General features: G+C 46.4%; 60 protein-coding genes (2 of these 60 only partly in view). 23 read left to right on the top strand and 37 right to left on the bottom strand.

The genetic code is table 11. The features are described from left to right. From LSG34_RS01320 to LSG34_RS01310, 3 genes are all read left to right on the top strand, one after another. Positions 1-841 carry the 3' portion of a tetratricopeptide repeat protein gene (locus LSG34_RS01320; protein ID WP_233007024.1) on the top strand. Its footprint begins 281 nt before the window's first position, so the window shows 841 of its 1,122 coding nt (coding positions 282-1,122); its start codon lies beyond the left edge, outside the window; the stop codon is at positions 839-841. A 68-nt stretch (positions 842-909) separates the two neighbouring features. Further along, entirely contained in the window at positions 910-1,320 is a 411-nt protein-coding gene (locus LSG34_RS01315) for a hypothetical protein (protein WP_233007023.1), read from the top strand. Further along, positions 1,320-3,362: a TonB-dependent receptor gene (locus tag LSG34_RS01310; protein ID WP_233007022.1), complete on the top strand. Its 2,043-nt coding sequence runs from the start codon at positions 1,320-1,322 to the stop codon at positions 3,360-3,362. Before LSG34_RS01315 ends, LSG34_RS01310 begins: the two co-directional genes overlap by 1 nt. A 97-nt stretch (positions 3,363-3,459) precedes the next feature. Here the strand turns inward: LSG34_RS01310 and LSG34_RS01305 are convergent, their stop codons facing one another. Both LSG34_RS01305 and LSG34_RS01300 read right to left on the bottom strand, forming a co-directional pair. Beyond that, positions 3,460-3,750: a high-potential iron-sulfur protein gene (locus LSG34_RS01305; protein WP_233007021.1), complete on the bottom strand. Its 291-nt coding sequence runs from the start codon at positions 3,748-3,750 to the stop codon at positions 3,460-3,462. 164 nt (positions 3,751-3,914) lie between these two features. Continuing rightward, entirely contained in the window at positions 3,915-4,679 is a 765-nt protein-coding gene (locus LSG34_RS01300) for a substrate-binding periplasmic protein (protein WP_233007020.1), read from the bottom strand. A 187-nt stretch (positions 4,680-4,866) separates the two neighbouring features. On the opposite strand from LSG34_RS01300, the gene mltA reads away from it, so the two are divergent. Beyond that, a complete protein-coding gene (gene mltA, locus LSG34_RS01295; RefSeq protein ID WP_233007019.1) occupies positions 4,867-5,985 on the top strand; it encodes a murein transglycosylase A in 1,119 nt (372 codons plus the stop codon). 105 nt (positions 5,986-6,090) lie between these two features. Here mltA and LSG34_RS01290 read toward each other — a convergent pair whose 3' ends face one another. From LSG34_RS01290 to LSG34_RS01280, 3 genes are all read right to left on the bottom strand, one after another. Beyond that, positions 6,091-7,104: an alpha/beta hydrolase gene (locus LSG34_RS01290; protein WP_233007018.1), complete on the bottom strand. Its 1,014-nt coding sequence runs from the start codon at positions 7,102-7,104 to the stop codon at positions 6,091-6,093. A 123-nt stretch (positions 7,105-7,227) separates the two neighbouring features. Further along, positions 7,228-7,647 carry an organic hydroperoxide resistance protein gene (locus LSG34_RS01285; RefSeq protein ID WP_233007017.1) on the bottom strand — a complete coding sequence of 140 codons (420 nt, stop codon included), beginning with the start codon at positions 7,645-7,647 and terminating at the stop codon, positions 7,228-7,230. A 395-nt stretch (positions 7,648-8,042) separates the two neighbouring features. After that, complete coding sequence (locus LSG34_RS01280; protein WP_233007016.1) at positions 8,043-8,522, bottom strand: MarR family winged helix-turn-helix transcriptional regulator; 480 nt, start codon at positions 8,520-8,522, stop codon at positions 8,043-8,045. Positions 8,523-8,869: 347 nt separating this feature from the next. Here LSG34_RS01280 and LSG34_RS01275 point away from each other — a divergent pair, with 347 nt between their 5' ends. Then, on the top strand, positions 8,870-9,388 hold the full coding sequence (locus LSG34_RS01275; RefSeq protein WP_233007015.1) for an acyloxyacyl hydrolase: 519 nt from the start codon (positions 8,870-8,872) through the stop codon (positions 9,386-9,388). A gap of 21 nt (positions 9,389-9,409) precedes the next feature. Here the strand turns inward: LSG34_RS01275 and LSG34_RS01270 are convergent, their stop codons facing one another. The 15 genes from LSG34_RS01270 to LSG34_RS01200 all read right to left on the bottom strand — a co-directional run bounded on the left by LSG34_RS01270 (position 9,410) and on the right by LSG34_RS01200 (position 24,732). After that, entirely contained in the window at positions 9,410-10,546 is a 1,137-nt protein-coding gene (locus LSG34_RS01270) for a DUF418 domain-containing protein (RefSeq protein ID WP_233007014.1), read from the bottom strand. 15 nt (positions 10,547-10,561) lie between these two features. Continuing rightward, the gene (locus tag LSG34_RS01265) at positions 10,562-12,187 is read right to left on the bottom strand and encodes a methyl-accepting chemotaxis protein (protein ID WP_233007013.1); all 1,626 of its coding nucleotides are present in this window, start codon (positions 12,185-12,187) and stop codon (positions 10,562-10,564) included. Between the two features lie 109 nt (positions 12,188-12,296). Beyond that, complete coding sequence (locus LSG34_RS01260; RefSeq protein ID WP_233007012.1) at positions 12,297-13,154, bottom strand: aminotransferase class IV; 858 nt, start codon at positions 13,152-13,154, stop codon at positions 12,297-12,299. Next, on the bottom strand, positions 13,151-14,017 hold the full coding sequence (locus LSG34_RS01255; RefSeq protein ID WP_233007011.1) for a glutamate cyclase domain-containing protein: 867 nt from the start codon (positions 14,015-14,017) through the stop codon (positions 13,151-13,153). Before LSG34_RS01255 ends, LSG34_RS01260 begins: the two co-directional genes overlap by 4 nt. After that, the gene (locus LSG34_RS01250; protein WP_233007010.1) at positions 14,017-14,961 is read right to left on the bottom strand and encodes a 5-oxoprolinase subunit C family protein; all 945 of its coding nucleotides are present in this window, start codon (positions 14,959-14,961) and stop codon (positions 14,017-14,019) included. The genes LSG34_RS01255 and LSG34_RS01250 overlap by 1 nt, the downstream gene beginning before the upstream one ends. Beyond that, complete coding sequence (locus LSG34_RS01245) at positions 14,961-15,662, bottom strand: 5-oxoprolinase subunit B family protein (protein ID WP_233007009.1); 702 nt, start codon at positions 15,660-15,662, stop codon at positions 14,961-14,963. The genes LSG34_RS01250 and LSG34_RS01245 overlap by 1 nt, the downstream gene beginning before the upstream one ends. Beyond that, positions 15,659-16,414 carry a 5-oxoprolinase subunit PxpA gene (locus LSG34_RS01240; protein ID WP_233007008.1) on the bottom strand — a complete coding sequence of 252 codons (756 nt, stop codon included), beginning with the start codon at positions 16,412-16,414 and terminating at the stop codon, positions 15,659-15,661. The genes LSG34_RS01245 and LSG34_RS01240 overlap by 4 nt, the downstream gene beginning before the upstream one ends. Continuing rightward, entirely contained in the window at positions 16,414-17,196 is a 783-nt protein-coding gene (locus LSG34_RS01235; RefSeq protein WP_233007007.1) for a putative hydro-lyase, read from the bottom strand. The genes LSG34_RS01240 and LSG34_RS01235 overlap by 1 nt, the downstream gene beginning before the upstream one ends. Positions 17,197-17,363: 167 nt before the next feature. Next, a complete protein-coding gene (locus LSG34_RS01230; protein ID WP_233007006.1) occupies positions 17,364-20,486 on the bottom strand; it encodes an efflux RND transporter permease subunit in 3,123 nt (1,040 codons plus the stop codon). A 3-nt stretch (positions 20,487-20,489) separates the two neighbouring features. Next, positions 20,490-21,632, bottom strand: a complete 1,143-nt coding sequence (locus LSG34_RS01225; RefSeq protein WP_233007005.1) for an efflux RND transporter periplasmic adaptor subunit — start codon at positions 21,630-21,632, stop codon at positions 20,490-20,492. A gap of 200 nt (positions 21,633-21,832) precedes the next feature. Continuing rightward, a complete protein-coding gene (locus tag LSG34_RS01220; RefSeq protein WP_233007004.1) occupies positions 21,833-22,483 on the bottom strand; it encodes a BON domain-containing protein in 651 nt (216 codons plus the stop codon). Between the two features lie 81 nt (positions 22,484-22,564). After that, on the bottom strand, positions 22,565-22,984 hold the full coding sequence (locus LSG34_RS01215; RefSeq protein WP_233007003.1) for a ferritin-like domain-containing protein: 420 nt from the start codon (positions 22,982-22,984) through the stop codon (positions 22,565-22,567). A 147-nt stretch (positions 22,985-23,131) separates the two neighbouring features. Continuing rightward, positions 23,132-23,425 carry a hypothetical protein gene (locus LSG34_RS01210; protein WP_233007002.1) on the bottom strand — a complete coding sequence of 98 codons (294 nt, stop codon included), beginning with the start codon at positions 23,423-23,425 and terminating at the stop codon, positions 23,132-23,134. Between the two features lie 21 nt (positions 23,426-23,446). Next, entirely contained in the window at positions 23,447-24,316 is an 870-nt protein-coding gene (locus LSG34_RS01205; protein ID WP_233007001.1) for an OmpA family protein, read from the bottom strand. Further along, on the bottom strand, positions 24,313-24,732 hold the full coding sequence (locus tag LSG34_RS01200) for a DUF4398 domain-containing protein (RefSeq protein WP_233007000.1): 420 nt from the start codon (positions 24,730-24,732) through the stop codon (positions 24,313-24,315). The genes LSG34_RS01205 and LSG34_RS01200 overlap by 4 nt, the downstream gene beginning before the upstream one ends. Positions 24,733-25,056: 324 nt before the next feature. Between LSG34_RS01200 and LSG34_RS01195 the strand changes: the two genes are divergently transcribed. From LSG34_RS01195 to LSG34_RS01180, 4 genes are all read left to right on the top strand, one after another. Next, a complete protein-coding gene (locus LSG34_RS01195) occupies positions 25,057-25,407 on the top strand; it encodes a DUF883 family protein (RefSeq protein ID WP_233006999.1) in 351 nt (116 codons plus the stop codon). Between the two features lie 49 nt (positions 25,408-25,456). Then, positions 25,457-25,879 (top strand): phage holin family protein, encoded by a 423-nt coding sequence (locus LSG34_RS01190; RefSeq protein ID WP_233006998.1) that lies wholly within the window; start codon positions 25,457-25,459, stop codon positions 25,877-25,879. Continuing rightward, positions 25,876-26,169, top strand: coding sequence for a hypothetical protein (locus LSG34_RS01185; protein WP_233006997.1), 294 nt, complete (start codon positions 25,876-25,878; stop codon positions 26,167-26,169). Before LSG34_RS01190 ends, LSG34_RS01185 begins: the two co-directional genes overlap by 4 nt. Before the next feature lie 144 nt (positions 26,170-26,313). Further along, entirely contained in the window at positions 26,314-27,042 is a 729-nt protein-coding gene (locus tag LSG34_RS01180) for a Crp/Fnr family transcriptional regulator (protein WP_233006996.1), read from the top strand. A 209-nt stretch (positions 27,043-27,251) separates the two neighbouring features. Here LSG34_RS01180 and LSG34_RS01175 read toward each other — a convergent pair whose 3' ends face one another. Continuing rightward, positions 27,252-27,767: a DUF4142 domain-containing protein gene (locus LSG34_RS01175; RefSeq protein WP_233006995.1), complete on the bottom strand. Its 516-nt coding sequence runs from the start codon at positions 27,765-27,767 to the stop codon at positions 27,252-27,254. 559 nt (positions 27,768-28,326) lie between these two features. Between LSG34_RS01175 and LSG34_RS01170 the strand changes: the two genes are divergently transcribed. The 10 genes from LSG34_RS01170 (at position 28,327) to dacB (ending at position 35,667) form a co-directional block, all read left to right on the top strand. After that, on the top strand, positions 28,327-29,058 hold the full coding sequence (locus LSG34_RS01170; protein ID WP_233006994.1) for a Crp/Fnr family transcriptional regulator: 732 nt from the start codon (positions 28,327-28,329) through the stop codon (positions 29,056-29,058). A 93-nt stretch (positions 29,059-29,151) separates the two neighbouring features. After that, positions 29,152-29,568, top strand: coding sequence for a PRC-barrel domain-containing protein (locus LSG34_RS01165; protein WP_233006993.1), 417 nt, complete (start codon positions 29,152-29,154; stop codon positions 29,566-29,568). Positions 29,569-29,706: 138 nt separating this feature from the next. Further along, positions 29,707-29,853 (top strand): lmo0937 family membrane protein, encoded by a 147-nt coding sequence (locus tag LSG34_RS01160; RefSeq protein WP_152342847.1) that lies wholly within the window; start codon positions 29,707-29,709, stop codon positions 29,851-29,853. A gap of 14 nt (positions 29,854-29,867) precedes the next feature. Beyond that, positions 29,868-30,086, top strand: a complete 219-nt coding sequence (locus LSG34_RS01155; RefSeq protein ID WP_233006992.1) for a hypothetical protein — start codon at positions 29,868-29,870, stop codon at positions 30,084-30,086. 51 nt (positions 30,087-30,137) lie between these two features. Beyond that, positions 30,138-30,449, top strand: a complete 312-nt coding sequence (locus LSG34_RS01150; RefSeq protein WP_233006991.1) for a BON domain-containing protein — start codon at positions 30,138-30,140, stop codon at positions 30,447-30,449. A 122-nt stretch (positions 30,450-30,571) separates the two neighbouring features. Continuing rightward, positions 30,572-30,931 carry a hypothetical protein gene (locus LSG34_RS01145; RefSeq protein ID WP_233006990.1) on the top strand — a complete coding sequence of 120 codons (360 nt, stop codon included), beginning with the start codon at positions 30,572-30,574 and terminating at the stop codon, positions 30,929-30,931. Between the two features lie 19 nt (positions 30,932-30,950). After that, complete coding sequence (locus tag LSG34_RS01140; protein ID WP_233006989.1) at positions 30,951-31,763, top strand: BON domain-containing protein; 813 nt, start codon at positions 30,951-30,953, stop codon at positions 31,761-31,763. A gap of 276 nt (positions 31,764-32,039) precedes the next feature. After that, entirely contained in the window at positions 32,040-33,434 is a 1,395-nt protein-coding gene (locus tag LSG34_RS01135; RefSeq protein WP_233006988.1) for a Na+/H+ antiporter NhaC family protein, read from the top strand. Then, on the top strand, positions 33,431-34,189 hold the full coding sequence (locus LSG34_RS01130; RefSeq protein WP_233006987.1) for a M15 family metallopeptidase: 759 nt from the start codon (positions 33,431-33,433) through the stop codon (positions 34,187-34,189). The genes LSG34_RS01135 and LSG34_RS01130 overlap by 4 nt, the downstream gene beginning before the upstream one ends. A gap of 11 nt (positions 34,190-34,200) precedes the next feature. Next, on the top strand, positions 34,201-35,667 hold the full coding sequence (dacB, locus tag LSG34_RS01125; RefSeq protein ID WP_233006986.1) for a D-alanyl-D-alanine carboxypeptidase/D-alanyl-D-alanine endopeptidase: 1,467 nt from the start codon (positions 34,201-34,203) through the stop codon (positions 35,665-35,667). Between the two features lie 65 nt (positions 35,668-35,732). On the opposite strand, the gene LSG34_RS01120 is transcribed toward dacB, so the two are convergent. Beyond that, positions 35,733-37,655 (bottom strand): methyl-accepting chemotaxis protein, encoded by a 1,923-nt coding sequence (locus tag LSG34_RS01120; RefSeq protein ID WP_233006985.1) that lies wholly within the window; start codon positions 37,653-37,655, stop codon positions 35,733-35,735. Positions 37,656-38,225: 570 nt separating this feature from the next. Here LSG34_RS01120 and LSG34_RS01115 point away from each other — a divergent pair. Next, positions 38,226-39,815: a sodium:solute symporter gene (locus LSG34_RS01115; RefSeq protein WP_233006984.1), complete on the top strand. Its 1,590-nt coding sequence runs from the start codon at positions 38,226-38,228 to the stop codon at positions 39,813-39,815. Further along, positions 39,815-41,014: an exo-beta-N-acetylmuramidase NamZ family protein gene (locus tag LSG34_RS01110; RefSeq protein WP_233006983.1), complete on the top strand. Its 1,200-nt coding sequence runs from the start codon at positions 39,815-39,817 to the stop codon at positions 41,012-41,014. Before LSG34_RS01115 ends, LSG34_RS01110 begins: the two co-directional genes overlap by 1 nt. Before the next feature lies 1 nt (position 41,015). Here LSG34_RS01110 and LSG34_RS01105 read toward each other — a convergent pair whose 3' ends face one another. The 5 genes from LSG34_RS01105 to LSG34_RS01085 form a co-directional block, all read right to left on the bottom strand. Further along, the gene (locus tag LSG34_RS01105) at positions 41,016-41,528 is read right to left on the bottom strand and encodes a GNAT family N-acetyltransferase (protein WP_233006982.1); all 513 of its coding nucleotides are present in this window, start codon (positions 41,526-41,528) and stop codon (positions 41,016-41,018) included. A gap of 120 nt (positions 41,529-41,648) precedes the next feature. After that, the gene (gene efp / locus LSG34_RS01100; protein ID WP_008899474.1) at positions 41,649-42,209 is read right to left on the bottom strand and encodes an elongation factor P; all 561 of its coding nucleotides are present in this window, start codon (positions 42,207-42,209) and stop codon (positions 41,649-41,651) included. A gap of 18 nt (positions 42,210-42,227) precedes the next feature. After that, a complete protein-coding gene (earP, locus tag LSG34_RS01095) occupies positions 42,228-43,382 on the bottom strand; it encodes an elongation factor P maturation arginine rhamnosyltransferase EarP (RefSeq protein ID WP_233006981.1) in 1,155 nt (384 codons plus the stop codon). Between the two features lie 16 nt (positions 43,383-43,398). Further along, the gene (locus LSG34_RS01090; protein ID WP_233006980.1) at positions 43,399-43,770 is read right to left on the bottom strand and encodes a hypothetical protein; all 372 of its coding nucleotides are present in this window, start codon (positions 43,768-43,770) and stop codon (positions 43,399-43,401) included. Further along, positions 43,767-44,306, bottom strand: a complete 540-nt coding sequence (locus tag LSG34_RS01085) for a hypothetical protein (protein WP_233006979.1) — start codon at positions 44,304-44,306, stop codon at positions 43,767-43,769. The genes LSG34_RS01090 and LSG34_RS01085 overlap by 4 nt, the downstream gene beginning before the upstream one ends. Before the next feature lie 62 nt (positions 44,307-44,368). Here LSG34_RS01085 and LSG34_RS01080 point away from each other — a divergent pair, with 62 nt between their 5' ends. Next, a complete protein-coding gene (locus LSG34_RS01080) occupies positions 44,369-44,989 on the top strand; it encodes an START domain-containing protein (RefSeq protein WP_233006978.1) in 621 nt (206 codons plus the stop codon). On the opposite strand, the gene LSG34_RS01075 is transcribed toward LSG34_RS01080, so the two are convergent. The 10 genes from LSG34_RS01075 to LSG34_RS01030 all read right to left on the bottom strand — a co-directional run bounded on the left by LSG34_RS01075 (position 44,979) and on the right by LSG34_RS01030 (position 55,369). Then, positions 44,979-45,296 carry a rhodanese-like domain-containing protein gene (locus tag LSG34_RS01075; RefSeq protein ID WP_233006977.1) on the bottom strand — a complete coding sequence of 106 codons (318 nt, stop codon included), beginning with the start codon at positions 45,294-45,296 and terminating at the stop codon, positions 44,979-44,981. The genes LSG34_RS01080 and LSG34_RS01075 overlap by 11 nt on opposite strands. Continuing rightward, on the bottom strand, positions 45,293-46,357 hold the full coding sequence (locus LSG34_RS01070; RefSeq protein ID WP_233006976.1) for a hypothetical protein: 1,065 nt from the start codon (positions 46,355-46,357) through the stop codon (positions 45,293-45,295). Before LSG34_RS01070 ends, LSG34_RS01075 begins: the two co-directional genes overlap by 4 nt. Continuing rightward, positions 46,329-46,961 carry an ABC transporter ATP-binding protein gene (locus LSG34_RS01065; protein WP_233006975.1) on the bottom strand — a complete coding sequence of 211 codons (633 nt, stop codon included), beginning with the start codon at positions 46,959-46,961 and terminating at the stop codon, positions 46,329-46,331. Before LSG34_RS01065 ends, LSG34_RS01070 begins: the two co-directional genes overlap by 29 nt. Next, a complete protein-coding gene (locus LSG34_RS01060; protein WP_233006974.1) occupies positions 46,962-47,576 on the bottom strand; it encodes a LysE family translocator in 615 nt (204 codons plus the stop codon). A 74-nt stretch (positions 47,577-47,650) separates the two neighbouring features. Further along, positions 47,651-48,499, bottom strand: coding sequence for a substrate-binding periplasmic protein (locus LSG34_RS01055; RefSeq protein ID WP_233006973.1), 849 nt, complete (start codon positions 48,497-48,499; stop codon positions 47,651-47,653). Positions 48,500-48,607: 108 nt separating this feature from the next. Beyond that, positions 48,608-50,269, bottom strand: a complete 1,662-nt coding sequence (gene glnS / locus LSG34_RS01050) for a glutamine--tRNA ligase (protein ID WP_233007436.1) — start codon at positions 50,267-50,269, stop codon at positions 48,608-48,610. A gap of 102 nt (positions 50,270-50,371) precedes the next feature. Further along, positions 50,372-50,776: a VOC family protein gene (locus tag LSG34_RS01045; RefSeq protein ID WP_233006972.1), complete on the bottom strand. Its 405-nt coding sequence runs from the start codon at positions 50,774-50,776 to the stop codon at positions 50,372-50,374. A 73-nt stretch (positions 50,777-50,849) separates the two neighbouring features. After that, positions 50,850-52,505: a phosphoethanolamine transferase gene (locus tag LSG34_RS01040; protein ID WP_233006971.1), complete on the bottom strand. Its 1,656-nt coding sequence runs from the start codon at positions 52,503-52,505 to the stop codon at positions 50,850-50,852. Then, entirely contained in the window at positions 52,498-53,160 is a 663-nt protein-coding gene (locus LSG34_RS01035) for a phosphatase PAP2 family protein (protein ID WP_233006970.1), read from the bottom strand. The genes LSG34_RS01040 and LSG34_RS01035 overlap by 8 nt, the downstream gene beginning before the upstream one ends. 205 nt (positions 53,161-53,365) lie before the next feature. Then, positions 53,366-55,369, bottom strand: a complete 2,004-nt coding sequence (locus LSG34_RS01030) for an LTA synthase family protein (RefSeq protein WP_233006969.1) — start codon at positions 55,367-55,369, stop codon at positions 53,366-53,368. A 548-nt stretch (positions 55,370-55,917) separates the two neighbouring features. Here LSG34_RS01030 and LSG34_RS01025 point away from each other — a divergent pair. Next, positions 55,918-56,310: the 5' portion of a Crp/Fnr family transcriptional regulator gene (locus tag LSG34_RS01025; protein ID WP_233006968.1), read on the top strand. The gene runs 390 nt beyond the window's last position; 393 of the gene's 783 nt are visible here — the first part of the coding sequence; its start codon is at positions 55,918-55,920; its stop codon lies beyond the right edge, outside the window.

The raw sequence follows: 56,310 nt of genomic DNA, 5'->3' as shown, positions 1-56,310 counted from the left end.
TCACAATCCCTCCTCTGCCGCCTATTGGCTGGCTTTGGCAGATACTTCACAGCAGCAACATCAGTTTATGGATGCGCTGAATTATCTGGCAAAAGCCCAGCAACTGCAGCCTGACGATATCAATGCTTTGTTAATGAAAAACCGGATTTATCTGGTACAAAATAATACTGCAGCAGCGCTGGCTGAATGCAAAAAGTTGCTGGGGCAACAAGAGCTGTTTTTATTGTCCTTGTGCAGTCTGGAAGTTGCAGGACGTCAAGGCAAAACTCAGGACAGTTACAAGGCTTTGCAACTGTTGGCAAGGCAACAGCAAAGTATCCCACTGGCGCAACAACAGTGGCTGATAGCCGTGCTGGCTGAGCAAGCGGAAGCCTTACACCAACCCAAACAAGCCAGAGCCTGGTTAGAGCAGCTGCTATTCGCAGCACAATCTGAGCTTGCACCTTTGCCACTCTGGGTGAAATGGGCCGATTTGACGCTGAAGCAGGATGCCGCTTTGGTGTATCAGAAATTACAGTATTTGCAGCAACACCAACAGCTCGAAGACGCTCTTCTGCTGCGTCTGGCTTTAGCAGAACAACAACTGGCCGAAGGGCAAGAGTATCAACTCCTGATGCAGCAAAGGGTTTCACTGCGGGAACAGCGTCAGGACACACTGCACAGCGCTGACCTGGCTCATTATTATCTGCGACTCGCCCCTGATCCAAAAAAAGCCTTGTACTACGCCAGACTCAATGTCCAGCAAGCACAAGAGCCGGATGATCAGCTGTTATTCACTCTGGCACTTGCGCAGTCGCAGCAAGACAACGCCCGCTCAGTCCAAACAGGAGAACAACCATGAAATGTTTTGCAGTCATAAGCTTATGTCTAAGTTGCTCTGTCTCAGCACACAGTTTAAGCACCGCCTTTATGCAACTACAAAATACAGAGGCAGGGTTATCCGCCACACTGGAACTGAGTATTGTCGACTTACAACAGGCATTGAACTGGCCTGCGGATCAGGATGTTCGCTGGAGTGATATCCAAAAAAACAAAACACAGATCATCAGCTATTTGCAGCAACACCTGCATGTAAAGAGCAAGCAGAATAACAGCTGTGTGTTGGAAACAGAGGCCAATGCATGGACAGCTGTTGAGAAAAATCAAACCTATTATTTAAGTTTGCCCTTATTCAGCACCTGTGATGCGCAACAAAGTTCGTTACATTATCAGCTGTTTAGCGAGCTGCACGATCATAAACTGCTGGTGAGCTGGCAAGACAAACAATGGGTTGTCTCGCAACGAAGCCCTGCCCTGAATCTGACCCAAATGGCTCCCTGATGAACAGATCTCAACAGATGTTAAGCTGCACCTTAGTGCTTTGTTCAGCTCTGGTCACAGCACAAGAGCAGACCAGTGCAACAGAACCTGAACTGATTTTAGTACGGGGCAATCAACACCAGCATGGATCCACTATCAATGCCTCAGAAGGCCATGTGCATGGCGTGGATATTGAACAACGGGCACTGCTAAGACCTGGTGATATGCTGGAGTTTGTGCCAGGCATGGTTGTGACTCAACACAGCGGCAGTGGTAAAGCCAATCAGTATTTTTTACGGGGTTTTAATCTGGATCACGGCACTGACTTTGCAACTTCAGTCGATGGTATGCCAGTGAATATGAGAAGCCATGGCCATGGTCAGGGCTATTCAGATCTGAATTTTCTGATCCCCGAGTTGGTGGAACATATCCGCTATCGTAAAGGTAACTATCAGGCGCAGGATGGTGATTTTGCCAATGCAGGAGCTGCTGATTTTGAATTAAAAAATCAAAGTCCAGAACAGCTTCAATTAAGCTTGGGTCAACATCAATACCAGAGACTTTTAGTCAGTGGCAGCACAAGTTATGACTCTGCAGACTGGCTGAATGCAGTCGAGCTGCAAGGTTATGCAGGCCCATGGCAAGGTGTCGATGAACAGGTTAAAAAAGTGAATCTGGTCAGTCGTTACAGCACACAACAGCAAGACTCAGCACAACAACTAACTTTTATGCTGTACGACAATAGCTGGAATGCAGCCGATCAAATCCCGCAGCGGGCCATCGATCAGGGACTTATCGACAGGTTGGGAGTGATAGACCCAAGTTCCGGAGGCAATAGTAGCAGGCAGAGCATCTCCGGGAACTGGCAACAGCAGAACTTCAAAGCCAGTGCCTATTGGATCCAGAGTGAATTGCAGCTCTGGTCGAATTTTAGTTACTTTCTCAATGATCCACTCAAAGGTGACCAGTTTGAGCAAAGCGATAAAAGGCAGTTGTTTGGCGGTGAAATCAGCCAAGAGCTACAGCTTAAGCTTGGCTCTTTAGACTGGAGCCATCAATTTGGTTTGCAAAGCCGTTATGACGATATTGATCAGCTTGGTTTGTCGCTGACTGAAAACAGAATACAACATCAGGCGGTGCGAATGGATCAGGTACAACAGCAGTCCTGGTCTGTGTTTCATCAGCAACAACTGCAGTTAACCCCCGACTGGCAAGCTCAGCTTGGACTACGTTATGACTGGATGTCTGCCAAAGTAGAAAGCCTTCTTCGCCAGGAAAACAGTGGACGCGCATCACAAGGCATCAGCTCTGTGAAACTTGGGCTGCGTTACCAGAGCGACGAAGCTCAACACTGGGATTTTTCTGTTGGACAAGGCATGCATTCTAATGATGCAAGAGGCGCAACCATCACCACAGATCCTGTTACCGGAGAATCAGCTAATTCAGTTCCACTTTGGGTTCGCTCTGAAGGTGCAGAACTCGGCTGGCGTTATCTCCAATCGAAGCAATGGCAAATTTCGGTCGCGGTTTGGGCCTTGCAGCTTGATTCCGAGCTGGTTTATATAGGGGATGCCGGAGGCACAGAACCGAACAGAGCATCCCGCAGAACCGGCGCAGAGCTAGCCTGGTACTACTGGATAAGCCCTGCCTGGACTTTAGACCTGGAACTTGCCACCAGTCGCAGCAGGTATAAAAGTAACAGTGCAGATGAAGGCTTGTTTATTGAAGGAGCCCTGCCCGCCGTTGCCAGTATTGCCATCAACTACCATGACGATACAGGACTGCATGCCAATCTACGTTTACGCCATTTTGGCAACAGAACACTCGACAGCTACAACAAGCAGCAAGCGCCAAGTAGTACAGTCCTGAATGCGGACTTATCCTACCAATGGCAACAATGGGAATTTGGTGCTGAACTCTTGAATCTGACCAACAGAAAAGTAGCAGATATGGTGTATTTTTATCCATCCCGCTTGCAAAACGAAGCCACTGCTGTGGAAGACAGGCACTTTCATCCGCTGGAGCCTCGTATGCTGCGTTTGTCCGTTGGTTATCGTTTTTAGACTGAGCAGAAGCTGATACTTCGTCCGGCGTATCAATAAAAGCCAGTGTATTTTCACTGGCTTAGTTAAGGTTTTGCATTGCAATCGCAGGCTAAACTCAGGCTTTTTTCGCCCAGGCTGCACACCAGCCATCGGCACTGACCAGTTTGCCTGGGAAGATATTACAACCCCGTAAGGCGTCGCCGTCTTTGCCTTGCACCTGCATACAATTGGCACAGTTCGCCCCTGCCACAGTGGATTTATCTACATACTTCATCGCCACAGCCATAGGATCATCAGCTTTCACCTGCTCCTGAGCTAAAGCCTGTAAAGCTGTACCACCTAAAGTGATACCAACCAAAGTAGAAGCTGATAGTTTTAAAAAATTACGTCTGTCTAAATTTCCCATCTTGTTACTCCGTTATTGTCGTTGTTGTATCAAGGTGTTCTGCCCCTTGATAAATAACCCTACGGAGTATGGACGAAATAAGACTAATCGTAATTGATCTAAAGCAGCCTTTAGAAAGAATCATCCGGCAAGTTCAGCAGACACTAGTGTAGTAAGTGACAGACTCAGGATTTGGTGACGTAGAACTTCAGCCACTGCGCTATGATTCCTTGCTGACGTTGCTCAGCCAGGTACTGATTAAAAGCAACCAGCTTAGGTTTCCAGCGCGGATGAAAAGCAACAGTAAGACCGACAGGGCTAAAGCCTTTAGCTGAGCGATAAAGTTGCTGATCAGGGAAATGGTGATGCAACAACCAGTTCGCGACATGCTCATTCATAAAAGCAAAATCACAACGACCATTGAGTAACATTTTCAGCTGGGTCATTTCGCTGGAAGAGTCGACTCTTGCAGTTTCGTTGGTCTGAAAAAAAGGAGTTAAGGCCTCGTAGACATAATACTGGCGGGTGCAAATCGCTTTGCCTTTCACCCATTCCGCTAATTGGCCTTGTGCCGCCATCGGCTGGCGGGCAAATAAATAGTCCTGATGCTCAAGTAATGGTTCGGAGAACAGCAGTTGGTCAGGATGTTGTGTCCACTCTTTGGCCAACAGGATAGCGTCAACTTCTCCCTGGTAGAGCCTGTGCTCGGCGCGGGTTCTGTTGTCTGCGACATACTGCACACGAATATTTTGTTGCTGAAAAAAGTCCTGCAATACTTCGGGCACAAGCCCTACTATTTTTTGCGTTTCTTCGTCCTGATACATATAAGGCGGCACTTGCGGGTAATACAGCACAAATTTCAGATCGGCACTTTTAGGCTCTGCTTGTACCGCAGTGGCCCAGCTCAACAAAGCCAGTAGCATCACAAGCTGTACTTTCCATAGTTTCATTGGGTTACCTGCTAAACCAGATCAGAAGCTGTCTGCCTATAAAGCTGATAATACAAGCATTAGCGTTTTTATCAAATAGTTGTTTTTACACCACATCAACCGAAAAATTCCCGGACAGCTGTTGTCAGTCCGACCGCTGTGGCATAGAGTGCCGCCACAGTCTGTTATTTTTGAATCTTATCTGCTTATGAAACAACATCTTTTATGGCTTGGCATTGTCAGCCTGCTTTTATCTGCCTGTAGTCAAACGTCTGGCATTCATCAGTCTAATCAGTTTGAGAACAATGGGCTGGATAAAAAAGCCAAAGCATTCAGTGGTACCTATCAGTTACAACAAGGTGCTGCATTAAAAGCTCAGTGGCTGACGCCGGAGTTGTTAGCCGGTCTTGAAGAACAACTCAAGTACCTGAACAAAAAGTCGGTAGTACAACTGCATAACTTGCCGGGTTTAACCGTCAGTAAAAGCCAGTTACAACAGAGCATTCACGACTTACAGCACTGGGCAGAGCAACCCGCAGCTGAAGGAGGCAAAGCTTTTGCGCTGCACCAGCTCGCAGGCGAAGATGGTAAAGGTAATGTGCAGTTTACCGGCTATTATGTGCCAGTGTTTAAAGTACGGACCACAGCTGATGCAGAGTACAAATACCCTATTTATCGTAAGCCTGCAGGGGTAACAAATTACCCAAGCCGCGAACAAATTGACTTCGAACAGGCACTGGCGGGTCAAGGACTGGAGCTGTTTTACAGCAACAGCCTGGTCGATAATTTTTTTATGCAGGTTCAAGGCTCAGGTGTAGTGGAAGATGAATATGGCCAGCAGCATTTATTAAGTTATGGTGGTGGTAACGGTCATTCGTACCGCAGTTTAGGCAAAGTCTTGATTGAAATGGGCGAATACACAGCCGACACCATTTCCGCCTCAGCCATTAAAGAATGGCTGGCCAAGCATCCGGACAGACAACGTGAACTGATGAGCCGCAACCCCAGTTATACCTTTTTCTCGCCAGGTTTAGATAAACCTGTAGGTGCAGCCAATGTGCCTTTAACTCCGTTGCACTCCATTGCCGTTGACCCGGCTTTTATTCCTTTAGGTTCAGTGTTACTGGCACAAGTGCCGTTATTGGATGATAAAGGTGAATTAACAGGACATGAGTTCAGATTAATGCTGGCTCAGGATAAAGGCGCAGCTATTAAAACTCCTGGCCGGATTGATGTCTATCAAGGCATTGGGGATGAAGCTCAGCAGCGCAGCGATAGTTTGCGTCACTACGGCAAAATCTGGCTGATTTTGCCTAAGAGTCAATAACTCTGATCCAAAGTGCAGACCTTTAAGGCCGCCGATTTGAACACGGTAAAAATAAAGGTCAGAGCCGGGGCTTTGACCTTTTTCGTTATGCTGAACTGACAGTTATTAGTTCAGGTGTTTTTTCAGTGCCTGACCTGCCTGGTCCATAGCGGCTTGTGTACCTGGTACATCAGCCAGTACATTCAGTAAACCGAAGTCGTGGATCATGCCGTTGTAGCGTACTGAAGTGACTGTCACACCAGCAGCATCCAGTTTGTAACCGTAAGCTTCGCCTTCATCACGCAGTACATCTAAGCCCGCAGTCTGAATTAAAGTTGGCGGTAAACCTTTTAACTGCTCTGTGGTTGCACGCAGTGGTGAGGCATAAATCTCGTTACGCTCTGCTGGATTCGTAGTGTAGTTATCCCAGAACCACTGCATCATGTTTTTGGTCAGGAAGTAGCCGTCTGCAAACTGGTTGTACGACGTATTCTCAAAGTTCGCATCAGTCACAGGCCATAACAGCAACTGGAATTTCAGTTTAGGAGTACCAGCTTCTTTGGCTTTTAACGCGACTACTGCCGCCATATTGCCACCGACACTGTTACCGGCAACCGCTAAACGTGAACTGTCGATATTGAGCTCTTTACCATGCTCAGCCACCCATTTGGTTGCAGCATAAGCCTGATTAATAGCTGTTGGGTATTTGGCTTCTGGTGATGGCGTGTAATCGACATACACAGCAGCTGCACCAGAGCGGCTGACTAAATCACGGATTAAACGCTCGTGGGTTGGGAAATCGCCTAATACCCAGCCACCACCGTGGAAGAACATAAAGGCTGGTAACACGCCTTTGCTGCCAGCAGGACGAACCACCACCAGTTTTAATGGTTTGCCATCAATCGTAATGGTTTTTTCACTGACATCAGCAGCGGGTAATTTGGCACCGGCCTGAGCGCCAGTTAAGACAGCGCGTGCATCTTTAGGCGACAGTTGCTCTAAAGGTTTGCCACCGCCCTGAGCCAGAGCATTTAAAAAGCTCTGAGTTTGTTGTTCGACACCAGGACCACCAGCGGCGAATGCACTGTTGATACCTAACGCTATCACTGTTAAACCTACAATTTTACGAAATGTGTTCATCATCATTCTCCACTGGCCTCTTGGCCTTTGTTTAGGGGCGACAGCAGTGTATTTTTTAAACACCACTGTCGCTATTATCTAAAGGTTTAGTCTGGTTATCTGAAGGTATGGCGCCGTATAGCCTTAGTTCAAAACCACTAAACGAACGTCTATATTGCCGCGAGTTGCGTTTGAATAAGGACATACCTGGTGAGCTTTAGTCACTAAGTCCTGTGCTACTTCCAGGCTTACACCTGGCAGGCTGATTTGCAGTTCGATATCCAGACCAAAACCACCTGGGATTTGACCGATACCCACTTCAGCTGTAATTTTTGCATCGTTACCAATCAGCACTTTTTGCTGTGAAGCGACATATTTAATGGCACCTAAGAAACAAGCTGAGTAACCGGCAGCAAATAACTGCTCAGGGTTAGTGGCTGCACCACCAGCGCCACCTAATTCTTTAGGAGTGCTTAATTTCACATCCAATACGCCGTCTGAAGACACTGAACGACCGTCACGACCTGAAGTTGAAGTTGCGACTGCTTTGTAAAGTACTTGCATGATGTATTCCTCTGTTAAGTTTATTTAGCTGCGATATGTATTATCGCGATAACTATATAATTTAAAAAAATGGGTGAACTCACCCGGTTTTACTTCGTTTACTGCCAGTCCTTAGGACCTAATCTGTACTGCTTAAGAACTCTTTACGTCTTGTCTTTCACACGCTTTGCTAGGTTCTGTATCCGGCCGTTTTAGTGCTGTTGAACCAGCTGTTCGACCCGACTTGTGACTATATTATTGCGACAACTATTATTTCGCAAGTTTAATTTCCACTTATTTTGCAGATATTTTTTATGTGATTGTTTTTTAATGATTTAAAGTTAACACTCAATGAAATCAACAGCATTAAAAAAGGGCCGTTAAGGCCCTTTTTTAATGCTGAAGTCTACTATGGTTTAGAGTTTCTTACTTAACTGCGATCGTAACTGCACTAATTCCTGGCGTAATGCATGGATCTCAGGCTCTGCCATGCCACAACTCAAACCTATAGTCTGGTTCACCTGAACCGCTTGCTCACGCATAGCCCACCCTGCTTTGGTTAAACGAATTTCCAGAGTGCGTTCGTTGTGTGGATTGCGGGTTCGGATCAATAACCCCATAGCTTCCATTCGCTTAATCACAGGAGTTAAAGCACCAGAGTCTATTTGCAGCTGCTCGCCCACGTCTTTTAACGCCAGACCATCGTTTTGCCACAAAATCAGCATAATCAGATACTGCGGATAGGTCAGACTCAGCTTATCCAGTAAAGGCTTGTAGACTTTGGTCATCGCCAAAGAGGTGGAGTACAAAGCAAAACACAGCTGCTGGTCCAGATGTAAAGCTTTCAGGCTTTTTGGATCCAAAGTCGTAGTGGTCTGGTCTGAAGAATTCGCCATGTTGAAATTGCCTGCCTTTAAACTAAGAAACCGCAAGGTTAATCAGCATGCAGACAAAGGTCAACTTCTTATCCGCTTTTCCCCCGCAATCGTTGTTTTTCCTTCTTGTTTTTATTTGTCATAAATTTTTTATAGTGCGCTCTTGATATCTGTTTTTTCATCACAACTTATGTACCGACTGTTACATAATGCATATTTATTAACCACTCCAGCGTTCTGATTTTATGCGACCTAAAAAATCAAACTAGTGAGGATCAGGTAATAGCTATGAAGTTTTAGGTATTTATCCACTGTGACGCCAAGAGTAAAACAGGCAAAACATCAGGGTGGAGTAAGGCGGATTATCAATGAAAAAATTTCTACTGGTACTTAGTATTATGCTGCTGAGCCTGCAGGCTCATGCTCAGGTTGTGGCTATGGATTTGGTTAAAGGTGAAGGTGATGTGCTGGGCTTAAGGCTGGGTTACAGGCCAGTGGAGTGGCACTTAGCCGAATTACCGGTTTTAGGGGATGCCCAGCTTTATATGGAAGTCAGCGCAAATCTGTGGCGTTACGGCGAGGATCCTGAATATGAAAGTAACCTCGCTGTCGCTTTATCTCCTGTTTTAATGAAGCAATTCACCACTTTGTACAACAGAGCTTTGTATTGGGAATTTGGTATAGGTTTTAGTTTGTTAAACAAACAACGTTTTGCTGGTAAAGATTTGGGCTCTCATTATCAATTTGAAGACCGCATAGGCTTGATTTGGCAGCTGCACAGCAAAGCTCAGCTGGCTTTACGTTATATGCATTACTCCAATGCAGGTTTGCAAAAACCTAACCCAGGACTGGATTTTATTGCCTTATCCTACGCATATCGGTTCTGAAACCCCATTAGACCTGTAGTTTTACGCCGCTGTATCCTGCGCTCTGCGCTCCAGTTTCAGACTGAGCCAACGATACAGCTGCTCAAACCACCATAACTGGCCGGCCTTGTAAAAATAGTGCACGCACAGTAATTGCAGCGTGATCAAGATGAAAGCAATAGTCGTCAGAGATGGCCGGTCCAACAGACCAAACAACTCCGGATACACCCAGCGAAACAGCAGCACCATGGTCACTGACTGCCAGAGATACAAAGATAAAGAACAACGGCCACAACGCCTGAGCAGTTCCAAAAACGCAGGGAATAAAGGAATAACAAAGATAAATAACCGGATGTAAATCAGGGCAAAACACAGATCGGAGATCATGTGCAGAGGATGCAGCGTCGGATCTGTGGCCGCAAATCCAGTCCAGAGCATAGGCAGTAAACCGCAGCCAAAAGCAATCAGCAGCAAAGTAACAAAATGATTTTTTAATAGCTGTTGCCAGTCCGATTGGATAGCCCAAATCGCAAGTAACATCATGCCGCCAAACCACCAGTAACTGATAAAAAGCAAATCAAGCGCAACTAAACCCACATACTTGAGTTGATGCCATACCTGGTCACTATAAGGGCCCGTATACAAGGCAATTAGCTTTGCAGTATCTGCCGGCTCTTCTGTTTGTCCGGATGGAAGCAGCCATACCAAAGTAGGTAAAACCAAACCTGCCGTCAGATAGTGTTTGGCATATCGCAATTGATGTTCTGGTGTCCAGTGCTGCACTCGTTGCCACAAAAGCCCGGATGCCACTGAGGCATACATCAGCAAAACATCACCAGACCAAACAAAAACACAATGGCAAAACCCGATCAATAACAAAGCTGACATTCTGGCTTTAAGTTTCGTCTCTGCCCCATGGCTTTGCTGCCACAACAGATACAAACTGGCACCAAATAGCAGCGTCAGCAGACTAATCAACTTGCCATGGATCAACAGCTCATACAGCTGATGCTGCAGCTGTGACAACAACGACATAGAGTCTGAGAGTCCGGCTTGCTCAGAGACTTCCAGCGGATAGCCAAAAGCAAAAATATTGACCAATAGAATCATCAGTACAGCCACACCACGCAGCGCATCCATCTGATGCACTCGTGGTGTAGTCTGGGGTAAAGCATCCATGCTCACGACCTGTAGTTATACTTTAAAGCGGGTAACCAGAGCATTTAAATCCACAGCTAAACGGGATAACTCATGAGCCGAAGCGCTGGTCTGATTGGCTCCTGCTGCAGTTTGTGCGGCTAAATCGCTGATATTAACAATATTTCGGTCAATTTCACGTGCCACTTTGGCTTGCTCTTCAGCAGCACTTGCAATCACCAGATTACTGTCGCTGATTTTATTAATACGCTGAGTAATGATGGTTAAGGCTTCTCCAGCGGCCTGAGCCACTGTTAACGCATAACCTGCTTTATCGCTGCTATGTTTCATTGCACTGACCGCATCCCCTGTACCGCTGCGAATTTTGGCAATCATTTCTTCAATTTCACGGGTCGAGGTTTGAGTACGATGTGCTAAAGCCCGGACTTCATCTGCAACCACAGCAAAACCCCGGCCTGCATCCCCTGCCCGCGCTGCTTCAATGGCGGCATTCAGTGCAAGTAAGTTAGTTTGTTCGGCAATAGCACGGATCACATCCAACACCTTGCCTATATCTTGCGATTGCACAGCTAATCCCTGGATAAGCTCTGATGTCACCGCCACATCCTGATTCATATCACGGATCGCTTTTACAGTCTCATCGACCTGTTGTTGGCCCTGAACTGCCATTTTCGCCGATTCAGTTGATTGCTCAGAAGTTTGAACTGCGGTTTGCGCTACTTCATCCACAGCAGAGCTCATTTCAGTAATAGCAGTGGCGGCCTGTTGAATTTCATCATTTTGTTGTTGCAAGCCACGGGATGAGTCTTCAGTAACAGAGTTCAGCTCTTCAGCAGCGGATGCCAGTTGATCCGAGGAATTAGAAATATGGCTCATTGCATCACGCAGGTTTTGCTGCATTTTTTGCAACGCTGCCATCAAACGGCTGGCCTCATCATCACCACTGACAGCGATTTTTTGTGTTAAATCCCCCGCAGCTACAGTTTCGGCGACACTGACTGCGTCAGTCATAGGGACTGTAATACTGCGAGTCATCCACAATGCGATAAAAATACTGACAGCTATGCCTACTACAATAGCAACCACCACCAGAATTTTACTGAGTTCATAATTTTCAGCTGACAGATCCGTCTGTTGTTTGGAGAAGTCGCGGTTAAGCAGAGCCAACTGCACCAGAGCCTTGGTCATTTTATCGGAATGACCTGTTAACTCTTCATTACTGATCCGGGTAGCTTCAGCTTTATTTCCCGCATCCAAAGCTTGTAATAAACGACTTTGACCTGCCAAATAATCCTGCTGAGCAGCAACAAATTGCTGGTAAACAGCCCTCTCTCCATCAATAGAAATCAGTTTTTCATACTTTTGTTGATAGTCGGTGACCTCTGTCCGTACCTTAGCCAACGCGGCCTGATAATCAGTTTTTTGTGTATCGGTTTCGGCCAACATCAGACGAAAGGTAAAGATCCGCACCCTCATCATGTTTAAATTCAATGCCGCGAGGCTGTCCAGCGTAGGAATTGTGTTGTCTTCAATTTCCGCTGATACAGCACGCATTTGCGCCATATTCATCAACGCCATACTGCCTTGCAACACCACCAACAATCCCAATACCGCAAAACCAGCCAATAAGCGGGCCCCAATTTTATAATTCCTTAATAACATAGCTATCCCTTCCCTATTTATGTGATTTTTATAGTTCGCACTTTGTTTCAACCTAAAAGCATAGGCGACAAATTTTAGAAAAACTTAACATTTTACATATAATTAGCTGTTAATAATTGTATTTGTACTGGCCAAATAATTGTTGCGCCTGCAGCCAGACAGTGCCGGGTTTTGCATTGCCAATAGTTTGTCCATCCACTTCAATCACAGCCGCTACTTCTTTACTCGAACTGGTCAGCCAGACTTCATCGGCGGCCAGCACCTCGTTTTTACTGACAGCACGCTCTTCCACTTTCAGCGCACTGTGCTGACGTAAGATGCTGAGCAGCAGTTGGCGGGTAACACCGGGCAGAACTTTATGGCTTAAAGGCGGAGTGACCACCACAGCGCCTTTGACAATAAACACATTAGTCGAGCTGCCCTCGGTTAAAAACTCTTGCTCGTCGAACAAAATACACTCGTTTAAACCCAAAGCTGCAGCTTGCTGGTGATGCATCACATTGCCAAGCAAGGCTGTGGATTTAATATGGCAGCGCTGCCAGCGTAAATCTGTGGCTGTGATCACTTTATAACGAGGCGCAGTGTCCATATTTGCATCAGGTTCTTCTGCAATCTCGAAACAATAGGCAAAAATAGTCGGCGGAATATCTTTTGGATAAGCATGCGCTCTTTTGGTATCAGTGCCACGGCTAACATGCAGATAAATGCCCAGATTACCCGCACCGTTTTGCATCATCAACTGCTGTACCAGTTCCCGCCAATCTGGTTCTGTCAAAGCACAGCGGATGTCCAGCGCAGCTAAACCTTGTTGTAGTCTTTTGATATGAGCCGCAAAACCAACACAACGTCCGCCATAGGATGGGATCACTTCATAAATACCATCGCCAAATAAAAAGCCTCTGTCCATAGGCGAAATTTTAGCCTCTGATGCAGGCATAAATTGTCCGTTTAAATACACCACACTCATGGTTTTTCCTGTAAGTTTTTATTTTTAAAACAAAGTTGCTGTAAATCTCTAATCAACTGCATTGCATGTTCGGGCGGCAAACTGTCTTCTGTGATGCTGGCAAGGCCAGTGACACCATCCACACAACCCCGCTCAACTAAATACTGTAAAAGTTCAGCGGGCTGGCAATCGATCAACCAGCCGCAATTTGTTTCAGCATCTTTTAGCTTGGACACCAAAGCCAGTAAGCCATAGGCAGCCCAGTTTGATACATCAGCCAGCAATAACTCGTCGCAGCATGTCACACTAGGTGTAATAGCCAGCTGTGACACAGCTTCATTGAGATTTCCCATCCCTATTTCATTGCCACCATCACCTATGGCAATGGTAGGGCAAGAAGCTTGCTGGAAAAACACATCAAAATTGGCACAACGCGCTGAAATATCTAAGCCACGCATATTGTAATAGCGACCATCAGCCGCCAAACCTGGTCTTTCTATAGAAATAATTAATTGTGGGCTAAGCTGCTGCAACGAATGACGGGCAAATTCTGCAGCGTCATCCGTGTTAACGGGCAATTGCAGGCAAGCATAATCTTCTTTTAGTACGGAAAATAGCGGTTCGCCACAAGCCAGCATCGCAGTAGCCCCGAGCTTTTCAACAAGTTGATACAGAATAATGGCACCAACAGGGCCATCGGTTTCAAAACTATCACCAACCGGAAAACCTGTGCCTATCAGCACCAGACCTTTAGAGTCTTTGATTAATCTTGCAGCCCGCAAGTAACTGCCCGATTTTAAATGAACTAACAACCTTGCCATGCCACGCAGGTTTTGTCGCACCAGCATCTGTTCTATTGCAATGCTCAGCTTAAGTAAATCCATTAGCACAGACTCCGGAAATCCATCGACAGTTCAGCCCAATAGCGATGTTGTTCTTGTTGATGTGCCTCAAGCTGTTCCAGCTCTATTTTATAAAAACGGATCTGCTGGCCTTGCTGACGCTGAGCTAAAGCTGCTGCATGACGTGCCAGTACTACGCCGGGCTTGGGGTAACCACCTAAAGTTTGCCTGTCGTTCAAAAGCACTATTGGCAGGCCATCAGGTGGCAGTTGCACGGCGCCATAACTGATGCCTTCGGACAATAAAGCCCGGCTTTGGTACAACAACGGCTCCCCCTGCAGGCGATAGCCCATACGGTCATACAAAGCAGATACCTGATAATCAGTGCTGCAAAGCTGTTGCCATTGCGATTCGTCAAACCAATGCTGTTGATAGCCTGGTATTAAACCAAGCTCCAGCGGGTTAGAAAATTCAGGCCAATACTTTTCCGGTAAAGCCCAAAGCAGAGGCCTATAGGTGGAAGCTGCAGGTAAAAACTGGCCTTGTTGTAGCGCAGCCCCAGCAATACCACCGACTTTTTCGCGTAGCACAGTGCTATTGCTACCAAAATCTTTTGCTAGCTTAAAGCCACCAGCTACCGCAAGATAACAACGCAGGCCGGATTTGGCAAAACCTAATTCAATCACATCGTCTTTTTTGATGCGATGACTTTGCCATAAGGTTTTGGGCTGCCCATTGATTGTCAAAGGCATCTGCGTCCCTGTGACACAAAACACAGTGTCCGTTAAGGCCAGCAAGCTCAGCCCCCCCACAGAAACCTCTATCTGGCAGCTGGGGTTTTGGTTTTGCAACAATAAATCGGCGATACGATAGCTGACATAATCAGCGGGCCCACCTTGAGTTAAGCCTAAATGCGCATAACCAACACGGCCCTGATCTTGTAACGTCGACAGCACTCCGGCTTTTAGCACGACAAAAACAGACATCAGCATAGCTCCCGCGGCAACTGACCACCTAAAGCCAAAAACTCCTCCCGGTTTATCGACTGAAAACGCACCCGATCGCCCACAACAAAAGGCATCAGTGTTTCTGCTGTTCCGGTATTTTCTGGTTTAAATAAGGGCGTTGGGCATAAACCCAAAATATTCCAGCCACCGGGCGACTCTGCCGGATACACAGCTGTTTGTCGGTCAGCAATAGCAACAGCACCTTTGGGCACTTTAGCCCTTGGGCTTTTTAAACGTGGTGTGGCAAGGCGTGCGTCCAATTCACTCAAATACGCAAAACCCGGTGCAAAACCTATCGCATAAACCCGGTATTCCATAGCCTGATGCAGTTCAATCACTTCTGCCGTGGTTAAACCTGCCCTTTTAGCTACCAGATCTAAGTCCCAGGCATTGTGGTAGTACACAGGCAATAGCACTAACTGCCCTTGCTGTTCTGACACTGTGGCGCTTAATGTCAGTTGCTGCTCTAACAAAGCCTTAATGGCCAACACACCTTGATGCGCAGGTTTTAATACAATCAGCAAGGACGCATAAGAAGGCAATAATTCCTGCAGCTGCTCACCAAGTAACAGACGGATTTGCTGCTGCAACTGCTGGAGTTGATTGAGGTTCTTACCGGAGATCTCCGCAGGCAGATACAAGATCAGGCCATTTTCACCAGCCAGTTCCAGTTGGATCATGACTGTTCCAGCAACTGACGAATAGACTGCACCAAAGCAACGGCCGCTGGATTATCGCCATGCACACATAAAGTGTCGGCTTGAATAACCACCCTATCGCCTGTATCACTTTGCACAGTGCCGTTTTGCAGCAACTGCTGCACTTGCACTAATGCAGCCTGATGATCCAGCACACTTCCCATCTGGCTACGAGGTGTTAAAGAGCCATCGCTTTTATAGCGCCGGTCGGCAAAAGCTTCAAATAACAACTCCAACTGATACCGCTGCGCCAATACTTTGTGCTGCGCTGCGAAACCAGTAGCCAACAACATCAGCTTTAAAGGCTTATGGTAACTGGCCACTGCCTGCATCACAGTTTCAAGCAAAGCCGGGGTTGCCATCATATCGTTATACAAAGCGCCATGGGGTTTGACGTAACTCAGTTCCAGTCCAAGGCTTTTTGCCACCCCATCCACTGCTGCTATCTGATACCAAAGCAAATGCTTGAGCTCATCTGCAGTCATTTTTACGGAGCGACGGCCAAAACCCTGTTTATCGTCATAACTGGGGTGCGCGCCTATTTCCACCTGATGTTTTTTCGCCAGAGTTAAAGTATTCACCAGCACAGTTGGATCGCCGGCATGAAAACCACAGGCGATATTGGCCTGATCAATCAAAGGCATCACCTCTGCATCCAGCCCCATTTGCCATGCGCCAAAACTTTCGCCTAAGTCGCAATTAAGTTTGATCACGGAATTGATTAAAGGCTTCATTAAAAACTCGCTAAAGAAGAATTCAGCAAATCGGTCACCAGCATATGACCGGGGCTGTGCGTGATACAAAAATCAGGCTTGGCTTGCTTCATCACAGCTTGAGGCGTGACACCACAAGCCCAGAATACTGGTACTTCGCCAGGTTGGATACTCACTGCCTCGCCATAATCCGGTGATCGGATATCAGAAATGCCAATATCTTGCGGGTTACCAAAATGTACAGGCGCACCATGCACTGCAGGAAAACGACTACAAACTTGAATAGCGCGTATCGCATCAACGGGTTTCATTGGTCTCATACTAACCACCATAGAACCAGAAAAACGGCCTGCGCTGACGCATGGCAAATCAGTGTTATACATAGGGACGTTTTTGCCTTCACTGATATGACGAATTTCCAGCCCGGCAGCCACTAAGGCTTCTTCAAAGGAAAAAGAGCAACCAATCAGGAAACTGACCAAATCATCCCGCCATAAAGCGCGGATATCCGGAACTTCATCCACCAACTCACCTTGCTTAAACACACGGTAGGCAGGTAAGTCAGTTCGAAGATCAATATCCTGACCTAGTTCAGGCAGTAAAAACTGTCCGGGTTCAGTCACAGCCACTAAAGGACAAGCTTTGGGGTTGCGCTGACAAAACAGCAAAAATTCGGCCGCCCAACTTTGCGGTAAAATCGCCATATTGCACTGCACATAACCAGGCACCAAACCGCTGGTCTGGTTGTTAAACTGGCCGGCTCTTATCTGCGCCCGTAACTGGTAAGGGGTGAGCTTGTCCATACTGAATACTTAAAAATAGTGGCATAAAGTCATACTAGCGGATTTAACAGTCTTTCCCAACTCTCTGTGATAAAAGCACAATTTGCTTCGTTGAATAGAAGAGTCTCAACTTTTATCAGCCAAAAAAAAGAGCACCGAAGTGCTCTTTTGTGTTTAATCCATATGACTTAGTTAGAGGTCAGCGGCACATCATAACCCGTAGGCGCTGGTTTTCTGTTACGGTTAAATCTGGCTTTCACTTTACGTTTAAAGGTCTCCAGACTGTCGTAGAAAGTTGGCACCACCAACAAGGTCAGTACAGTCGAGGTGAGTACACCACCTATGACTGAAATCCCCAGAGGTTTGTAGAAGGCTGCGCCTTCACCAATGCCAATAGCCACAGGTAACATACCAGCCACCAAAGCAAAAGTGGTCATCAGGATAGGACGTAAACGCTCACGGCCAGCAGCAATTAATGCTTCTTCCAGCCCTAAACCTTCACTTTCTTTTTTACGGGCACAGTCAATCAGCAAAATGCCGTTTTTCACTACTATACCCATCAGCATCACAACCCCAATTAAACTCATCAGGTTTAAGGTTGCGCCTGCAACAAGCAAGGACAACACCACACCAATTAAGGATAACGGCAAGGACATCATAATGGAGACCGGTGCCAGGAAGCTGTGGAACTGCACCACTAAAATCAGATACATCAACATCACGGCCAAACCCAGTGCGCCAAAGATGCTACCAAAAACTTCTTCCTGATCACGGCTTTGACCACCAGACACCACGTCATAACCAGGTGGGAATGGAATGGTTTTCAGCAGTTTTTTCGCATCAGAGTCCACTTCACCGAAGCTGCGCCCCTGAACGTTGGCGCTGACCGCCATCATACTTTCACGGTCTAAGTGTTCTATCACTGCAGGACCTTTGCCTATAGTCACAGTGGCCACCTGCTCCAGTGGGATCATAGCGCCTGTCATGCTAGATAACAGGGGTAAACGTTCCAGATCCTGTACTGTCATACGCTCTTCCGGTTTAATACGGACATAGACGTTACGGGTTTCCCCTGTTGGATCTATCCAGTCACCTATCTCAGCACCAGCAAAAGCCAGACGTAAAGCATTAGCGGCATCGCCCATAGACAAGCCCAGGCTTGAAGCTAAACCACGGTTAAACTCAATTTGTAACTCTGGTTTTGGATCCTGAGCCGACAAACCAACGTCCACAGCGCCAGGCACAGTTTTAAGTTTCTCAACAAAATCCAGCACTAAACCTTCCAGCACCCGACTATCCGGGCCACGGAACTGAATTTGTAGCGCCTTGCCATCACCACCGCCGTTTAAGTCAGCGGACACTGTGTATTCAGCACCCACCAGCTGTTTTATTTTGGCGCGCAATTCTGCGGCAATCTCACGTGAGTTACGGTCGCGTTCATACTCTTTTTTCAGCCGGACAAAAATCTGTGCCCGGGTGATATTGCCCTGAGTACCTACCGTAGTTTGGGTATACAACTGTTCCGGCAACTGGCGGGCAATAGCAGCAGCCTGCTCAGCTTTAATGCTGGTGTATTCAATACTGGCTTCTGAAGGCGCACGCACCGAGATAATCACTCCGCCATCATCGGTTTCTGGCAGAAAACCAGAACCACCATGAGCACCTTGCAGATAAATAGCACCGAAAAATGAACCAAAAGCCAGCAGCCACATCGACTTGCGGTGCTTCAGTGCCCAGCCAATCACCCTGGAGTAGCGCTCTGCCTGATGATCAAACCAGATATTAAACTTCTGCAGTACTTTACCTAGTCCACGGCGTTTAGCGTGTTTATCGTGGTCCGGGTCGTGCCAGTAGGCAGACATCATCGGATCCAGCGTAAAGGAGATAAACAAAGATACCAACACAGAACAAGCCACAGTTAAGCCAAAAGGTTTAAACCACTGACCGGTAATACCGTCCAGAAAAGCGATAGGAATAAACACTGCCACAATAGACATAGTGGTCGCGATAACAGCCATACCAATTTCACGTGTACCGTCGCGGGCCGCCGTCATATTGTCTTTGCCCATTTCCATATGACGCACTATGTTTTCCCGCACTACTATCGCATCGTCAATCAAAATACCTATGGCCAATGACAAGCCCAGCAACGACATAAAGTTCAGCGTAAAACCGCAAGCCCAGACTGCGATAAAAGACGCCAGTACAGAAGTGGGTAAAGCTAATGACGTAATTAAAGTTGAACGCCAGGAGTTCAGAAACACGAAGACGGTAATAATAGTCAGCAAGGCACCCATGGATAAAGCTTCAGTGACGTTGCGCATACTGGCCGCTACGTCTTCACCCGAATCACGTACCACCACTAATTCAAAATCAGCAGGTAAGGTTTTCTTTAGCTGTTCAATTTTCGCTTTGATATCGTCTGTGACGCTGATGGTAGAAGCGTCACGGGCCTTAATCACGTCAATACCTAAAGAAGGCACGCCGTTAAAAATGGATAAACGACGCTGCTCTGCTGCACCATCCACCACTTCAGCCACTTGCTCTAAACGAATGGCCTGATCGCCATTACGTTTAACCACCATTTGTTCAAATTCACGCACATCACGTAGACGGCCCTGAATACGAATACCCTGCTCTTCCATGCCATTGACAACACGGCCTACAGGAGCTGCAATATTCTGCGCACGTAAGGCGTTGACCACATCCATAGCTGAAATGTTGGCTTCACGCATCGCATTGGAGTTTAAGAACACTGTCATTTCGCGCTCTTTTTCACCCTCCAGATTCACCAGAGCCACACCAGGCACAGCACGAATTTCACGGGCTATCTGATGTTCAGCAAGTTGCGACAACTCTATTGGATCCATGGATTTAGACGACAAAGCCAAAGACATAATAGGGAAAGCATTGGGGTCTTCACGGCGAAGGAATGGTTCTTTCATTTCAGTGGGTAGTTTGTCACGTACCACAGCCACTGCATCACGCATTTCCTGTGAGGCTTCAATCAGGTCTTTATCAAACTCAAAAATCGCCACTATGACAGCATTAGAATCACGGGCATAAGAACGTAGTTCTCTCATACCTGTGATAGTCGCCATCGAATCTTCGACTCTGTTCAGTATTTCCCGTTCCACTGTTTCGGGCGAGGCTCCTGGGTATGGAATAGTCATCACCAGCACAGGAGGCTGTACATCGGGGAATTGGTTAGTTTTCAAATTGGTCATCGCAAAATAACCAAAAATCATCATGGCAAGCGTAATAGCCACCACCACCATAGGGCGTTTGATACTAAAATCAGATAAAAACATGGCTTAGTTTCCTGCGCTGGCTTTGGCTGCGGTTTGATCCGGCGTATCAGAAGCTGCTACTGCCAATTCAGCTTTACCACCATCGGTCAAAGCCCCTTGTGGATGACGTAAAATCTGCGCGCCTGAAGTGACACCAGACAACACCTCTTGAGTGCCCCACCTTTCGTCTTTACTGCCTAATTCCACTTCAGTCTTTTTCAGCTCATTATTAGCAAATTGCCAGACAAAGTTTTTATCACCTTCACGGATAAGGGCAGATTCAGGCACCATCAGCGCATTGCTGTTTTGCGCTTCAACATGACCTTCAGCATACAACCCCGCCACCAGAGACTGCTCTTTTAAGTCCATGCTCACTAACAATTGAACCTGACGGGTGCTTTCATTGGCCAATGGGTTAATACGCTCTACTGTGCCGGTAAAAAACTGACCGCTGTAGCCATTGACCTTAAAAGTCACTTTATTGCCGACTTTCACCTGACCGACACGATCAGCAGCCACATAACCTTCAAAACGAATACTGGCAGGGTCAATCAGTACCATCAGGCCCTTGCCAATCTGAGCTGTATCACCGGCTGACACTTTGCGGGTAGCCACTACACCGGAAAACGGTGCTTTGACATCAGTTTTTTCCATCTGCTGACGGGCTTCAACTAAACGGGCGCGGGCTGAAGCTAAATCAGACTGGGCCTGATTGGCTTTATTTTCAGCAGCTTCCAGTCCTTCCTGAGTGACTAAGCTTTGTTTAGATAAAGACTGCATACGCTTGAGTTGACGATTGGACTGCTCCAGTGTGACCACAGCTGAACGTTCAGCTTCCTGGGCGGACAATAATTTGTCTCGGTAGGTGGTTTGATCCAGCTTCACCAGCACATCACCAGCTTTAACTGCATCACCATTGTCTTTTAACACCTGCATGACGATACCGGACACTTCTGCATTCAGTTCGGCTTTCACCACTGGCTGTAATGAGCCCGAAATCACAGGGCCTCTGGCCAGGGAGCTTTCAGATAAAGTGAGCAAATCCTGCGACACCAATTGTAATGGTTTGACACTTTCTTCCTGCACTTTAGCCACTTCAGGCTTGGAGCAAGCCGTTAAGGTAGTGGCAATACACAAGGCAATGAGAGTTAGTTTTATAGTTTTCATGGTCCAGACCCATCCGGTAGTTCAAGCAAGCATAGATACTTTTTTATTAACGCCACTATAAAACAGTCAGAAGTTTCAGTCCTGCTAAAAGGGTAACAAGTTGTAACGGCCAAAAAGCAAAAAACAGATCAATCACTTAGATCTGATTTTAGCGCCAACACAGCGGAGGAAAGTAAGGAAAAGAGCAGATAAAAGCGAGCTTACAACACGTATATATGATCGGTAATATGAGAGACTCCAGGTGTACTCCAAACAGACACCAGGGCCTTGTCGTGCTCAGCCCAACTGCTCACAGTGCCAGTCAGCACCACATCAGACTCAATGACTTCCACCTGAATAGCGGGTTCAACCCCCTGACTTTGCCTGGCCAAGGCTGTTTCTATATCTTTTTTTACTGTTCCAGCCACATTCTTCGGGGTTAAACGAATTTGATTGGTCACACCTCGCACACCCGCCAGATAACGCAAAGCCTGAGTTGCAGCACGGCGCTGATAATCAAAGGCCACTTCACCTGTTAAGTTAATCCATCCCATAGAGACAGTTAACTCAATGCCATGAGGCGGAATATGACTGGACCACTGCAAGACCGATTCAGCAACCCGTGTTAAGTCCGCATCCTGGTACACATGCTGATGAGGCAACGCCACCACCAGTTGATTGTCCAACGACTGCACACCATAGACTCTGTGTACCGCACATTGCACATGCCAGAGTTCAGCCAATGAGGCCACTTTCCCCGATAAAGTCACTATGCCTCCATGCACCAAAACCTGCACCTTATCTGCATGCACAGCACTATCCCACTTTAGCTCTGCCTGAATGTCCTGTGTCAATTGTTGATCTGTTTTCATAGATTCCTTTCCTGTCGCTTCATTGAGCTTTTGCTCCATTAACTTGCGGTTATATATACTTGGCGTTACTTAATTACGACCTTAGTTGTGCTGCTCCGGCAGTCCCCATAACAGGCTGGCCAGTTCATCCGCGTGTTCTTCTTCGGTTTGCAGAATGTTTTGGATCAGTGCACTACTGGTCGGGTCGTCATCACCGATAAATAACAGCAGCTCTTTGTAATGATCGATAGCGACCCGCTCTTCAATCAGATTTTCTTTAATCATTTCATACAAATTCTGAGCAGTACCAAACACCGACTGACCTCGCTCTATCACTCCCTGCGGTGAAAAATCGGGCTCGCCTCCCAGTTGAACTATGCGGGCAGCCAACCAATCCACATGCAGTAACTCTTCGTTTGAGTGTTCCAGAAATTCAGCAGCTACTGTATTGGCATGGATACCTTTGGCTAAAAAGTAGTGACTGCGATAACGCAGCACCCGCCTCAACATGCTTTCTGGCATGCTGGCGCAGTAATTTATGATCGGTAATTAGCGTACTCATCAAAGACTTCCTTATACTTTGTAGCATTCATTAGGCGCTGCTAACTTACGATGCAGTACAAAAATTCAGCTGTTCGTGCGATAACGCACATAGATAGATGAAAGTATTTAACTTATATCCTGGCCGCTGCCTGACTGAATCGCAGAGGGGCACAACTCACAGCTTTCTTTAAATCGACTGATTTGATGATCAGCCTGCTCCCGTGATAAATCATAATGTTCCTGCAATAAACGGCTAAGTCGGTGAGGCATTCCTTGTGATTGCAGCAATTGTTCTCTGGATAATTTATTCCAGCACTGCTGCGCCTCATCCAGGTGTCTTAGCCAGAATTGTTCTTGCGCAATCCGATCGCCGGCAGCGGATGTCGCTGCCTGGCTTTTTTGTTTGGTTGCAGTTTTCATCAAAACGCTCCCATTGCCTTGTTACGGGCTTGTTGGTGCAGAAGCAGTATTAGCGATAATGACTTCTACCCTGCGGTTTTGTTGACGGCTGGTGGCTGAATCATTGTCAGTGACAGGTGAGTTCTCGCCCAGTCCTGCAGCGCTTAAACGGTCCGATGCAATCCCCTGAGCTTCCAGATAACGTCGTACTGAATTAGCCCGGCGTTCTGACAAACCCTGATTTGAATCTGAACTGCCAACGCTATCGGTATGACCTTCAATCTGAACCTTGCGGTCCTGATAACGATTTAAAAAGGCAGAAAGCTTCGACAAATTATTCAACGAACCTTCTTTAAGTTCAGCACGGCCTGTGTCAAACAGCACATCCCCTAAAGTCACGACCCAACCTCTTTCAGTTTCTTTGGCATTCAGTTCTGCGATTTGTTGCTGTAATTCCAGAGCCTGCTGTTTGGCAAGTTCTGATTCAGCTTCGGCAGCCGTTGCATCTTGTCTGGCTAATTTAGCGTCATAACGTGCTGAATCAGCTTCCTGAGTTCTGGAGTCCAAACGGGCATCCGCCTGTTGTGCGCCCAGCGTTTTGTATTGCTCATCCAGGTAACTGGTTTGGGCCACTGCTTTTGCAATTTCAACTTTTTTATCCGCCAGTTTCACTCTGTAGCTGGCAAGAGCCAAATCTTTGGTCGGTTGTTCTGCTGCCAATACTGCAGCTTCAGCTTGTTGCACTGGCAACACAGCTCTGTTGCTTAAGTTAGGATCGGCTTGCAATGCAGTCAGTTTTTGTCGTACCGCATAGGAGCCGTCTGGTTTAACAACGGCTGAGCTACAGGCGCTTAACGTCATTACACCAGCCACCAGCACTAGTATCGGGGTTGTACCTGCTAAATTTCTCATTGCATTTGTCCTGTTTTACGTTGCATTTCCTGCTTTAATACATCGATATTTTTTTGCATATCATCAATCACAGCACGGACTTTTCCTTCTCCGGCACGGGCAGACGCCAGCTCAGCACCAGCCTGAGATAACTCGGCATAACGACGTGCAGCCAACATGTCTTCTTTTTGAACCGCTGCGCGGGCTGAAACTAAATCCGCTCGGGCTTCTAATAACTCTGGTAACGCATAATCACTTGCAGTGATGCGTTCGGCTGCAGCAATAGCTTGTTCCGCCGCCTGGATTTGGCTCACAGGAGCTTCTGGCGCCGAAGCACAAGATGCCAGCAAAGCACTTAGGCTTAACAGCAACAGGGTTTTGCGGATCTGTGGGTACCGGTTCGACAGACAGGTGGGCAGATAGGTAGATATATACATGGTAACTCCCTGATCAATAATCAAAAAAACAACAACAAACAGCAGAACCCTTGCCGGAACTCAGCCAATACGAGTCTGCCTGTTGTTGCATACTGAACCCTCCGATCAAAGTGTTCGGTGCGCTGGCGCTCATATAGAATTCTTACTTCTCCTGTAAAAAAGACAAAATAAAAAGTTTAAAACAAAGTTAATTAGCTACTTTGTGCTTTGACCCACATACAAGGCTGTTTAGGTGCTATAGTCTGGCCCTTCACTCTGAGCAAAAGGATTTGAAGGTCAGATTTTTCAAGGAACAGATTGCCACCCACATAAAAGGATGTACTTATGCCAACTCGTACCGATGGCGCAGCTCCAAACTCAAGTCAGAGCGGCCCGGCTTTAACAGATGAATTCCATAATTTCATTGCCGATATCGAAGACTTACTGAAAACCACCACTTCATTAACAGGAGCGGAGTTTGAGCAGGCTAAGAAAAAGCTGACTGAACGTGTCGCTACAGCCAAAGCATCAGTGGAAGATATAGGCCACAACTTTGCGGCCAAAGCACGTCATTCTGCTGAAGTAACAGACCGTTATGTGCATCAGCAACCATGGCAGTCTATTGCTGCCTGTGCAGCAGTCAGCTTCGTGCTGGGTGTGTTTGTTGCCCGTTGCAGCGGTTCAGGTTCCAAGTAATACGATGTCTACCGACCCTTTGAGGTCGGTTTTTTTGAATGGAGTTCGCATGTCGACACCTGAAATGGAAAATGCCACTACAGGCTCTGTAGGTTTTGATCCTGCCCGTTGGTTATGGTTGCTCGACAGAGCAAGTCCGCAACTGATGACTCAACTGGGTTTACATGGTCAATTGCTACATTTGGAATGGCAACAGGAAAAACGCCGTTTGCAATGGATTATGCTCTGCGGTGTATTGAGTATCAGTTTTGTGTTTCTGGCATTCTTGTTTGCAGGTTTTGCAGTGCTTTATCTGAATCGAAATAATGAAAGTTTTACCTTCTTCATCTGGACTTTACCTGTAGTCTTCACTTTTTTAGCACTGGCCTGCTTTTTTCTGATCCAACGCTTAGGCAAAAAAGGTCAAAGTGCCTTTAGCGGGAGTTTCCAGGAGTTTATAACAGATATGAAACTACTAAGGCGCCAGGTATGAATACAGAGAAACCTCTACCCTTACCAGTTCAGATCCTGCTATTGCGGCAGAAAATGGCACAACAACGTCATCTGATCCAGCAGCAGCTAGGACCACAGCAGCAACAAGATAACGACCAGTTTCCACGCAGTTTGGGTATGAAATTGCTGCAACAGCAGTTGTCAGGCGGGGCGCCTTGGCTGATGATGTTAAAAAACAAACTTCATGGCAAAGAATCAGCTTTACTCTGGTCTGTGGCTTTAACTTTGGGCCAACACTGGTTACAAAAAAAGACCAAAGCCCAGGAATAAAAAAGCACTAAAGCAATGAATTAGAAAGCAATAATTACAAGAATAACTCTATGTTCGACGGCGTACAGACTTCAGGGTAGTAATAGCTGATGCTGATGCTGATGCTGATCGGTGTCGATCGCAAATCTATACATGGAGTTTTAGATGCCTCAAACAAAAGGCCCAAAACAAAATCGTCTGCTCGCTATACTGCCCGCCGATGTTCAGGAAAGATTACTTCCTCACATGGAATTAATTGAGTTACCTCTAGGCAAAGTCTTGTATGAATCCGGCGATACGCTACGTTATGTTTACTTCCCCACCAATTCAATTGTCTCATTGTTGTATGTGATGGAAAGTGGCGCTTCTGCAGAAATCTCCGTTGTAGGCAATGAGGGATTAATAGGAGTCGCTCTTTTTATGGGCGGCGAAAGCACCACCAGCAGAGCCATAGTGCAAAGCGCAGGTCAGGCCTACCGCTTATTAGGTCAGCGTTTAAAGGACGAATTTAATCGCCATGGCGCTTTGTTGCACACTTTGCTGCGTTACACCCAGGCCCTGATCACCCAAATGGCACAAACTGCGGTCTGTAATCGCCACCATTCGATTGATCAACAACTTTGCCGCTGGTTGTTGTTATCGCTCGACCGGCTCGAAGGCAACGAACTGGTGATGACCCAGGAGCTGATAGCGAACATGCTGGGCGTACGACGGGAAGGAGTGACAGATGCCGCCGGTCGTTTACAACGCTTGGGAGTAATCGAATACCACAGAGGTCATATTCAGGTACTCAACCGCGCTAAACTTGAGAACTTAAGCTGTGAATGTTACGCCGTAGTGCGCAAAGAGTCTGACCGTTTACTGCCCTGGTCTAAAAATACCGCCAAAGTATAAGTTTGTACCGCCAGATCACTGCATCAGTTGGCTGTTTCTACTGCTGTTGTGGTCCGATTTTTCTTTATCCCCTTCCCTATGTTCCTGACATCAATGCCCTTAAAAAGCCTCTTGTTATATGCGAATACATGGGCCTGGGAAGTTGGTTATTTCTAATAGGCTAAAAGTTGCCTGCCGGTAAAATTCACCACCGGCAGACATAGGAAAACTTATTCCTTGTCGTGCGTCACAGCCAGCTCTTTTGCCATTTTTAAATGCTGCTTCAGTGCAGGTAAGGTTTTATTTGCGAAGGCTGCAATCTCGACATCATCAGAAATAGAAGCCCGTTGGAATAATTCAATAGTGTCTTCGTGCGCCGAAACCTGATTTTTGGCATAAGCTTCATCAAAGGATTCGCCATCACGTTGTTCCAACATGAATTTCTTGGCTTTGTTGGCTAGCTCCGCTTCATCAGATACTTCGAGATTTTTCCGGCTGGCGATGCTGGCAAGTTCCGCGTTGGCAGCTGAATGATCAGCAACCATTTTTTGTGCGAAAGCTTTGATATCAGCAGAGGTAGATTTCTGCTGCGCCATTTTGGCGCCTTCGACTTCCGCAATGCCTTTTGCTGAAACTTCCTCAACAAAGTCATCTGCATCGATTTTGTCTGCTGCAAAAGCCAAACCTGATACGGTGCCAAACAAACAGACCAAAGCGCCAGTGGATAGAATTTTCTTCATGTTCATTAGTGCATACCTCTTTTAATTGATGGTGAGTTAAGGCAGATAAATCAATAAAAGGGTTACCTACCCTAAGCCCATCCTGGCGAATAAAAACTGGCTATTCGGTCTGGTATCCAACATAAACCGGAAAAAGTGGATCTCGCCTTGATGACGTGGTTTGACGCAAAGTCAGTATGTCGAAAAACATCAGTCTGAATTTTTAGCTGTTCTTTTTTCCTGCTGCTTTAATGCCCGCTTTAACCTGTCTCGAAGTTTTCGCAGATAAGAGGGCTTTAAACACAAGTCATTTTTCTCAGTCAGATCTGCGGTTGCCGGAACAGGCTTCGCATCTGGAGCCTTTGTCATAGCTGAGTCCTTTTTGCATTCCCCAGCCCCATGCTTTTCCTTTTTAGATCGGTTTTCATCCTCTGGTCCTGACGGCTAAAAATTCAACCTAGCAAAACATCTCAATGCTGCTCTGTGCGTCATCACTCCAAGCAGATAGTTTGGTGCTGTGCCGAACAGAAATCTCTAACACAATCAAACAAACTGTTTTTTATCTTTTCTGATAAAGGCCCATCTGATGCACACAGACCCACCGCAAAACAAACTTTTGCAACAACTGTCTGACGAAGAGCAACAAGCTGTCATGCGCCACGGCAAAACGATCGAAATGCACTTTGGCCAGGTGTTGTGTGAAGAAGGTAAAAACTGTGGTTTTGTCTATTTACCTTTGTCTGGTTACATTTCAATTTTAACCTCAGTGCAACAGAACCAGCGCTTAGAAGTAGGTCTGATCGGTAACGAAGGCATATTAGGGGCTTTAGTCTCTATTGGCGTAGAGACCTCTCCGGTTCAGGCCATAGTGCAGGGCCACGGCCTGGCGTTGCAAATAGAACATCAGGCTTTTAACGCTGAACTAAAACGTTGTGTAAAGCTGCAGCAAATCCTGCAACAGTACCTGGCTTTTTATGTCGTTCAGCTCACCCGCTTAGTCTGCTGCAATCATTACCATGAAACTGAACCGCGTTTAGCGCGCTGGTTGTTGATGACTCACGACAGAGCCGGAGGGGATCAATTTTTTCTGACTCACCAGTATTTAGCTTTTATGTTAGGAGTCCGGCGCAGCAGTGTGACCGAGGCTGCGGGTTCTTTACTGGAGAAAAAGATCATCGACTACCACAGAGGCCAAATCCATATTTTAAACCGCCCTGCGCTGGAAAAAGCCAGCTGTAGTTGTTATCGCACTTTACTCGACAAACAACCACAGTTCCTGCCTGGATCTTTCCATCAAGATGTCGCCTGTGTTCGTTGACGAACTGAACCTTGCGGCCGAACGGGCCAGACTCATGGTCCGGTATCGTGCCGCTGCGCCGGCAGCTCAGGCGAAAGCCTCAAGGAGTTATCCATGAATTACAACGATAAAGACCAGTATGGCATTTATAAAAACAGTAGCATGCACGCGAACGGCAATATGGGTCCGGGCCCAGGCCTGATGGGCGCTGAAACACTGCTCGGTAATGATGTCTATAACCATCGTGATGAAAAAATCGGTGATATCAAAGAAATTATGTTGGACATGAGCGGCGGCAAAATCAGTTATGCCGTATTGTCTTTTGGATCATTTTTAGGCATGGGCGAAAAATTATTTGCAGTGCCATGGAATGCACTGATCCTGGACACAGAAAACAAACGTTTTACGCTGGATATTGAAAAAGACCGCTTAGAAAACGCTCCAGGCTTTGATAAAGACAACTGGCCCGATATGGCTGACAGCACTTGGCGTGAATTGATCCACAGCTATTACAGCAACAAAACGCTCTGATAACACACTCTGATTAAATAATAAGGCCAAGCCCTGAACTCTGTTTCAGGGCTTTTTATTTATAAGTACGCTAACGCACAGACCGCCCATCGCAGCGGGCTCAAAGTGGGATCTTTCATCCATCTTTGGAGTACCCCTATGTTAGAAACTATTGTCGCAATCCTCGTGATCTTATGGCTCCTCGGTATGGTGTCATCCTACTCGTTAGGCGGCGCGCTGCACTTGTTACTGGTCGTTGCGCTGGTGATTATCGTGCTGCGTGTACTGCAAAGACGCAGGCTCTGATTAAGGGGCCTCTGATGAAACTAATGAGAATACTGGCGGTGGTATTGATCCTGCTGGGCATTTCTTCGTTGTTTTACCATAGCTTTAGTTACACCACGAGCCGCCAGACTGCAGAAATTGGTTCACTCGAACTGTCAGTTAAAGAAACAGAGCAATTTAGTGTACCAGCCTGGCTAGGCTGGATGCTGATTGCTTCGGGCTGTTGCTTATTATTAATCCCCCGCCGCTCATGAGTCAGGCCCATTCCGGCGCCTGTACAGAGCTGCATTTATCGGAGAATACTTATGACCATTAAACCATTAGTGCTGGCTACATTGCTGGCCGTTGCTGCGGTATCAAGCATCGGTTGTGCCTCAACCCGTACCGCTGAAGGCACAGGCGAATATGTCGACGATACGGTGATCACTGCAAAAGTAAAATCGGCATTTTTGGGCGAAAAAGGCTTAAAAGTAGCAGAGATTAACGTTGAAACCTTTAAAGGCGTTGTGCAATTAAGCGGCTTTATTGAGTCACGTGCTGACGCAGACAGAGCTATTGGCCTGGCTCGCGCCGTGTCTGGTGTAACATCAGTTAAAGATGATATGCGCATTAAATAACCCTTTTCCAGTTTAGCGCGGCAACGCACTGAACTGACCATTGAATCGCTCTACTTTAGTTATGCGTCATCCCCTGCATGGTTTGCACTTCCGCAAAACCATGCAGGTCAAGGAGAATACTAATGACTACATCTAAAGAGAAAACATCTAAAATCAGCCCTATAGTGGGTGGCACACCTATCTCAACGACTACAACAAAAGATGCAAAAGATTCAAAAACGTCCAAAGCATCTAAATCGGCGACCCCACAACAGAGCAGCAGCAAAGGTGCACCAGCTAAGGCACCAATGAAGACATCAGACGATGCATGGCAAAAACGTATTGGTGCTGCACACAAAGTATGGAGCAAGTTGTCAGAAAGCGATCTGAAGAAGTCTGCAGGTGAACCGGCAAAATTATCCGAACTGGTGCAGACACGTTATTCCATTAGCCGCTCCGATGCCGACAAGCAAGTGAAAAACTTTATCGACAATCGCAGCTAATTCAGCAAGGGAGAGCACCATGAAATTGATGAAGAAAAAATATCCAGCGGTGTTGGCACTGATAGTAAGTAGTTTGTCTGTCCCAGCCATGGCACAGGACGCTAAAAGTAGTCAGGGCGTAAAAGATGCCCGTCTGGAAAGCCAGATCCTGACGACCTATCAGCTCAGCCCTTATCTGCGTCACGATGACATTACAGTCACTGTCGAAGGTGATAAAGCCACTATCAGTGGTCGGGTGGAAAGTGACGCTAACAAAGAGTTGGCTACCGAAATTGCTGAAGGTGTAAAAGGCATCAGCAAAGTCGACAACACCATGATCACCGAAGATAACTACAAAAAACCGGCGCGCTCAACTGAGTCCAGTTATGCCGAGATCATCGACGATGCCAGTATTACGGCAGCCGTGAAATCTAAATTGACCTGGAGCCGTTATGTCGACGGTAGTACGACTAAAGTCACCACCAAAAAAGGCATGGTGACCTTAACAGGCACAGCCGAAAACAAAGCAGCGGTAGATCTGGCTGAAAACCTGGCCATGACCACAAGGGGTGTAATGTCAGTTGACAATAAGCTGACTGTGCTGGCAAATCCGGATAAAAAATCCAAGCCAGGCACTGCAATGGCGGACGGTTGGATCACCACCAAAGTGAAATCCACCTTTATGTATTCAAACAATGTCGACAGTTCTGATATTGCGGTCAATACCAACAAAGGTGTGGTAACACTTAATGGTCTGGTCGACAGTGGCTCAGAAAAAGCACTGGCCGTACAACTGGCAGAGAATGTCAAAGGTGTGCAAAGCGTCGACGCTGGTGGTTTAACCTTTAAATAAACCAGCTTTTACCACAAGTTTTGTGAACACAGCTGTGGAGATAGCCCAAACCAACAGCTGTGCTTACAGCGAATTAGCTAGTGCACTCTGCATGCATTAGCTAATTTTTTTTGCCTTTTAATCCGCTATAGCCTTTTAGGCGCTGCACAGCGTCAAATTCTGAATGAAAATCAGCCAACTAACTAAATAAAAAGGCCAACGCAACTGGAAAGGCACAGCTAATTGCTGCAGTATAAACAGCATCAATTGCTCCATTTCATAGTTAGGGAAGTTCCAGTGCCCGATAGTTTAAGTTTGTTACCTGCCATTCTGGCCATAGCCGTCGTTATTTGGCGTAAAGAAGTGGTACTGGCGCTTATTTTAGCCGTCGCCTGTGCTGAAGTTTTATTGTATTTAAAGCAGCCCGAGCTAAGTGTATTTGGAGCCTTATTACATGGTCCTGTGCAAAGTTTAGAACGTATTATTTCGGTCACCTCTTCTGCCGATAACAGCAGGATTTTATTATTCTCCCTTTTGATAGGTGCACTGATGGCTTTTATGCGGGACTCAGGTGGCGTGTCCGCTATGGTCGACTGGTTTATCCGCAAAGGGGTAGCCCGCTCTAAACGTCAGGCCGGTTTTATCAGCTACGGCATAGGTATTCTGGTCTTTATAGAATCGAACCTGAGTGCGTTAACAGCGGGTATTGTGTCGCGCGGTTTGTACGATAAATTTAAGATGAGCCGTGCCCGTCTGGCCTACATAGTCGACAGTACCAGTGCTCCCATCTGTATCTTAATTTTACTCAATGGCTGGGGTGCTTATGTACTGGGGCTGTTGAGCACCTACAACCTGCCTGAATCCGCTGTCTCTGTATTAATTGGTACTATTCCGCTGAACTTTTATGCGTTGTTCACGCTGATAATGGTGTTCTACACCATCTACACAGATAAAGTGTATGGCCCGATGAAGCAGGCAGAAATTGAGCTGAATACAGTCGCAAGCCACAGTGATATTGATACACCACCAAGCAGTGTTTCACTGATGTTAGTGCCTTTACTGACCCTGATTGTGGGTATGGTTGGTTTTATGCTATGGACGGGCAACGGCAGCTTAGTCGAAGGATCAGGTGCCAAAGCGGCGCTTTATGCTACCACCATAGCTTGTGTTGTGGCTTATGGCCTGATGGCATGGAGTCGTCGTTTTAGTCATCAGCAACTGGTTACTATTGGTTTCAGAGGTATGGGTGAACTATTACCTTTAGTCAGTATTGTATTGTTGTCGCTGGCTTTAGGCAGCGCCATGAAAGACTTAGGTACAGGGGCTTATGTTGCCTCTTTTGTCAAAGAATCCACCCCACTGGTGCTTATTCCTGCATTACTTTTTATCGCTGGTGCCATCATCTCTTTTACCACGGGCACCTCCTGGGGCACTTTTGCTATTTTAATTCCTATTGGTATGCCACTGGTTGAAATGCTGGGATTACCACCTTCACTGATCCTGGCCGCTATTTTAAGTGGCGGTATTTGGGGTGATCACTGCTCTCCTATCTCAGATACGACAGTGGTTAGTGCCGTCGCTTCAGGCTGTGATTTGTTAGAGCATGTAAAAACTCAGCTGCCTTATGCGCTGTTTTGTGGTCTGTTAGCGCTGATTGCCTTTTTAATCAGTGGCTGGGTGATGATTGGATGAAAACACAAGCCTTACTGATGAGCTGTTTCTTAGTGCTGTCGTGCAGCAATACTGTGCAGCAGCAAAGTTCTGCGCCAGCAACCAAAACTGCTGCAGCACAGCTTGTAAAACCACAAGGTCCGGTTCGTATTGAGGCGAATAAACCCGTCGATATAGTCGATTTACGGACAGTGACAAGCAAAGTACAAATTAGCATGGCCTATGCCAGCAACAGCAATTTTACCGGCAAAGTAGTACCAGGGTATCAGGCGAACAGCTGCTATTTAGCGAAAAATGCAGCTGAAGCTCTGGCAAAAGTAGCACTGCAGACTGAACGTTTAGGCTATCGTCTGCAATTACTGGATTGCTACAGGCCTCAACGTGCATCCAATCACTTTATGCAGTGGGTTGCAGATAGTACCGATCAAAGCACTAAAAAAAGCTATTACCCAAATTTAGATAAAAGTGCTTTAAATCAAGGTTATATTGCTGCTCATTCAGGTCATAGCCGCGCGTCGACCCTGGATTTAACTTTGCTGCGAAAAGATGCAACGGGACAATGGCTCCCTGTTGATATGGGCGGCGCTTATGATTTATTTGACCCGGTTTCTCATTTAAACAGCACAACTATTACCGCACAGCAAAAAGCCAACCGTTTGTTACTGAAAGATTTAATGCAGCAACAGGGCTTTGTCCCTTACGAGCTGGAGTGGTGGCATTTTACGCTGCAAAACGAAACCTACCCAAACACTTATTTCGACTTTGTGGTGAACTAAAAGGAGCTGTCATGCACCCTCTTCGCCAGCTTCCATCTGGCATAGCACTGCTATCGGCGTTACTGCTCTGTGCCTGCAGCAGCTCTGCAACCCAGCAGGTCAAGCAGCAAGAGCTACTAAATCGACTGTCTGAGCAACTACAACAAGCTCAACTGCAACCAAATGCCCTCGCCTTTGTAGCTTACCCACTTGATACGCCAACAGAACAACTAAGTTATCAGCCCACAAAAGCCATGCAGCCCGCTTCAACTATGAAACTGGTCACCAGTATTACGGCGCTGGAACAACTAGGTCCGGCTTACCGGGGTAGCACTCAGTTGCGAGCTTACGAACAGCCACAAAAGACGATGCAGCAGCCTTTGGTGTTAAAAGGCTATGGCGATATGGATTTTACAGTGCAGGAGCTTTGGTCTTTGCTGCAGCAGGCTTATGATCAGGGTATACGCCATGTACCAGCCATCCAGATTGACCGCAGCTGGTTTAATCCGGCCAGGCCTGAACTGACCGCTTTGCCTTTTGATGAAACGCCAAGGGAATACTACAACCTGCTGCCCGATGCTTTGTTTTTACAACGTAATATGTTGGGTATCCGCTTGCAGTCCACAACTGACCGCATCACAGGCCGGCTCTATCCCGCAGTACAAGGCCTGGAGTTGGTCACTGCTGAAGTTCGTCTTGTGGACGGCGGCTGTGCAAACTGGTATCCAGATCCAGAGCAATTAGCCTTTAAACGTCAGCCCCATAGTGTACAACTGGTATTAAAAGGAGACTTTCCTAAGAACTGCCAGAAAAGAGATTATTTACAGCTGATCAACAGAGTCGATTTCAGTCGTTTACTGGTGCAACAGCTATGGCAGCAAATTTCAGGGCAGCACCAGATCCCTGTGCTGGAACAAGGCGCAGCAGAAGCCACAGTGCTGCTGGCCGAACATCAAAGCCGTGCTTTGGCTGAAGTGTTGCGGGATATCAATAAAAGCTCTGACAATGCCATCACCCGCCAGTTGTATTTGGCCTTAGGGGCAACACAAACTGGTGCCGGAACTGAGCTGACGGCCTACACTTCAGAGCAACAGGTTCGCAGTTTCTTCAGCAATATCAAGCTGGATCACAGTAGCCTGACATTAGAAAACGGCTCTGGTTTGTCCCGCACTGAACGCATCAGCCCGGAGTTGATGGCTGCTTTGCTGCAACATGCTTACCAGGCTCACTATCAACCAGAACTTATCAGCAGCATGCCACTCGCAGGTGTGGATGGCACCTTAAAGCGCCGCTTCACACAGACACAAACCAAAGGCAAAGCCCGCTTAAAAACCGGCACTTTGCGTAATGTCACAGCCTTAGCCGGTTTTGTCACAGACCAAAGCGGTCGCATCTGGGTCGTCGCGAGTTTTATCAACGACCCCAAAGCAGGACGCGGCCGCGTGGTGCTGGATAGTTTGATTGAGTGGATCACAGAGCAGTCTGTGACTAATGAATAGAGCACAAAATCACAGTGATAAAAAAAGCAGGCCACAACCTGCTTCTTTAAGTCGCCTGTTGGCTTTTACACCTTAAACTTCGACAATACAGCGCTAAAATCCTCAGCTATACGCTTTAAACCCTGACTGGAGTCTTTTGTCGTAGCGCTGTGCACTGCATTTTGTTGTGCTGCAGAGTGAATGTGGTTAGTTTTTTGGCTCACACCATCTGCCACATCACGTTGTTCTGCTGCAGCTGTACTAATTTGGCTGTTCAGATGATTAATTTCTTCTATGGCCTGGAGTACTAAATCCATAGCGTTACTAGCCTCAGACGCTTTTACTTCGTTATCTTTTACAGTCGCCTGAGCAGTCGAGTTTAATGTCTGTACTTCGTTTACGCCTTGCTGCAACTGCTCAATCATACGTTTAATTTCGCCGGTCGAAGACTGAGTACGGCCAGCCAATAAACGCACTTCATCGGCAACCACGCTAAAACCACGGCCTTGCTCACCCGCTCTGGCGGCTTCAATGGCAGCATTTAACGCCAGCAGATTGGTTTGTTCCGCTATGGTGTTAATCACTTCTAATACCTTGCCTATTTCAGTACTTGAAGCCGATAAGCTTGCGATTGAACGCTGAGACTGCTGTGAGTCCAATAACTGCTGCGCGGCATTTTTGACGGACGCTTCCAGAGTTTTCATCGCGCCCTGAGTCAAACGCGAGGCCTCAACACTGGCCTGCTCCGCCTGCTCTGCATTGTGAGCCACCACAGAAGCTGTAGTCGCCAACTCATGAACAGAAGAAGCCGTGACTTCTAAATCACAGGTTTGCTTGACGACTTCAGCACTGGACTCTTCCGCCACATGAGCCAGCTCCACTGAAGCTTGCACCAGACCATGAGTCATAGAGCGCAGCTCCACTATAGTTAATCGCAGTTGCTCAAGTAGCTGATCAAAACAGCGCGCCATTTCACCAAATTCATCAGTGCTGTAATTGGAAAAACGACGGGTTAAATCTCCCTCACCTTCGGTAATAGCTTTAATGGCTCTGATGGTATCGTTTACCCGGGTGACCACTATGCTATGAGTTAACCAGTAGACTACAAGCAATAAGATAGCGGCCCCCACTGCAATGGCCGCTGAACGTTTAATCACATTGCTCCGTACTTCGCCACTAAGTTCATCGTTAGAATACGCCGATACAATCTGATAACCCCAAGGTGTAAACTGTTCAGTCTGAATAGTCCAATCCGGGTTCTTCGTTTTCAAAATCTGCTCCAGTTCTTCTGCCTTGATATGGCTGGACTGAGCACGAATAGCACCGTTTCTGTCGAGTAAAGCCACAAAACCTGAAGTCAGTAAGCGGCTGGATGCCAGTAACTGTCTTAAAGCTTCTAAATCTGCCTTGTAACCCACATAACCTATACCTACCACTTCACCTTGGGCATTGGTTAGAGGTTCATAGCCTGTCACAAAAGGATTACCTAAAATATCCACTGAACCATAAAAAGCATTGCCTTGGCGTATCGCCGCCATAGCCGCACCTGTTGGCGCTAATAAAGTACCAGTGGCCCGTCCTGTGTCTGTAACCACGTTTGTCGATATACGCACAAAATCATCACCAGTGCGGCTAAAGATAGTTGCTGTACCACCCATAATGCTGGTCAGATCGTCCACCAACTGATATTTATTGCCCTGACCGACGCTTCCAAGCAATAAATCCGGCACTTGCTGTGAGCCGAAAGATAAAGTTTCGCCTTGCGATACAGGCCCAAGATCTGCAATGCGCTTGCGAAACAGCTTCATGCTGCTTTGCACTTGCTGGCTCAGCAGACTGTCGGTAATAGTTAAGATATTGGTAATTTCGCGGTTCAGACGGTCTTTATCTGTGTTAACTGAGCTTTCTATTTCCTGATATTTACTAAACGAAATCACCACTATGGAACCCAGCATCGCCAATAAAACCAAGCCGGTGAGTGTTAACATAAATTTGCGTTGTACCGACATAAAAATTCCTTAGTGGTTTTTAGCTACCTTAATCAAAAGCGACCTGGATCAAAGTATTGTGTAATAAAATAGTCTAGCCTGTAGATTTCTGTTTCACAGACAAACATTTTTCGAAAAAACGTCAGGGATAGACGCTTATAAAAAAGGCCAGTCGGTAAGACTGGCCTCGCAAACCCGATGGAAGAAAGGGTTCTGCTGTTTCAGGACATTCATTAAGAATGCGGGTATACACCCTATTTCCGTAACTAAAATCCATTTTGCTACGAAAAATTTAGTCCGGTCGCACCCGGACTAAAAGAATACAGAGCTGGTTGCCCTGCAGGAATTCCGTCAGTACCACTACATATTAGTAATAGTATCAGCAAAATGTTTCAATTTTACTAATGTAACCGTTTGCATCGCGACTCTATTATGCCAGAGTCTGGCTTGAAACAGAACGCCAATTGTTAATTTCGTATATTAATCGCACAAATTTTTAACTGGTATGCGCAGCTGGAATCAGTCCTTGCCAACAGATTTTGAATAAGCTTCAATGGCTGCTGAATCAATCCACTGGCCTTCAGAGAAACCATGACCTCCACTTTCCTTGCTTTAGACTGGCTGATGTTTGTTTTGTATTTTGTGCTGCTTGCCCTGACCGGCTGGTGGATCAATCGCACTGGAGCGAAAAACAGTCAGGAGTACTTTATTGGCAGCAACAGCATGCCCACCTGGCTGGCTGCAATTTCAGTTCTGGCGACAGCACAATCTGCTGCGACTTTTTTAGGCGGGCCTGATATTGGCTATCGTAGCAATCTGACTTACCTCGCCAGTAACATAGGTGCTTTAATGGCGGCCTTTTTTGTTGGTTATTTTCTGATCCCACGATTTTATCGCTACAAAGTCAGCACAGTGTATGAATTGCTTGAATTACGTTTTGGCAGCAGAGCGAAAAAACAGGCCGGCTTTATGTATTTGTTTGGCCGTATTTTTGCCAACGGTGCCAGGCTTTATATGGCAGCTATTGCAGTGTCGATGATTTTATTTACCGATATAGCTTTGCATCATGTCATTTGGTCTATCGCCCTACTTTGTCTGGTCTCCTTGCTGTATTCGATTTTTGGTGGCATTAAATCTGTGATTTATGGCGATGCTTTTCAGTGTTTTGTTTATGTCGGCGCCGCAGTATTGGTGCTGTTGTATTTGTGGAATTCAATTCCGGCCGACTTTTCAGCGGTATGGCAAGCTTTGGAGAATCCGCCTCACAACGCAGCCAGCAAACTAACCTTAATAGATACCAGCTGGGATTTCAGTTCGGCCGGAGCTTTTACGCTCTATTCCAGTGTCACCGGCTTGTTTTTGCTTTATATCGCCTCTTATGGTTTGGATCAGGATCTGACCCAACGGGCTTTAACCTGCAAAAATGCCCGTCAGGGTTCGTTGGCTATTATCTGGTCTGTCGTTTTAGTGGTACCTGTCACGCTGGTTTTTATGCTGATTGGTTTTTTGCTGTATATCTTTTACCAAAGGCCCGATCTGATGGCAGGTTCTGGCGCCGTTATGCAAAGTAGCCAGTTCAGCGGTGAAAATATCACTGTGTTTATGTATTACGTTTTGCATGAAATGCCCGCTGGTTTGCGTGGTTTAGTCACAGTAGGCGTAATAGCTGCAGCAGTCTCTACTCTGACGTCCGGCTTAAACTCTATGGCTTCGGTAATTATTCAGGACTTGTATAAGCCCTGGCAGCAACAACGACATACTAAAACAGAGCAGCATTATGTGAGAGCTGCACGCATTTCTATGCTGTTCTGCGCCATAGCTTTAGCTTTGATGGCGCTACTGTGTTTTTACTGGCAGCAAAGCAGCGATATGCCACTTTTGACCTTTGCTTTGGGTGTGATGGTATTTAGTTACAGCGGTTTACTTGGGGTCTATGCCAGCGCGCTCTTTAGCCAGCGTGGCAGTCCTGCCTCAGTACTCGCGGCGTTAATAGGTGGCTTTATTATCACGCTGCTGATGCAACCTTATTTGCAAACTTACTATTTACCAACAGACTGGCAGTTTGATTTAGCCTTTAGCTGGCAATTGTGTATAGGTTTTGCCTGCTCTTTTGTGATTTGTCAGCTGGGGAAAAGCAGTGATGCTGTGGCGCAGACAGAACTTAATGGAGTACCAGCCTGATGCGTTATTTAATACTGCTACTTTGTTTTGCAGCAACACCTTGTTTTGCTGAGGCGAAAGAGCTACAAACAGGCGCCCAGCAGTTAGTCACTCAGCCTGATATCTCCCCTGTTGAGCTAAAAGCAAAGCAAATAGCTCTGGTAGTCAATCAAAGCTCGATTGTGGGCGATACTCATCTGCTGGAGCTGTTGCTGCAACAAGACCTTGCCGTCAAAACGGTATTCTCGCCTGAACATGGTTTTCGTGGCACCGCCGATGCCGGCGCAAAAGTGGACAACAGCATAGATCCACAGACTGGTGTCGCAGTGCTGTCTTTGTATGGTAAAAACAAAAAACCAACGGCTGAAACACTGAAAGATATCGACCTGCTGATTTTTGATTTGCAGGATGTTGGCGTACGTTATTACACCTATTTATCCACTTTGCATTATGTAATGGAAGCAGCTGCAGAGCAGAATATCCCATTGTTGGTATTAGACAGACCCAACCCCAACGGCGCTTATGTTGACGGCCCAGTGCTTGATAAAGACTATCAGTCTTTTGTTGGCTTGCACCCTATCCCACTTTTACATGGCATGACGCTGGGCGAGCTGGCGTTGATGATCAAAGGTGAAGGCTGGATCAATAAGGCTGAGCAATTAAAGCTCTATGTGTTGCCGGTGAAAAACTATCAGCGGGATATGCCTTACGACTTGCCCGTGCGGCCAAGTCCGAATCTACCCAATGCTCAGGCTGTGGCTTTGTATCCATCATTAGGATTTTTTGAAGCCACGCCTTTAAGTATCGGCCGTGGCACTGACTTTCCGTTTCAGGTGCTGGGTTATACCAATCCACCTTTAGGTAACTTTGCCTTTAGTCCTGTCGCCAAAGCTGGCGCTGCACTAAACCCACCACTGAAAAATCAGTTGGTTTTGGGGCTGGATTTACGCAGCGTAAAAGCAGGAGGTCTGGATTTGAGTTATTTAATTCAGGCTCAGAGACTTTTTGCTAAACATCAGTTGAAGTTGTTTAACTCACCGGACTTTATGGACAAACTCTCTGGCAGCCATAAGCTCAGGCAACAGATAGAACAAGGCTGGAGCGAAGCACAAATTCACCAGAGCTGGCAGAGTGAGTTAATCAAGTTCAGACAACAACGCCAGCCTTATTTGCTGTATCCGAATCATCCTGCAGAGCAGGAAACAGTTACGCCGAAATGAATCAAGCTGGGAACAGCTCCGCCATTTGCGTTAAAGTAGCGCCAGTCACCCTGTTAATGCGCCAGTCGTGCAGCATCACAGCACCTAAAGACTGATAGAAGTCGATAGCAGGCTGATTCCAGTCCAAAACAGACCATTCCAGACGGCCACAATCACGTTCTACCGCCAGCTTCGCCAGATAAGTGATCAACGCCTTACCAACACCCACACCACGGCAAGCAGGCTCAACAAATAAGTCTTCCAGATAAATTCCTGGTTTGGCTAAAAAGGTAGAATAGTTATGGAAAAACAGCGCAAAACCTACGTCCTTGCCCTGGTAATTCGCCAGCACCACTTCAGCATAAGGACTGTCAGCAAATAAGGTATCGCGCAGCTTTTGTTCAGTCGCTACCACCTGATCCGACAGCTTTTCATAGTCGGCCAGTTGCTGAATAAAACTTAAAATAGTGGGTACATCAGCTTCTGTCGCTAAACGCAGTTCAAGGCCATCGATACGGGTTGAAATAATGCTCATCAGAACTCCTTAAAAAAGAAATGGGTCAGAAAAATAACGACAGAAAAACAAAGGGGCCAGAGTCATTGATCCGCTATCAGCACATCAATGACTCTGACCCCTTGGCAGGCAACGGGCTAATTACTTAGCGCGGCTGCGGTATTCGTCAGTACGGGTGTCGATTTCAATCTTGTCGCCGATTTCAACGAAAGCAGGAACCATTAATTCGAAACCTGTGTCCAGCTTAGCTGGCTTCATCACTTTACCTGAAGTGTCGCCACGGGCAGCAGGTTCAGAGTAAACCACTTCACGTACAACGAATGGAGGTAAGTCAACAGAGATAGCGCGCTCGCCGTAGAAAACTACTGAACACTGCATATCCGGAACCAGATATTTCAGAGCGTCAGTCATGTTGTCTGCTTCGATTTCGTACTGGTTGTACTCAGCATCCATAAATACATACATTGGGTCTGCGTAGTAAGAATAAGTCACTTCTTTAGTGTCTAACATGACTTGTTCGAACTTGTCGTCAGCACGGTATACAGTCTCAAGACCGCCACCAGTTAACAGACCTTTCATTTTCATTTTTACAACAGCAGCGTTACGGCCAGATTTGTTGAATTCAGCTTTCTGAACAACCATTGGCTCGTTGTTGACCATGATCACCTGGCCAGCGCGTACTTCTTGAGCAGTCTTCATCATAATTGAAATATCTTCTTGTTAGGAAAAATTGCGCGACATTATAAGTTTATTTTCAGCAAAACGCACGAGGTTGCTGGCAAGATCTTGCTGCTGAATTAAATATTCCTGCCACTTTTTGTTATGCATCTGAATTTGTTCACTAAAATTACTGAATAAAGCGAATTCTGCGCTGATATCCTGCTCCAGATTCCAGGCCATATGCAGCTTTTCTATACAGGCTTTTTGTTGTTCAGGGGCATGTTGCAGATACTTATCTAAAAAGGCCTGTAGTTTGACTAAATGTGCCTGCTCTTCCTGCCGGTAAATTTGCCAGATAAAAGCTTTACCCGCCCAATGGGCTCTGATCACTGAATCTTCACCCCGAACAAAATTAATATCACAGCAAGCCAGAAGTTGGTCGTACATAGGCTGTGGCATAAAATTTAAAATACGGATACTTAAAGACTTATGGTCAAAACGCCCCGTTTTTAGTTCGGAGAAAAGTTGGGTTAAATCTGTCGCCAGTTGCCCTTGTGGCACCAGTAGTAAAGTCCTTTGTGCTGAATTCGCTAATTGCTCCAGCCATGGGAGGATCTGTGCCTGACTATAAGCAAATAACGAGATTTTTTGCTGGTAATCCATCGCATCCAACAAGCCAAGTCTTTGCCAAAACTGCTGTTGTAACTGCGTTGAACCACCTAATTCTGCCAAAGCTTCAACCAGCCCTTGCTCCCTTAATAAGCCACCGGTTTGCACCGTAAAACCCGGGAAAAAGAAATACTTCTGCAGTGGTAATTGTGGATGAGGTGATGGCAAGGCATGACAGCCATGCACCCAGTCTTCTGCTGACAAGTATTCCAGATTCAGCCATAAAGCTTTGTCAGTAAAAGAAGCCATCCACTCTAAATAAATGGGCGGAATAGTGCAGGCTAAAGCTTCAATCACTAAATCCGGTCTGTCCGCTGCGGTAAGCTCTGGCAATACAGCAGTCCAATGCCTGACCAGCACGTCATTTTGCAACTGACTGGCGAGATTTGGATTCACGCTATGGCAAATTTTCTGAAAGCTGGCTAAATCGTCAACCCACAAGGTGACTTGCCATTGATGTTCAGTCTGCAACTGCCGGGCTAAACGCCAACAAATGCCAATGTCACCAAAGTTATCTACCACAGAGCAAAACAAATCGCAGCGCATGCGTTACCTTCACCTATCAGATCAGTTGGCTGACTAAAGCTTTTAGTGCTTTGGCCATTAAATACAGGGTGGCGATACTAAGCAGCAGGCAACCCCAAAGCAAGGCCTGATACCATAATTTATGCGCTGCTTGTTTTAATTTTTGCCAAAAACTTTGGGGCTGTTGCCAGTCGGGTAATTGTCGAAACAATAATAAAGTAAGCCATGCCAATAACACCCAGCCGAGTAAAACAACGGATAATAACAAGGCGACTTCAAATACCACAGATGGGCCTTGCAGCAGATAATAAATCCCAAAGCCAAGCGCATAAAAACCCAGAAAGACTAAGCCAAAACGCCAGACATAAAGCCGTTGTGCCAGTTGCTGCGCTTTGCTAAGCAGTTTCATAGGCCCTTCTCTTTCAGGCTCTCTGCTAAGGTCATGGGATACAAAGGCATCAGACCAGCTTGCCCTGTCATATCAGCCACCAGCCAAATTTGTTCAAACGGATGTTTAGGCGGAATTTGTAATAAATGCGGAGTTTGGGCTAGTTCTTCTGCGTGCCAATCCGGATGAGCATTGCGGATCACCAACCAGACTTTTTCTGAGTCATAACTTTTTTGCGCTTTATTGCTAATGAGTTTATCCAGCGCCTGCAATAAACGTTCTGCCACTGGATACTGGGTCAGTGACTGCAAAGCGTCCAGCGTTCCGCCTTTAAGTTCACGGCCTAGAATTTTCATCGCTTCCGCTTCGCTGCCATACAAATGGGCAATTTCCAGATCCAGCCGTTGCTGCTCCAGATAACAAGACACATCAGGCTTAGCTGGCTCGTTATGCCATATATGCTGCATTTTAATGCCGAATTTGTGCTGGTACAGTCGCATAAAAAGTTTGGCGGCCTGATGTTCCAGCGCTATTTTTTCACCGATACTGCTTTTCATCACACCCAACAAAGTTGTGTTTCGTATAAGCTTGTATATTAACGAAAAAAAGTCAGGTGGTTATGCATTTTTTATTTGCTGTGGTTTTATCTTTGCTGGCTCTGCCTGCTGTTGCTGCGGAGCCAGAATGGACTTCATTAAAAACCAAAGCCGGCATCAGTTTGAGTTACAGATACACTCCAGAGCTGGAAGTCAAAGCCAGTGCTTTTTATCAGGGCAAACCAGAGAGCTTTTTGCTGTTACTCAAAGACACCAAATCGGTGAGGCGCTGGCTGAAACAAAGCGAAAACGCCAAACTGCTGGATGGCAGTACAGAACATCACTGGAAGGTTTATACCCGCTTTCAGTCAGTCTGGCCTGTTAGCCCACGAGATATGGTGACCTGCGCTGATGTGCTCAAAAAGGAAAATAGCCTGCTTATTGAAATCACCGACTGCTCAGATTTAGTACCAGAAGCTAAAAACTACGTTCGCATTCGGGACGTGAAAGCAGTCTGGACTTTAACTGTCAAAGATCAGGGTTTTGACATGCAGTATCAGGGCAGTGCTGACCCAGGCGGTGAATTACCTAAATGGCTGGTAAAACAACTGACGTTAAGCTCATTACGCGCCAGTTTTGTCGCTTTTAAAACCGAATTAAAACACCCGGCTTATCAGGCCAAACCAACACAAACTACTCGTTAGATTTAGCTTGTTTTTGTTTCAGTTGCTCATAAGCGCCGGCATTCGTCACCTTGCTGTAGCCCAGACTTCTTAAGCTTTCCAGCGCAATACCAGAGCGGCGCCCACTGCGGCAATACAGCTGAATAGCGGTGTTTTTATCCGCACTGACCGCTTCAATTTTTTGTTCAATTTCATCATAAGGAATATTGATCGCGCCTTCTAAATGCCCGGCCTTGTATTCTTCCACTGTACGCACATCAATCCACAGGCTTTGTGCTAGCGCCATTGGCCCCCAGAGTAACAACAGCAACACCCATAATTTTTTCATGCCCAAAGTCCTTGTCCATTTACTAATAACAAAAGCATAAAACAGCAGACTGCAACCGACAACACACCTGGCTTAGGCCAAAAACTTAAAACAACAGCCAGAATGATAGTCCAGACTGCCGAAGCCGCATCCAGAAAAGTAAGTGCCAGTACAGAACCTATCAGCACTGGCAACACATTCATCAGTTTTAAAACAAAACGCTGCTTTGAAGTACAGCAGCTTAACCAGAAGTAATGCTGTGACAATAACTGCTGCTGCCAAAGTTTCTGCTGGGCATAACACAAAAGCGCCAAAGTCCAGATAAACACAGAGTTGATAAAAAGCAAAGCTTCAGCTTTTAGTTGTTGCACCAGCCAGTATTGCCACAAAGCCAGCACAAAAATAATCAGCAATAACAATGCCTTGTTTTGCTGCTGCCCGACGAACCAATACAGCCAATAACGAAATAAAGAGCCAGCCGACAAAGGATTTCCGCTTAGGTGATGCTGTAAAGCCCTCTCCAGCAGCATCAAAGCCACTAGCGGCAGGCTCCAAAAGGTGACAACAGGCAACACAAACACAGCAAAAAGGGCCAGCCAGCTGGTCTGGCGGGCTTTAAAACCCCAACATAAGACCAGTAGCACCAGCAGCAACTGCGCTGCATCCAGCCATGCCATAGTCTTTCCACTGAGCAGCAGATAAATAAATACCGGCAAGGTTAAAAACCAGAAAGGTAGCTGATTGAGCAGCGCCATCAGCTTATTGCTAAGCCATGCTACTTTGGCTGAAGGCGCCAGACTTTCAACAAAATACTGTTCTGCCACAGATTTTTGTTGCCAGGCTATGGAACCCTGCCAACAAAACATAATAACCAGTAACATTTGCAAATAAGGCCAACGCTCAACGGTAGCCAGTTCTGGGTTAAACAACTGAAACCCCAGTAAAACCAAAGGCGCCCAGAGCCCTATCAGCGCATGGCCTGCAACCAGCAACAGCATAAAAGAAAACTGCTTCAGAGGGGCAAAAGCATCCTCAGCCTGTTGCCTGAACAACTCATAACGGAGAAAAAGATAAGTGCCCACCGGCCTTCAACTCCAGATGTTGATTAAGTTCCAGCTGAAAACTTTGAGGTGATAAATGACTGGCGATTAGCACCAAAGCCCCTCGCTCTTTCGCTGCTTGTAACTGCGCGCAGCAATAGACTAAAGCATCAGGGTCCAGTGCGTTAAAAGGCTCATCCAGCAACAACAGTTGTGGCTTTGCCGCCAAAGCCAAAGTTAAACTCAGCTTCTTTTGCTGCCCTAACGACAACACCGCTACTTTTTGCTGTAACAAAGGCTCTAATGCAAAAGCTTTGGCATGCAACAGCAACTGCTCCATCGCAGTGCCACGACAACGCGCCACCAGCCGCAGCACGCCAAGCACTGTATTGTCCTGTAAAGGCGCCACCGCATCAGCGCTAATACTGACCAAAGCCTGATAAGCAGAGCTGCCAGCCTGACGCTGATGAAAGCTGATACTGCCCTGCTGTGCTTTATCCAGACTGGCTAAAATTCGCAACAAACTGGACTTACCACAACCATTAGCACCACTTAACCAATGTAAACCGGGTTCTAACTGCAGCTTTAAATTGGAGAACAGTTGCTGTTTGCCATAACTAAAACTTAAATTCTCAATACTCAGCATTTATAGCATCCACTCTGCATAAAGCTCAGCCAATACAGGCCCTACCGATAACACCAACAGCAATGCCATAGCCCAGTTAAAAATACGCTGATACAAAGGCTGATTGAGCAAAGTGCGAAGCAAAGCACCACAGGTTAACCAGACACCCACACAAGGGAAACTCACCAGCAAAAATGCAGCTGTGATTTGGGTCACGTCCCACCAGGCATTGCCAGAGACGGTAGTAAAAGCAGCGACTGCGCCAGAGGCCATAATCCAGGCTTTGCCGTTGACCCATTGAAATAAAGCGGCTTGCAGAAAACTAAAAGGTTTGGCATCTGAGCCTTCAATACTGCTCGGCGTTGCGGAACCAATTTTCCAGGCCAGCCACAACAGATACAAAACACCTATGACTTTGATCCAGATATGCAGCTGAGGAAAACGCTCAAATACCACGCCAAAACCCAGGCCTACCAGCAACACCATCAAAGGGAAACCTAAACAAATACCGAAAAAATGCGGCAGGCTGGCTTTAACACCATAGTTCACGCCGGAAGACAACATCATGATGTTATTTGGACCAGGAGTAATAGTGGTAGAAAAGGCAAAAAACAAAACGGCGAAAAAAACGTCCACTTCAACTCCGGATCACAAGGATTTAATGCATTGAATCTAAAGCAGATCAGGGCCGTAATACAACAAAAAAATAGTTAATCCGGCTTGTACCAAAGGATTGATTCCGCCAGCGGCGTTTCCGGTGGTAACAACGGATTCTCAAGCTCAACCAATTTGCGCTCTGACAACTTCATTTTCTTCAACTGACTAACAAAGTGTTTTTGGAACAATAAATCAAAACTGCCGTCTTTGAGTGCCTTACGTAAACCCGACTCAATTTTTTCTGCCAGTTGCGGATTTTTATTTGAAACAAAAAAATACACAGCGCCCTGATAATGCAGCAGCCAGTCGGTTTCGATATGCAAGCCCTGCTCTGCAAAAAGTTCGTGTTCAGCTTCTATTTCAAGCACGCTACGTGGCACCGCATCCACTCTTTTATGCAGCAACATCTGAAACAAACTCTGATAGCTGGAGGCATTCAGCACTTTAAATTTATTGTGCCGCAGCACATCCGTATCGACCCAGTCATGCACCTGCGACATCATGAGCTGCTTAAGTGCCGCTTCATCTTTTAAAGCGCTGAATTTTGCCTGCTCGTCGCTTCGGATAAGCAACAACCTGTAGCTACCGAGGCATTTATAGATAGGAATACGTATAGGCAAAAAGCGTTTCTCACGCTCAATAGAGGTCATGGTCCAGACCACATCCACTTCAAGTCCTGTTTCAAGTAATTGCAAAGAACGGCTTCTGGACACCCGGGTGGAGGTGCTTTTTAGTACAGCTTCACTACCCGCTTTTTTCAAAGCAAGTTCAAGTAAAGCAATGGGATAGTTTGAGCGCTGATCACCTGAATCTTCGATGGCAGGATAACGCACAGTGTCAGCAAAAGAACTGAAAGGAAAAAAGGTCAGGCAAAGCAGCAGATAAAAGCAAGATCTGTACATCAGGCATATCCTGAAAAAAAACTGCTTAGAGTGTAATAGATAAATATAAAAATGGGGTCAGATCACATTGTTAACTGTTAACAATGTGATCTGACCCCATTTTGAGGCTTAGTCTTCGAAGAAGGTATCGCGCAGAGCTACAGTGCGGTTAAAGACTAAATGATCCGGTGTTGAATCTTTATTGTCAGCACAGTAATAACCTTCCCGCTCAAACTGGAAAGCTTTTTCTGCTTCAGCTGTTTTTAAGCTTGGCTCAACCCAACCTGTTTTCACTGTGAGTGAAGCTGGGTTAATCACAGCTAAAAAGTCTTCTTCAGCAGCAGGGTTTGGCACTGTGAATAACTTGTCGTAAATACGGAATTCAGCAGGTACAGCTTGCGACGCTTCTACCCAGTGAATCACACCACGTACTTTACGGCCATCAGCCGGGTTCACACCTAAAGTCTCCGGATCGTAAGAACAAATCAGCTCAACAATATCGCCTGCTTCGTTTTTAATCACTTCGTCAGCACGAATAACATAAGCACCACGTAAGCGAACTTCGCCACCTGTCACCATACGTTTGTACTTTTTGTTGGCTTCTTCACGGAAGTCCGCTTTATCTATATACAAAGTACGGCCAAACGGCACTTTACGACTGCCCATGCTTTCTTCTTTTGGATGGTTATGAACCTCTAACCATTCCACATCGGTGGCGTTGTAGTTGCTGATGGTGACTTTTAACGGATCAATGACCGCCATAGCACGTGGTGCATTGGCATCCAGATCTTCACGGATGCAAGAGTCCAACGCACTGATTTCAATCATATTGTCTTGCTTGGTGACACCAATACGTTTTGCGAATTCACGCAGTGACGCTGGCGTAAAACCACGGCGACGTAAACCTGCAATAGTAGGCATACGTGGGTCATCCCAACCCGCTACATGGCCACCTTCAACCAGGTTGTGCAGCTTACGTTTACTCATCACCTGATATTCAAGATTCAGACGGGAGAATTCGATTTGCTGTGGATGACAAGCAATAGTGATGTTGTCCAAAATCCAGTCGTATAAACGACGGTTGTCCTGGAACTCCAGCGTACATAACGAATGAGTAATGCCTTCCAGCGCATCAGAAATACAGTGCGTGAAGTCGTACATTGGGTAAATGCACCACTTGTCACCGGTTTGATGGTGATGGGCAAACTTGACACGGTAAATCACCGGATCCCGCATACACATAAAAGCTGAGCTCATATCAACTTTAGCGCGCAGCGAACACTCGCCTTCTTTAAACCCACCGGCTCGCATTTTTTCAAACAAGGCCAGGTTTTCTTCAGGTGAGGTATCACGGGTTGGGCTGTTTTTACCAGGCTGAGTTAAGTTGCCACGGTATTCACGCATTTGCTCTGCATTTAAAAAACAAACATAAGCCAAACCTTTGTTAATCAGTTCAACGGCATAGCCATACAAAGTATCAAAGTAATCTGATGAATAACGCACATTGCCAGACCAGTTAAAGCCTAACCACTTCACGTCCTGCTGAATAGAATTTACAAAGTCGATGTCTTCTTTTTCAGGGTTGGTGTCGTCAAAACGTAAGTTACACTGGCCCTGATAATCTTCAGCAATACCAAAGTTCAGACAAATAGATTTAGCGTGACCAATGTGCAGATAACCATTAGGCTCTGGCGGGAAACGGGTCACAGTCGTATTGTGTTTGCCTGAAGCCAGATCGGCATCAATGATCTGACGAATAAAGTTAGTTGGGCGATGTTCAACGTCCGCCATAAAATTCAAATCCTTATCTAAATGCACCGACAGCAAAGGTGTCAGTTTGGACATATAAAATACTGCCGGATTATATACCCAACTGAGCTCAAGAAGCGAGTTTCAAACAGCGCTCTGCAGCATTTCCATATACACCAGTTCCCAGACATGGCCATCCAAATCCTGAAAACCATGAGCATACATAAAACCATGATCCTGGGGCTGGTTATAAGTTTTTCCACCGGCTTTTACTGCCTTTTGTACCAGTTCATCCACTTCAGCTTTGCTGTGGCAACTTAAGCAGTTCAACACTTCAGTCTGCTGATGACTGTTGATTAAAGGATTCGGGCTGAATGAAACAAACTTTTCGTTGGTTAAAAGCATCAGGTACAAGTCATCACTCAGCACAATACAGCTGGCGGTATCGTCACTAAACTGAGGATGAAAACCAAAACCCAGCTGCAGAAAAAAGTCGGTGGAGGCTTTTAAATCGCCAGCGGCTAAGTTGATAAATAATTTACGCTTCATGCTGTTTCCTTAAATCGGCATCAACCGCCAGATTACCTGAAGCTGGTTCTGACGAAAAGGCAGATTTTCCGGCTCAGCAGGGCCGAAATAAATCCAGATTTTGTTGATGAATTTTGCTGCTGATTTGAAAAATACCCAACAAACTATGGAACAAATTGTCGTGACTGAGCTTTTGTGTTGTTCTTTGCGCCATACATTCGGCTTTTAACTGCTGAGCGCTGGCATAAGCATCGGACATCCACCACAGCATAGGTACTTTGGTCTGAGCGTCCGGTGCCATCCAGTAAGGTAAACCATGCAAATAAACGCCTTTTTCACCCAGCGACTCACCGTGATCGGACAGATACAACATGGCCGTCTGATAGCCCTGCTCGTCCTGTAAGGTCCGGATAATACGGCTAAGCAGCTCGTCAGTCGCCACTATGCTGTTGTCATAAGCATTGATAATTTCAGCTTGCTGACACAATTGCAGTTGCTTGTTGGTACATTCTGGTAAAAAGTGCTTTTGGCTGGCAGAGCTACGTTTGAAATACTCAGGGCCATGACTGCCCAACTGGTGCAACACAATCAGCCGATCTGCGCTGTATTGTTTAGTAAGCTGAGCTTGCAATGCCTGTAATAAAATCTCGTCCTGACATTGCCCCTCTTCACATAACGGATTGGCGCTGTCGTTAAATAAAAACTCAGACGGCACTCTGTCACAAACCGTTTTACAGCCCGAATTATTATCAAACCAACTGACAGCTATACCACTGCGCTGCAATATATCCAGCACATTGCTGGAGTTTTTTGCCACAGATTCGACATATTTATCGCGTCCCATAGCGGAAAACATACAAGGTACAGAGTGTGCTGTGGCTGTGCCGCAGGAGCTGACATCGCGAAAACTGTACAAAGGTAACCTAGATAATCCGGGATTAGTGACTCTGTTATATCCATTGAGCTGAAAATGATCCGCTCGCGCAGTTTCCCCCAGAACCAGCACGACCAATCGTGGTTTTGCTGTTTTGGCTGCAACAGGCTGCACTGCATCAGTGCCAAGCTGTATAAATTGCTCGGGAAAGCGGCTGTTTAACCATGAGCCGGAAAAAGACACAGCGGCTGATACAGGACTAACAGGCAAAGCGAGATGTTTAACATCTCTGAAATTACGGAAAAATGGCGCAAGTTCTGAATAAGCGGAAACCGCAACACTAAAAAGCGCAGCGAAAATCAGCACCAGACAAAGCAGCCAATGCAGCAGAAACTGCCGCAGTGGCATCACCCGAACTTTGATCAGACTGCTGCACAATAGTGGAAACAACATCACAGTGCTGACAGTCCAGAGCATAGATAGACTCAACAAGCCCCTCGCCTCTGCAGTATCGGTTTCCATGGCGTTTTGCAGCATAGAGGTGTCTATCACTATGCCAAAACTGGTAATAAAGTAATAACTGACAGCGCCTGCGACAAAGAGCAGCAGCATCACAGGTTTTTGGATCCTTCTGAAACTTACTAAAACCGCCAGCAAAAAATTCAATAAAAACAACAATAAAATCAAACAGAGCTGCAGTTTAAACTGGCCCGGAACTTTGGCCTGAATACTGGACAAAAATGGACCATTCAGCAGCAAGGTCATACCAAGCGCAGAGATCAACGCAAACCATAATGGATGCCAGAGCTTTTGTAGCTGAACAGCACTTTGATTTACGCCCGCAACTGGTAATACAGAAATCATAGACTCAGCCATTCTGGCGCCCTCCAACCGATAGGCCCAAAGCATCAAAACCCGGCCTTTGTAGCCGGATGTAATAAATGATGCTGCAAAGTGCCCAGCAAATAGCAGCGCTACCTATATCATGAGAGAAAAAATGGGCGCCCCGGCTTTGTTGTACTGCACCTAGTAGTAAGCCTGTCACCGCAGCAGCAATCAAAGCTTTGAAGGCCCACTGCGGTTTAGTCTCAAGGAAAAAATAATAAAGCCCAAGCCAGGCAAAGCCTATGCTGGCGTGGCCTGCAGGAAAACACAGATGAGTGGGAGAGCCCTCAGGCCTTGGCTCCAGCAGGCCATAAAATGGCATATCTCCGCCAAACTGAAGCAGATCCCATGGGCATTCCATAGGTAAAACATGCTTCAGCCATGAAATCACAGCAAAACAACTCAGGAGTGAATACAACAAAGTCGCCACAGCACGGCGTAGCACAGCAGATTTAGCGGCAGAACGCAGCCATACTCCGTAGTAGATCAACGCCACGACCAGCACCAGGTTCACATCCCGCACTCTGTCGTTTAAAACCTTCTGCATCAGCCAATGCTGCTGTAAAACCCAACGGCCCCCCTGCTGTTGATACAACCAGTCTGCCAACACAAAATCCAGTTTCAACTGGTAAAACAGATAAAACATCAGGCTCAAAATTAGCAAAGGCAGCAGCACTGTTTTTATTGTTGTTTTTATTAAAGTGCAAGCATAAGAAGAAGTTAAAAGAGGCAAAATTTCTACTCCGGATAAGTCACTGCTGTTATAGCCTTCAAACTAAAGCTCAAAACTTAAGACATACTTAAAGAATAAAAAAACGGCAGGATCATTCTGCCGTTTTCATGAGATTGAATCAGTGTTGCCCGCAAAGAGCGGAGCTGGAGTTTTTCTGTTCTCTGTATAAATAGGAAGGCAACTGCACTAAAGCCAAAGCCTGGTTTTTATCTGCAAGCGAGACAGCCTGAGCGCTTAAATCAAGCTTTTGCTGTTGTGGCTGATAAAATCCAGCGACACTTTCACCATCAGGTTTTAAGATCACTAACTCCTGCTGCTGTGGCTTTTGCTGCATCAAGGCAAAGTAATTTTCAAACTGCACTAATGCGCGGCCGGGGCTAGTGTTATCCAGAGTAAAATCGCGGCCTGTCATGGTATGACAACTGGATATACCCATCATAGATAATAAGGTGGGCGCTAAATCAATCTGACTGGCAAGGGTTTTCAGCAGTTCTGGCTTTGTATCCGCACCTAAAATCAACCCTGGGATATGGAACTTTTCGACCGGGATCAGGTTGTCGCCGTACACTCTGTTGTCGTGATCGGCCACTATTAAAAACAAGGTATCTTGCCAATAGTCGCTTTGTTTTGCCTTTTTGAAAAACTGCCCCATGGCCCAGTCGGCGTATTTCACCGCGTTATTGGCTGTATCTTTTGGCTCTTGGTATAAATCAATGCGACCGTCCGGAAACTCAAAAGGCTCATGATTACTCGAGGTAAAAATCAGACTGAAAAATGGCTTATCCTGCTGATGCAAAGCCGCTAATTGTTGGTGCGCAGTGGTAAATAGATCCTCATCACTGGCGCCCCAACTACCGGTAAACACCGGGTTTTGCATCTGGCTTTGATCGACAATCTGCTCGACACCATTGCCGGTAAAAAAGCTGCGCATATTGTCAAAATGCGCTTCACCACCATAGATAAACTGGGTCTGGTAGCCTTGATTTTTAAGGATTGATGCAAGAGTAGTGAAATGTTGCTGGCTATTGGATAACTTCACTGTGCTCTGCGCTGGTGTCGGCGGAAAACCAGCCACTACAGCTTCAATACCACGCACAGAACGGGTGCCTGTGGCATACAAATGTTCAAACCAGATGCCCTGCAGTTTTAACTTTTCAAGCTCTGGCGTGACGGCCAAACCACCTAAAGATTGTACAAAAGTAGCACCTAAACTTTCCTGCAGCACTATCACCAAATTCAGTGGCCTCTCGCGCTTGATCATCGCCTGTTGCCAATGCGCTGTGGGGTAATTAGGGTTCGCAAACTGATAAGATTTCAGCCAGGGCCAGTCCAGACTTTGCTTCAGCATTTGTTCTGTCGGTAATTTGCCATAGATCTCACTGGAATTCGCTTCATGTTTGAGGTTATACAAAGCATAAAGCACTGAATACGTAGAACTTAACACCAGCGAATTGACCATGGCGTCTGCAGTTATAGCAAAAATGGCCGGATTTGCAGGCCTGTGGTCGGTGGTAGAACGAATACCGGCAAAAAGTAGTGCCAGCGCCAGACACCAAAGCCCAACAGTTTTGCCGACAGACCAGCTCATCAGACTGCATTTGCCAGAGCGAAAGATCCACCGCATCAACCAGGTCAACACCAAAGTTGCTACAACACCTAAAACTAAAGGCAAACGAAAACCAAACCATAAAGTCGACAGCACTTCTTTTGGGTATTTCAGATACTCAACAAAAAGCCGGTTCGGCCGCACATCGTATTGCAGAATAAAAGCAGGTGATGCCAGTTCCATAAACACCAGCAATACCAATGCAGCCAGACACCATAAATAACTAAACTGAAACCAGAGCTTGCCTAAGCCTCGCACTGATGAGAGAGGAATAAGCAGCACAGGCACAACCAAGAGTAAACAAATCACGATAATATCGGCCCGCAGGCCCTGCACAAACAACTGCGCCAGCACATCAGTCTGGGCTACTCTATCGTATTGCCATAACACCAAAGCCAGTCTGCTCAGACTCAACAACACCAGCCCCAATACCGCAGTGCGGATCAAGTAACGATAAGGGCCTAAGCAAAACAGATTGGATAAAAAGGACGGTTTTTCAGCGGTGATCATAGACATAAACAGGCTTGTGGTTTTAGTTGAGACCAGCATAAAAGTGAATACTTAAGGGAGGCTTAAAGGGACTATTGCAAACATTCCGTTTTTATCGGCGAAATCTGAAGTTTCGCTTTGCTAAGCAGGTAAAAATAAACACATAAACATTTGATTTTAAAAAACATTACTTTAATGTATAACTTTATTAGATACATCGAAATGGTTTAGCAGAATACTAAACATAGGGTGAAGAATTAAAAGCCAACACCATCTAATGATCTGTGTTATGGTGCCTTCAGTCTGCCATTTCTATGCCCGACACCACCCCTGGGCATCCTCAATAGACTTTGACTGATTTCAGTAAGTTAAAAAACCTGAAATGTTTTTAACCCATTCCCTCTCCAATTTAACCTTTAGACATAGTAACCGGCCACGCCCGTGATTCTTAGCTGCTTTTTTTGCGCGGCAATTCTTTTATGTGTGTTACCGCACAGAAATCATATGAACCACGCAAGCATGATCTGGCCGTTTTTTTCCTCGTTACGCTTATTACACCTTATCTGAGGGCTTTAATGTCTACAAAAACTACACCACAACCGCAGCATAATCATTTGCTGGCGGCGCTGTCACCTGAAGTTCAGGCTCGTTTGTTTCCGCACCTGGAGTTGGTGTCTCTGCAACTGAACTCAGTGATGTATGAGTCTGGTCGCCCTATGCGTCATGTTTACTTTCCAACAGACGCTATTGTCTCGTTGCAATACATTATGGAAAACGGCGCTTCGACAGCAATTCTGGTGGTGGGGAACGAGGGCTTGTTGGGTATTTCGTTATTTATGGGCGGTGCCAGCACGCCAAATCGTTCGCTGGTGCAAAGTGCCGGCTATGCGTATCGTCTGCCACGACCTCATGTAAAAAATGAATTTAACCGCCATGGTCAATTGTTGCAGTTGATGCTGCGTTATACC

It is taken from the genome of Rheinheimera faecalis (assembly GCF_021290965.1).
GTDB classification, from domain to species: domain Bacteria; phylum Pseudomonadota; class Gammaproteobacteria; order Enterobacterales; family Alteromonadaceae; genus Pararheinheimera; species Pararheinheimera faecalis.
Note: the sequence above shows the minus strand (reverse complement) of the source record. Positions and strands in the feature narration are given on the sequence as shown.

What these genes read in the sequence shown, in the direction of transcription:
- LSG34_RS01315 (WP_233007023.1), top strand. Translation starts at nt 910, where the DNA reads ATGCAACTACAAAATACAGAGGCAGGGTTATCCGCCACACTGGAACTG.
- LSG34_RS01310 (WP_233007022.1), top strand. Translation starts at nt 1,320, where the DNA reads ATGAACAGATCTCAACAGATGTTAAGCTGCACCTTAGTGCTTTGTTCA.
- LSG34_RS01305 (WP_233007021.1), bottom strand. Translation starts at nt 3,750, where the DNA reads ATGGGAAATTTAGACAGACGTAATTTTTTAAAACTATCAGCTTCTACT.
- LSG34_RS01300 (WP_233007020.1), bottom strand. Translation starts at nt 4,679, where the DNA reads ATGAAACTATGGAAAGTACAGCTTGTGATGCTACTGGCTTTGTTGAGC.
- mltA (WP_233007019.1), top strand. Translation starts at nt 4,867, where the DNA reads ATGAAACAACATCTTTTATGGCTTGGCATTGTCAGCCTGCTTTTATCT.
- LSG34_RS01290 (WP_233007018.1), bottom strand. Translation starts at nt 7,104, where the DNA reads ATGAACACATTTCGTAAAATTGTAGGTTTAACAGTGATAGCGTTAGGT.
- LSG34_RS01285 (WP_233007017.1), bottom strand. Translation starts at nt 7,647, where the DNA reads ATGCAAGTACTTTACAAAGCAGTCGCAACTTCAACTTCAGGTCGTGAC.
- LSG34_RS01280 (WP_233007016.1), bottom strand. Translation starts at nt 8,522, where the DNA reads ATGGCGAATTCTTCAGACCAGACCACTACGACTTTGGATCCAAAAAGC.
- LSG34_RS01275 (WP_233007015.1), top strand. Translation starts at nt 8,870, where the DNA reads ATGAAAAAATTTCTACTGGTACTTAGTATTATGCTGCTGAGCCTGCAG.
- LSG34_RS01270 (WP_233007014.1), bottom strand. Translation starts at nt 10,546, where the DNA reads ATGGATGCTTTACCCCAGACTACACCACGAGTGCATCAGATGGATGCG.
- LSG34_RS01265 (WP_233007013.1), bottom strand. Translation starts at nt 12,187, where the DNA reads ATGTTATTAAGGAATTATAAAATTGGGGCCCGCTTATTGGCTGGTTTT.
- LSG34_RS01260 (WP_233007012.1), bottom strand. Translation starts at nt 13,154, where the DNA reads ATGAGTGTGGTGTATTTAAACGGACAATTTATGCCTGCATCAGAGGCT.
- LSG34_RS01255 (WP_233007011.1), bottom strand. Translation starts at nt 14,017, where the DNA reads ATGGATTTACTTAAGCTGAGCATTGCAATAGAACAGATGCTGGTGCGA.
- LSG34_RS01250 (WP_233007010.1), bottom strand. Translation starts at nt 14,961, where the DNA reads ATGTCTGTTTTTGTCGTGCTAAAAGCCGGAGTGCTGTCGACGTTACAA.
- LSG34_RS01245 (WP_233007009.1), bottom strand. Translation starts at nt 15,662, where the DNA reads ATGATCCAACTGGAACTGGCTGGTGAAAATGGCCTGATCTTGTATCTG.
- LSG34_RS01240 (WP_233007008.1), bottom strand. Translation starts at nt 16,414, where the DNA reads ATGAAGCCTTTAATCAATTCCGTGATCAAACTTAATTGCGACTTAGGC.
- LSG34_RS01235 (WP_233007007.1), bottom strand. Translation starts at nt 17,196, where the DNA reads ATGGACAAGCTCACCCCTTACCAGTTACGGGCGCAGATAAGAGCCGGC.
- LSG34_RS01230 (WP_233007006.1), bottom strand. Translation starts at nt 20,486, where the DNA reads ATGTTTTTATCTGATTTTAGTATCAAACGCCCTATGGTGGTGGTGGCT.
- LSG34_RS01225 (WP_233007005.1), bottom strand. Translation starts at nt 21,632, where the DNA reads ATGAAAACTATAAAACTAACTCTCATTGCCTTGTGTATTGCCACTACC.
- LSG34_RS01220 (WP_233007004.1), bottom strand. Translation starts at nt 22,483, where the DNA reads ATGAAAACAGATCAACAATTGACACAGGACATTCAGGCAGAGCTAAAG.
- LSG34_RS01215 (WP_233007003.1), bottom strand. Translation starts at nt 22,984, where the DNA reads ATGCCAGAAAGCATGTTGAGGCGGGTGCTGCGTTATCGCAGTCACTAC.
- LSG34_RS01210 (WP_233007002.1), bottom strand. Translation starts at nt 23,425, where the DNA reads ATGAAAACTGCAACCAAACAAAAAAGCCAGGCAGCGACATCCGCTGCC.
- LSG34_RS01205 (WP_233007001.1), bottom strand. Translation starts at nt 24,316, where the DNA reads ATGAGAAATTTAGCAGGTACAACCCCGATACTAGTGCTGGTGGCTGGT.
- LSG34_RS01200 (WP_233007000.1), bottom strand. Translation starts at nt 24,732, where the DNA reads ATGTATATATCTACCTATCTGCCCACCTGTCTGTCGAACCGGTACCCA.
- LSG34_RS01195 (WP_233006999.1), top strand. Translation starts at nt 25,057, where the DNA reads ATGCCAACTCGTACCGATGGCGCAGCTCCAAACTCAAGTCAGAGCGGC.
- LSG34_RS01190 (WP_233006998.1), top strand. Translation starts at nt 25,457, where the DNA reads ATGTCGACACCTGAAATGGAAAATGCCACTACAGGCTCTGTAGGTTTT.
- LSG34_RS01185 (WP_233006997.1), top strand. Translation starts at nt 25,876, where the DNA reads ATGAATACAGAGAAACCTCTACCCTTACCAGTTCAGATCCTGCTATTG.
- LSG34_RS01180 (WP_233006996.1), top strand. Translation starts at nt 26,314, where the DNA reads ATGCCTCAAACAAAAGGCCCAAAACAAAATCGTCTGCTCGCTATACTG.
- LSG34_RS01175 (WP_233006995.1), bottom strand. Translation starts at nt 27,767, where the DNA reads ATGAACATGAAGAAAATTCTATCCACTGGCGCTTTGGTCTGTTTGTTT.
- LSG34_RS01170 (WP_233006994.1), top strand. Translation starts at nt 28,327, where the DNA reads ATGCACACAGACCCACCGCAAAACAAACTTTTGCAACAACTGTCTGAC.
- LSG34_RS01165 (WP_233006993.1), top strand. Translation starts at nt 29,152, where the DNA reads ATGAATTACAACGATAAAGACCAGTATGGCATTTATAAAAACAGTAGC.
- LSG34_RS01160 (WP_152342847.1), top strand. Translation starts at nt 29,707, where the DNA reads ATGTTAGAAACTATTGTCGCAATCCTCGTGATCTTATGGCTCCTCGGT.
- LSG34_RS01155 (WP_233006992.1), top strand. Translation starts at nt 29,868, where the DNA reads ATGAAACTAATGAGAATACTGGCGGTGGTATTGATCCTGCTGGGCATT.
- LSG34_RS01150 (WP_233006991.1), top strand. Translation starts at nt 30,138, where the DNA reads ATGACCATTAAACCATTAGTGCTGGCTACATTGCTGGCCGTTGCTGCG.
- LSG34_RS01145 (WP_233006990.1), top strand. Translation starts at nt 30,572, where the DNA reads ATGACTACATCTAAAGAGAAAACATCTAAAATCAGCCCTATAGTGGGT.
- LSG34_RS01140 (WP_233006989.1), top strand. Translation starts at nt 30,951, where the DNA reads ATGAAATTGATGAAGAAAAAATATCCAGCGGTGTTGGCACTGATAGTA.
- LSG34_RS01130 (WP_233006987.1), top strand. Translation starts at nt 33,431, where the DNA reads ATGAAAACACAAGCCTTACTGATGAGCTGTTTCTTAGTGCTGTCGTGC.
- dacB (WP_233006986.1), top strand. Translation starts at nt 34,201, where the DNA reads ATGCACCCTCTTCGCCAGCTTCCATCTGGCATAGCACTGCTATCGGCG.
- LSG34_RS01120 (WP_233006985.1), bottom strand. Translation starts at nt 37,655, where the DNA reads ATGTCGGTACAACGCAAATTTATGTTAACACTCACCGGCTTGGTTTTA.
- LSG34_RS01115 (WP_233006984.1), top strand. Translation starts at nt 38,226, where the DNA reads ATGACCTCCACTTTCCTTGCTTTAGACTGGCTGATGTTTGTTTTGTAT.
- LSG34_RS01110 (WP_233006983.1), top strand. Translation starts at nt 39,815, where the DNA reads ATGCGTTATTTAATACTGCTACTTTGTTTTGCAGCAACACCTTGTTTT.
- LSG34_RS01105 (WP_233006982.1), bottom strand. Translation starts at nt 41,528, where the DNA reads ATGAGCATTATTTCAACCCGTATCGATGGCCTTGAACTGCGTTTAGCG.
- efp (WP_008899474.1), bottom strand. Translation starts at nt 42,209, where the DNA reads ATGATGAAGACTGCTCAAGAAGTACGCGCTGGCCAGGTGATCATGGTC.
- earP (WP_233006981.1), bottom strand. Translation starts at nt 43,382, where the DNA reads ATGCGCTGCGATTTGTTTTGCTCTGTGGTAGATAACTTTGGTGACATT.
- LSG34_RS01090 (WP_233006980.1), bottom strand. Translation starts at nt 43,770, where the DNA reads ATGAAACTGCTTAGCAAAGCGCAGCAACTGGCACAACGGCTTTATGTC.
- LSG34_RS01085 (WP_233006979.1), bottom strand. Translation starts at nt 44,306, where the DNA reads ATGAAAAGCAGTATCGGTGAAAAAATAGCGCTGGAACATCAGGCCGCC.
- LSG34_RS01080 (WP_233006978.1), top strand. Translation starts at nt 44,369, where the DNA reads ATGCATTTTTTATTTGCTGTGGTTTTATCTTTGCTGGCTCTGCCTGCT.
- LSG34_RS01075 (WP_233006977.1), bottom strand. Translation starts at nt 45,296, where the DNA reads ATGAAAAAATTATGGGTGTTGCTGTTGTTACTCTGGGGGCCAATGGCG.
- LSG34_RS01065 (WP_233006975.1), bottom strand. Translation starts at nt 46,961, where the DNA reads ATGCTGAGTATTGAGAATTTAAGTTTTAGTTATGGCAAACAGCAACTG.
- LSG34_RS01055 (WP_233006973.1), bottom strand. Translation starts at nt 48,499, where the DNA reads ATGTACAGATCTTGCTTTTATCTGCTGCTTTGCCTGACCTTTTTTCCT.
- glnS (WP_233007436.1), bottom strand. Translation starts at nt 50,269, where the DNA reads ATGGCGGACGTTGAACATCGCCCAACTAACTTTATTCGTCAGATCATT.
- LSG34_RS01045 (WP_233006972.1), bottom strand. Translation starts at nt 50,776, where the DNA reads ATGAAGCGTAAATTATTTATCAACTTAGCCGCTGGCGATTTAAAAGCC.
- LSG34_RS01040 (WP_233006971.1), bottom strand. Translation starts at nt 52,505, where the DNA reads ATGGCTGAGTCTATGATTTCTGTATTACCAGTTGCGGGCGTAAATCAA.
- LSG34_RS01035 (WP_233006970.1), bottom strand. Translation starts at nt 53,160, where the DNA reads ATGTTTTATCTGTTTTACCAGTTGAAACTGGATTTTGTGTTGGCAGAC.
- LSG34_RS01030 (WP_233006969.1), bottom strand. Translation starts at nt 55,369, where the DNA reads ATGTCTATGATCACCGCTGAAAAACCGTCCTTTTTATCCAATCTGTTT.